The 57,671-nt window shown below is 28.2% G+C and carries 44 protein-coding genes, 4 tRNA genes, 3 riboswitches and 1 other annotated feature (1 of these 52 only partly in view); of the genes, 36 read left to right on the top strand and 12 right to left on the bottom strand.

Annotated elements, in window-relative coordinates; all coding sequences use genetic code 11:
* Positions 1-99 precede the first annotated feature (99 nt).
* The 3 genes from I2E83_RS12025 to I2E83_RS12015 form a co-directional block, all read right to left on the bottom strand.
* On the bottom strand, positions 100-2,148 hold the full coding sequence (locus I2E83_RS12025; RefSeq protein WP_195429990.1) for a GEVED domain-containing protein: 2,049 nt from the start codon (positions 2,146-2,148) through the stop codon (positions 100-102).
* Between the two features lie 607 nt (positions 2,149-2,755).
* Complete coding sequence (locus tag I2E83_RS12020; protein ID WP_195429988.1) at positions 2,756-3,613, bottom strand: DUF11 domain-containing protein; 858 nt, start codon at positions 3,611-3,613, stop codon at positions 2,756-2,758.
* 462 nt (positions 3,614-4,075) lie between these two features.
* A complete protein-coding gene (locus I2E83_RS12015) occupies positions 4,076-4,816 on the bottom strand; it encodes an NAD-dependent protein deacylase (RefSeq protein ID WP_195429986.1) in 741 nt (246 codons plus the stop codon).
* 174 nt (positions 4,817-4,990) lie between these two features.
* Here I2E83_RS12015 and I2E83_RS12010 point away from each other — a divergent pair, with 174 nt between their 5' ends.
* The 7 genes from I2E83_RS12010 to I2E83_RS11985 all read left to right on the top strand — a co-directional run bounded on the left by I2E83_RS12010 (position 4,991) and on the right by I2E83_RS11985 (position 9,276).
* On the top strand, positions 4,991-5,761 hold the full coding sequence (locus I2E83_RS12010) for a sugar phosphate isomerase/epimerase family protein (protein WP_195430016.1): 771 nt from the start codon (positions 4,991-4,993) through the stop codon (positions 5,759-5,761).
* 89 nt (positions 5,762-5,850) lie between these two features.
* The gene (locus I2E83_RS18250) at positions 5,851-5,994 is read left to right on the top strand and encodes a hypothetical protein (RefSeq protein ID WP_347708062.1); all 144 of its coding nucleotides are present in this window, start codon (positions 5,851-5,853) and stop codon (positions 5,992-5,994) included.
* A 7-nt stretch (positions 5,995-6,001) separates the two neighbouring features.
* Complete coding sequence (locus I2E83_RS12005; protein WP_347708063.1) at positions 6,002-6,304, top strand: GyrI-like domain-containing protein; 303 nt, start codon at positions 6,002-6,004, stop codon at positions 6,302-6,304.
* Positions 6,305-6,556: 252 nt separating this feature from the next.
* Positions 6,557-7,324 (top strand): GNAT family N-acetyltransferase, encoded by a 768-nt coding sequence (locus I2E83_RS12000; protein WP_195429984.1) that lies wholly within the window; start codon positions 6,557-6,559, stop codon positions 7,322-7,324.
* Between the two features lie 152 nt (positions 7,325-7,476).
* Positions 7,477-8,337 (top strand): AraC family transcriptional regulator, encoded by an 861-nt coding sequence (locus I2E83_RS11995; RefSeq protein WP_195429982.1) that lies wholly within the window; start codon positions 7,477-7,479, stop codon positions 8,335-8,337.
* A gap of 216 nt (positions 8,338-8,553) precedes the next feature.
* Complete coding sequence (locus I2E83_RS11990; protein WP_195266120.1) at positions 8,554-8,742, top strand: hypothetical protein; 189 nt, start codon at positions 8,554-8,556, stop codon at positions 8,740-8,742.
* 33 nt (positions 8,743-8,775) lie between these two features.
* Positions 8,776-9,276 carry a DNA topology modulation protein gene (locus I2E83_RS11985; protein WP_195429980.1) on the top strand — a complete coding sequence of 167 codons (501 nt, stop codon included), beginning with the start codon at positions 8,776-8,778 and terminating at the stop codon, positions 9,274-9,276.
* Positions 9,277-9,313: 37 nt separating this feature from the next.
* On the opposite strand, the gene I2E83_RS11980 is transcribed toward I2E83_RS11985, so the two are convergent.
* From I2E83_RS11980 to I2E83_RS11965, 4 genes are read right to left on the bottom strand one after another with little or no spacing between them, the layout of a single operon-like run.
* Positions 9,314-9,781 (bottom strand): gamma-glutamylcyclotransferase family protein, encoded by a 468-nt coding sequence (locus I2E83_RS11980; protein WP_195266116.1) that lies wholly within the window; start codon positions 9,779-9,781, stop codon positions 9,314-9,316.
* Positions 9,781-10,422 (bottom strand): pyroglutamyl-peptidase I, encoded by a 642-nt coding sequence (gene pcp, locus I2E83_RS11975; protein ID WP_195429978.1) that lies wholly within the window; start codon positions 10,420-10,422, stop codon positions 9,781-9,783. The genes I2E83_RS11980 and pcp overlap by 1 nt, the downstream gene beginning before the upstream one ends.
* A gap of 22 nt (positions 10,423-10,444) precedes the next feature.
* Complete coding sequence (locus tag I2E83_RS11970) at positions 10,445-11,374, bottom strand: DUF979 domain-containing protein (RefSeq protein ID WP_195429977.1); 930 nt, start codon at positions 11,372-11,374, stop codon at positions 10,445-10,447.
* 9 nt (positions 11,375-11,383) lie between these two features.
* On the bottom strand, positions 11,384-12,049 hold the full coding sequence (locus I2E83_RS11965; protein WP_195429975.1) for a DUF969 domain-containing protein: 666 nt from the start codon (positions 12,047-12,049) through the stop codon (positions 11,384-11,386).
* 1,218 nt (positions 12,050-13,267) lie between these two features.
* Between I2E83_RS11965 and I2E83_RS11960 the strand changes: the two genes are divergently transcribed.
* The 8 genes from I2E83_RS11960 (at position 13,268) to I2E83_RS11925 (ending at position 22,264) form a co-directional block, all read left to right on the top strand.
* On the top strand, positions 13,268-14,965 hold the full coding sequence (locus tag I2E83_RS11960) for a PTS transporter subunit EIIC (protein WP_195266108.1): 1,698 nt from the start codon (positions 13,268-13,270) through the stop codon (positions 14,963-14,965).
* 307 nt (positions 14,966-15,272) lie between these two features.
* Entirely contained in the window at positions 15,273-16,226 is a 954-nt protein-coding gene (locus I2E83_RS11955) for a metallophosphoesterase (RefSeq protein WP_195266106.1), read from the top strand.
* 163 nt (positions 16,227-16,389) lie between these two features.
* A complete protein-coding gene (locus tag I2E83_RS11950) occupies positions 16,390-17,397 on the top strand; it encodes a homoserine dehydrogenase (RefSeq protein WP_195429973.1) in 1,008 nt (335 codons plus the stop codon).
* Between the two features lie 172 nt (positions 17,398-17,569).
* A complete protein-coding gene (locus tag I2E83_RS11945) occupies positions 17,570-18,154 on the top strand; it encodes a 5-formyltetrahydrofolate cyclo-ligase (protein WP_195429971.1) in 585 nt (194 codons plus the stop codon).
* A gap of 46 nt (positions 18,155-18,200) precedes the next feature.
* A riboswitch (SAM riboswitch) is annotated at positions 18,201-18,319 on the top strand.
* A gap of 117 nt (positions 18,320-18,436) precedes the next feature.
* Positions 18,437-19,720 carry an O-acetylhomoserine aminocarboxypropyltransferase/cysteine synthase family protein gene (locus I2E83_RS11940; RefSeq protein WP_195266100.1) on the top strand — a complete coding sequence of 428 codons (1,284 nt, stop codon included), beginning with the start codon at positions 18,437-18,439 and terminating at the stop codon, positions 19,718-19,720.
* Between the two features lie 616 nt (positions 19,721-20,336).
* Positions 20,337-21,116, top strand: a complete 780-nt coding sequence (locus I2E83_RS11935; protein WP_195429969.1) for a ZIP family metal transporter — start codon at positions 20,337-20,339, stop codon at positions 21,114-21,116.
* A gap of 279 nt (positions 21,117-21,395) precedes the next feature.
* Positions 21,396-21,578 carry a hypothetical protein gene (locus I2E83_RS11930; RefSeq protein WP_195429968.1) on the top strand — a complete coding sequence of 61 codons (183 nt, stop codon included), beginning with the start codon at positions 21,396-21,398 and terminating at the stop codon, positions 21,576-21,578.
* Positions 21,579-21,703: 125 nt separating this feature from the next.
* A complete protein-coding gene (locus I2E83_RS11925; RefSeq protein WP_195429967.1) occupies positions 21,704-22,264 on the top strand; it encodes a sugar O-acetyltransferase in 561 nt (186 codons plus the stop codon).
* A gap of 239 nt (positions 22,265-22,503) precedes the next feature.
* Here I2E83_RS11925 and thrS read toward each other — a convergent pair whose 3' ends face one another.
* Complete coding sequence (gene thrS / locus I2E83_RS11920; RefSeq protein ID WP_195429966.1) at positions 22,504-24,441, bottom strand: threonine--tRNA ligase; 1,938 nt, start codon at positions 24,439-24,441, stop codon at positions 22,504-22,506.
* Between the two features lie 63 nt (positions 24,442-24,504).
* Positions 24,505-24,717, bottom strand: a binding site (T-box leader).
* Between the two features lie 217 nt (positions 24,718-24,934).
* Positions 24,935-25,018: riboswitch (cyclic di-GMP riboswitch) on the top strand.
* A gap of 156 nt (positions 25,019-25,174) precedes the next feature.
* On the opposite strand from thrS, the gene I2E83_RS11915 reads away from it, so the two are divergent.
* From I2E83_RS11915 to I2E83_RS11905, 3 genes are all read left to right on the top strand, one after another.
* Entirely contained in the window at positions 25,175-32,485 is a 7,311-nt protein-coding gene (locus I2E83_RS11915) for an NPCBM/NEW2 domain-containing protein (RefSeq protein ID WP_195429965.1), read from the top strand.
* A gap of 212 nt (positions 32,486-32,697) precedes the next feature.
* Positions 32,698-32,781: transfer RNA gene (locus I2E83_RS11910), tRNA-Leu, on the top strand.
* 21 nt (positions 32,782-32,802) lie between these two features.
* Positions 32,803-32,877 (top strand) — tRNA-Gly (locus I2E83_RS11905).
* Between the two features lie 230 nt (positions 32,878-33,107).
* Here I2E83_RS11905 and I2E83_RS11900 read toward each other — a convergent pair.
* On the bottom strand, positions 33,108-33,524 hold the full coding sequence (locus I2E83_RS11900) for an HNH endonuclease (protein ID WP_195266779.1): 417 nt from the start codon (positions 33,522-33,524) through the stop codon (positions 33,108-33,110).
* Positions 33,525-33,807: 283 nt separating this feature from the next.
* Between I2E83_RS11900 and I2E83_RS11895 the strand changes: the two genes are divergently transcribed.
* The 4 genes from I2E83_RS11895 (at position 33,808) to I2E83_RS11880 (ending at position 36,495) form a co-directional block, all read left to right on the top strand.
* Positions 33,808-34,482, top strand: a complete 675-nt coding sequence (locus tag I2E83_RS11895) for a hypothetical protein (protein WP_195429964.1) — start codon at positions 33,808-33,810, stop codon at positions 34,480-34,482.
* A gap of 63 nt (positions 34,483-34,545) precedes the next feature.
* Positions 34,546-34,619: transfer RNA gene (locus I2E83_RS11890), tRNA-Gly, on the top strand.
* Between the two features lie 3 nt (positions 34,620-34,622).
* Positions 34,623-34,698: transfer RNA gene (locus I2E83_RS11885), tRNA-Lys, on the top strand.
* Positions 34,699-34,995: 297 nt separating this feature from the next.
* A riboswitch (SAM riboswitch) is annotated at positions 34,996-35,102 on the top strand.
* A gap of 115 nt (positions 35,103-35,217) precedes the next feature.
* Positions 35,218-36,495, top strand: a complete 1,278-nt coding sequence (locus tag I2E83_RS11880) for a Na+/H+ antiporter NhaC family protein (RefSeq protein ID WP_195429963.1) — start codon at positions 35,218-35,220, stop codon at positions 36,493-36,495.
* 339 nt (positions 36,496-36,834) lie between these two features.
* Here I2E83_RS11880 and ispF read toward each other — a convergent pair whose 3' ends face one another.
* Complete coding sequence (gene ispF, locus I2E83_RS11875; RefSeq protein WP_195429962.1) at positions 36,835-37,308, bottom strand: 2-C-methyl-D-erythritol 2,4-cyclodiphosphate synthase; 474 nt, start codon at positions 37,306-37,308, stop codon at positions 36,835-36,837.
* A 372-nt stretch (positions 37,309-37,680) separates the two neighbouring features.
* Between ispF and I2E83_RS11870 the strand changes: the two genes are divergently transcribed.
* The 4 genes from I2E83_RS11870 to I2E83_RS11855 all read left to right on the top strand — a co-directional run bounded on the left by I2E83_RS11870 (position 37,681) and on the right by I2E83_RS11855 (position 41,108).
* Positions 37,681-38,289, top strand: a complete 609-nt coding sequence (locus I2E83_RS11870) for a class D sortase (protein WP_195429961.1) — start codon at positions 37,681-37,683, stop codon at positions 38,287-38,289.
* Entirely contained in the window at positions 38,286-39,281 is a 996-nt protein-coding gene (locus tag I2E83_RS11865; RefSeq protein ID WP_195429960.1) for an anti-sigma factor domain-containing protein, read from the top strand. The genes I2E83_RS11870 and I2E83_RS11865 overlap by 4 nt, the downstream gene beginning before the upstream one ends.
* 22 nt (positions 39,282-39,303) lie before the next feature.
* Positions 39,304-40,080, top strand: coding sequence for a 23S rRNA pseudouridine(2604) synthase RluF (rluF, locus tag I2E83_RS11860; protein ID WP_195266774.1), 777 nt, complete (start codon positions 39,304-39,306; stop codon positions 40,078-40,080).
* 332 nt (positions 40,081-40,412) lie between these two features.
* Positions 40,413-41,108 carry a DUF3298 and DUF4163 domain-containing protein gene (locus tag I2E83_RS11855; RefSeq protein ID WP_195429959.1) on the top strand — a complete coding sequence of 232 codons (696 nt, stop codon included), beginning with the start codon at positions 40,413-40,415 and terminating at the stop codon, positions 41,106-41,108.
* 270 nt (positions 41,109-41,378) lie between these two features.
* On the opposite strand, the gene I2E83_RS11850 is transcribed toward I2E83_RS11855, so the two are convergent.
* Positions 41,379-44,042, bottom strand: coding sequence for a cation-translocating P-type ATPase (locus I2E83_RS11850; protein WP_195429957.1), 2,664 nt, complete (start codon positions 44,040-44,042; stop codon positions 41,379-41,381).
* Positions 44,043-44,429: 387 nt separating this feature from the next.
* Here I2E83_RS11850 and I2E83_RS11845 point away from each other — a divergent pair, with 387 nt between their 5' ends.
* Positions 44,430-44,693 (top strand): sugar phosphate nucleotidyltransferase, encoded by a 264-nt coding sequence (locus tag I2E83_RS11845; RefSeq protein ID WP_195266771.1) that lies wholly within the window; start codon positions 44,430-44,432, stop codon positions 44,691-44,693.
* Between the two features lie 224 nt (positions 44,694-44,917).
* Here the strand turns inward: I2E83_RS11845 and I2E83_RS11840 are convergent, their stop codons facing one another.
* Positions 44,918-45,703: an AraC family transcriptional regulator gene (locus I2E83_RS11840; protein ID WP_195266770.1), complete on the bottom strand. Its 786-nt coding sequence runs from the start codon at positions 45,701-45,703 to the stop codon at positions 44,918-44,920.
* 311 nt (positions 45,704-46,014) lie between these two features.
* Between I2E83_RS11840 and I2E83_RS11835 the strand changes: the two genes are divergently transcribed.
* From I2E83_RS11835 to I2E83_RS11795, 9 genes are all read left to right on the top strand, one after another.
* Positions 46,015-48,147, top strand: a complete 2,133-nt coding sequence (locus I2E83_RS11835; RefSeq protein WP_195429956.1) for a glycoside hydrolase family 3 C-terminal domain-containing protein — start codon at positions 46,015-46,017, stop codon at positions 48,145-48,147.
* A 181-nt stretch (positions 48,148-48,328) separates the two neighbouring features.
* Positions 48,329-49,822 carry a sugar ABC transporter ATP-binding protein gene (locus I2E83_RS11830; protein ID WP_195266494.1) on the top strand — a complete coding sequence of 498 codons (1,494 nt, stop codon included), beginning with the start codon at positions 48,329-48,331 and terminating at the stop codon, positions 49,820-49,822.
* A 1-nt stretch (position 49,823) separates the two neighbouring features.
* Positions 49,824-50,828 (top strand): ABC transporter permease, encoded by a 1,005-nt coding sequence (locus I2E83_RS11825; protein WP_207733850.1) that lies wholly within the window; start codon positions 49,824-49,826, stop codon positions 50,826-50,828.
* 52 nt (positions 50,829-50,880) lie between these two features.
* Entirely contained in the window at positions 50,881-51,915 is a 1,035-nt protein-coding gene (locus tag I2E83_RS11820) for a sugar ABC transporter substrate-binding protein (protein WP_195429954.1), read from the top strand.
* 251 nt (positions 51,916-52,166) lie between these two features.
* The gene (locus I2E83_RS11815) at positions 52,167-53,420 is read left to right on the top strand and encodes an extracellular solute-binding protein (RefSeq protein WP_195429952.1); all 1,254 of its coding nucleotides are present in this window, start codon (positions 52,167-52,169) and stop codon (positions 53,418-53,420) included.
* 4 nt (positions 53,421-53,424) lie between these two features.
* A complete protein-coding gene (locus I2E83_RS11810; RefSeq protein ID WP_195429951.1) occupies positions 53,425-55,185 on the top strand; it encodes a histidine kinase in 1,761 nt (586 codons plus the stop codon).
* A gap of 16 nt (positions 55,186-55,201) precedes the next feature.
* Positions 55,202-55,999, top strand: a complete 798-nt coding sequence (locus I2E83_RS11805; RefSeq protein ID WP_207733851.1) for a response regulator — start codon at positions 55,202-55,204, stop codon at positions 55,997-55,999.
* Positions 56,000-56,012: 13 nt separating this feature from the next.
* A complete protein-coding gene (locus I2E83_RS18245; RefSeq protein ID WP_195429949.1) occupies positions 56,013-57,143 on the top strand; it encodes a helix-turn-helix transcriptional regulator in 1,131 nt (376 codons plus the stop codon).
* A 162-nt stretch (positions 57,144-57,305) separates the two neighbouring features.
* Positions 57,306-57,671, top strand: the 5' portion of a protein-coding gene (locus I2E83_RS11795) for a methyl-accepting chemotaxis protein (RefSeq protein WP_195429947.1). The gene runs 1,743 nt beyond the window's last position; only the first 366 of its 2,109 coding nucleotides appear in the window; the start codon lies at positions 57,306-57,308; its stop codon lies beyond the right edge, outside the window.

Here is a 57,671-nt window from a genome sequence, read left to right as displayed (position 1 = left end):
AGGAAATAATTTGACTTACTATAGTCTCTTATATTATTAAAGAGAATATCTTACTAAGAACTGATATTATATTTTTGAATTTGAAGTAGGAAATCTAATTTATTTAACCTTTGTAATAATTGTAATAATAGCTGTACCATTTAATGGATTCAAGGTGCCTATGTTTATTCCTTTTGTTAATTCATTTTCAGAAAAATATATAGGCTCTTCTTCACCATTAATATAACTGCCAGATTGAAATTCAAGTTTATCGGATATAACATCTTTAAATATAACATTGTCTGCAGAGGTATTACTATTATTGGCTAGTGTGATAGTATAGGTTAATAAGTCACCAGGAAAAACGGATTCTTTATCGGCTGACTTCTTAAAATTAATATAAGGGACAACTGCTGTTGTTAAAAAATAGTCCTCAACTTCTCCGTCAATGGCAGGGGTGTAAGTAGTTAATGATCTTGGATCTTCATCATCCCTTTGTATATTTTTCGGAAGAGATAATTCTTCAGTAGTTAAGCGTAAGCGTATATATGTGTTGTCATAGATAGTAGAATATCCAGTAGGCCTTGTAAATTCAACAGAAACTATTTGTGGAGTTGAACTGCTAGGTACGTCATATACAGAGGCTTCACTTAGGCTAAATATACCATCAGTATTAAAATCTAGCCAAGCGTATAATTTGGCTGGGTAAAGAGTGTTATTATAGCATTTTACATCTATTGCATATTTAGTTGAAGAGTTATTTATATATGGTAGAGGATAAGATATACCATCATTATCAATAACTGTTGCTCCAATAATGGCATCTGGTTCAGAGTACACAATATTTCCGATGTAAATATCTTTAGAAATAGCATGCTTTGGACCATTACTGGACTCATAGGATTTATAGGAAGCTGTATTTAATTCAGATGTCTCTGGAGCATTTCCATAATCATATGAACATTCTGCTTCGGAACAATTTGCACCATCTCCATTTGTTGGAATAGGAGTTATTGTTGATATTAGAACTAGAGTTTTGATATCTGTATCATTAAGATTTACTTCATATACTTTTCCTGTGCCAGAAGATAAATAAATAAAGCCTGTATCATAACCATATATTTTTGCCATTGTTCTAGAGTCTTGAGAAGAATAATCTGTTATTGCAGTAATATCTGTTTCTAATAAATTACCAGTTAGTGTATTATTTGCTAGGTTTACATCGATTTCTATAATTTTATCAATATCTGCATAAGAATTTAAATCTTTATCAACATAAGAATATAACTTTTTAGTTGTATTATTAAATACCCAATCTGCTATTGTATAACTTCCATTAGTATAAGAAGATGAACCAAAATTGAGCATTTTCATTGAATTTATATACAAATAATTTAGACTTGTTGGATTTAGATTAATTGTATAAAAGTACCTAGATGAGATGCTAGGAGCGTTAATAAATGCGATATAATATATTCCATTATTATCAAATGACCCAATACTCATACTTACTGGTGCCCATGAATTATTAGTAGTACTGTTTATAATTGTATTAATTTTACTTATATTATAATCACCATCTATTCTATATAATCCTGTAGCAGGCATAGTAGCAGAAGGTGAAGTCATTGAATAGAGTATATTTTCTTTAATATTATAGCCTAAAGCATTCAATCTTTCAGGGTACTTTGCAACTGCTTGATTTTTACCATTATGAATATCTAATTCAATAAGTTCAGAATAAGTAGTATTATTAGGGTTAGTTACTAGAAATCCCTTGCAATGACATCTGACTTTTTTATATATGCTATGGCCAAAATATACAGTCATACTTGCATTATAATTAGCGGTAAAAATAAATTTTCTTGGGGTAGTAGAAGTAGTTGAATACCAAATGTCATTAGTTAATTTAGGTTGCTGAGCTATGAAAGAATTAAAATATTCTTTAGAGTAATTACCACTTATATTTTCACATGTCTCATAAATTGTATATTTGTTTCCATATTCTAAGTTGCTAAATGTAGTATATCCAGTTTCATTAGTTTGTTGAGATATGCAAGTTCCATCGCTAGATTTAAGTGTTACATATATACCTGATAATCCAATATCTGTGGATTCGAATGTACCAGATTTATTTACATCATTAAAAACATAAACTATTAAATTCATTGTTACACCATCCTATAAATGTAAATAATTTATATAATTTTTACTATGATACTTTAGAAAGTAATTTAAAATTTATATATCTTTAAGTAAAAATAGCTGAATGAATTGTTCTTTTGATATAATTGCCGCAAGGATCAAAGCAATGAAAATCTACTTCGATGAAAGAGATTACTTTAGGAGGTATAAAGCTTTGTTTCATCAAAGTTATAAATGAAAATCTTAAACTAGAATTAAGATTTATATAAGGTATAAAACAAGTTAATTCATTTGAAATAAGGGTTTTCTTTTTATCAATACAAAAGCTATTATATAAATACTTAGAATTACGAGGTATAAATATTTTTATTTTTACATCATATAAAGGGAAATTATTATTATTAAAAAGTTTATAGATGTTACAATATTGACAGCAACAGCATATGTTTTGGAGGCAGCATTTGTAACAACTATCAAGATTAATATTTAAGGGATAAACTATTGTTTTAACATCATTAGTAGGAATATTGTATTCTTTATATGAAGATGTTTTTTTATTATAAATTTTATAATTTATATAAGCTTGATTAGTTAATATAGATTTTTCTTTCAAAATACTACCTCCTTTAAATTAAATTGTGCAATTATGACTTCCGGTTATTGTTGCAGTTAACTTCTTTCCAGGTTTAATACTAAGGTTAGTAGTCAATGTTCCTGACTCATCTTTTTCTGAAATAGTTAATGTATGGGTATTAGAGTCATATTCAGCATTATATTGATCTGTGGTAAGTTGTGTACCATCATTTATAATAACTATCTTAGATAAATCAGGAGTAAAGTTATCAGGTAAATTATCAACAATGCTTACATCTGTCGCAACTTGATCACCAGTATTTTCAAATTCTAGATTATAAGAATAAGTTTGTCCACACAAAATTGAATCAGGGCCTGTTTTGGTTGCTGTCACAGTAGTCTCAGTATAATATAAAGTTATATCAACTGGATTAGATTCTGTACCTGCTTGGCTTGGATCTTCTGCATAATTTACTAGAGCTTTATTAGATAAAAGAGTCCCAATTGGAATATCATTATTAAAAATTAATGCATAATGAAGTTCAAGTGTTGATTCAGCTGCCAAAGATGGAACTGTTATTTTAATTTCGTTGATTCCAGTTGCTTCATTTGGATAAGTTGAATTTTCAGTATCATAAGTAAAAGATTGATCTACATATGATACATCATCTAGCGTTACTTTATCTTGAATAACTAGATTGGTAAAATCAGTTGAGCTATGATTTACTAATAAAATGTCATATATAACTGTACGATCTTTTCCTACGGTTCCTGTATCTTTAATTACTCCATCTTGCACAGTATATGCTTTTTTAGTTACGGCTAATAATGGTTCTACATAAGTTGTAACAGGATAACTGCTTGAAGTAGTATTATTATAATTAATTGTGGCCTGATTTGTAATAATATTTGCCATAGATAAGCTCCCTTCTAAGTGTGTTTTTAAGCTAAATATAATTTAGTATATTCATTGTAAGAAAAAAGAGTTACTTTAGGTTAAAAAATGACATATTATATCAAATGATAGTATTTAAATTGTGAAGTTGTAGGGAAATAACTTTTATACTAACCTAAGATGATTCAGTAAAATATAAATTTATATAAAAAGTATAAAAAATAAATATTAATCTTATGTTGCTTTTGCAGGTTAAAAATTTCTAAAAAAATTCATCTTTATGTATATTTAAATATTAGATAAAAATTTATATTTGAACTAAAAAAATTCCTATAAGCAAGGAAAATCAATGCTTTAAAAGGGGCTCGCGAAACGCGAGCCCCTTTAGAATAATAAGAAATTAACTGTTCTAAGGCAATAAATCTTACTTAAAATTGAATAAATAAAATTCTAAACAAAATATATTTCTACGATAGAATTATTTTAAAATATATTATTAATAACTTTATTCAATACCTCACCAATAGAATCATTAATAACTAAATTAGCTTTTCTGTCAGCAGAAGTAGAGGTTTTATTAATTAAAACAAGATTTTTACCTCTAAAGTAATCTATAAGTCCAGCAGCAGGATAAACAACAAGAGAAGTTCCACCTATGATTAAAGTATCTGCTTCAGAAATTGCTTTAATCGAACCTCTAATTACATTATCATCTAAGCCTTCTTCATATAAAACCACATCAGGCTTAACTCTTCCACCACATTTAGTACAAATAGGCACACCTGTAGATTCTAGTATAAACTTTTCATCATAAAATGCATTACAACTACTACAGTAATTTCTTAAAACAGACCCATGTAATTCAAAAACATTCTTGCTTCCAGCAGCTTGATGAAGTCCATCTATATTTTGAGTTATAACTGCTTTTAATTTCCCCATTTCTTCAAGCTTAGCTAATGCAATATGAGCTTTATTAGGCTTAGCTTCAGGATAAATTAGCTTTGCTTTATAAAAGTTAAAAAACTCTTCAGGATATCTGATATAAAAGCTATGAGAAACTAATTGTTCAGGAGTAAAAGTTATATTAAGCTTTTCATTAAAAAGACCGTTAGAACTTCTGAAGTCGGGGATTCCTGATTCAGTGCTCACCCCAGCTCCTCCAAAGAAAACTATATTATTACTTTCCTTAAGTATTTGAGATAGTTTATCTATTTTATTTTCCATTAAATCATCTCCAATGTTATTTAGATTAATTATAACATACTAGAATTAAATCAAAAACGCAAATTCCATTTATTGCAAGATTAAGGTGAGGATGATAAGATAAAAATAAAAAAGTATACAGTGTATTTATAAACAATGTATATTGAGATTTTGAGTTAGTGGGGGATAATAGTGATGATAAGTATATATGATTGGTTTGGATATGAAGTTCCAATTGAGGATAGATACAAACTAATAAAAGCAGCAGGTTTTGATGGCGTGTTACTATGGTGGAGTAATGGATTTGGACGTGGAGCTGATTATCGAGATGGTGTGCAGTATGCTAGAAATGCAGGATTGATTATAGAAAATATTCATACGCCTGTGCAAGAACAAAATAAGCTTTCACTTGATAATTTGGATGGAGAAGGGCTAATTAAGTGTTATTTACAATGCATTAAAGATTGTGCAGAATTTGATATACCAACTATGGTAGTACACTTGCCTGACGATAAATATCCAATTAATGAATTAGGAATGGAAAGAATTAAAAGAATAGTGGAAAAGGCAGAGAAACTTAACATTAATGTTGCTATGGAAAACTTGAGGAATATTGATAACGTGACTCGTGTACTAGATCCTATTGATTCCAATAAAATAGGATTCTGTTATGATAGTTGCCATCATGAAAATTATTATAGTGAAAGAGATTTGTTAGGTAAATATGGAAAACGTTTAATGGCAATGCATCTTCATGATAATGGAGGAGTTAGAGGTCAACATCAGCTACCGTTTGATGGGAATATAAATTGGGAGAGAGTTATGGGGGAAATAGAAGGAAGTGGTTATAAGGGCGCAACTACTTTAGAGCCTATGAATTGGGGATATGAGTATCTATCAATGCAAGAGTTTCTTAGTAATGCATATAAAAAAGCAAAGAAATTAGAAGAAAAGAGAATTGGATAAAAACAATTTTAAAAGTTGCTTTGATTTCCATTTTAAAGTATGTTACATTGATTGTAGACCGGTCATATTTTAGAGAGGTAAGTGATTTTATGGAAATGAAGTTTGAAATTTTACCATCTTATAGTATTGCGTATATAAGGCAAGTTGGGCCTTATGGAGAAGATAATATGCAAGTAATGGAGGAAATAAAAACTTTGCTAGAAATGAAAATTTACTTGATGACGAGGCCATAGTTCTTGGATTACACAGGACAACCCTGAAGAAACTAAATCGGAAAAGTGCAGATATAATACATGGTTAGAAATTTTAGATGATATTAAAATAAATGATGAGCATATAAAAATGGGAAAAACAAGTGGGGGCAAATATGCTGTTTGTACTATAGATCATAAAGTAGAAGCAGTCCAAAGAGCATGGAATGAAATATTTTCTGTATTGTTTAATCGAGGTTATCAAATAGATATTTCAAGACCTATAATTGAAAGATATGCTTATAAAATGCTGAAGAATCATAAATGTGAAATTTGTGTTCCTATAAATTAAAGTTAAAATATAGAATATTAAAAAGTGCCTGATAGAAGGCACTTTTTCTTTTAATAATTAGTAAATGGTATTTTAAGGAAGAACATATTTTAGGGATATTCCTTTTATTGTAAGTTAAGGTTCATTATGTTATAATTCAGATAATTTTAAATTAGTATGGATATGTAATGAAGAATAATATGCTTCATTAATAAAGAATTACTATAAAGAACAAGTATCTATATAATCAATATTTTGAAGGAGAAAACAAAAATGACAAATAAAGAGTTATTAGCTATAGCAATGCAACAGTCAGCTATAGATGAAAATTGTGAACCAGAGGATTTTTGTAAAAGTGAAAATAAAGTTGTTATATCATCTGTAAATGAAGATGCTAGAAAATATTTGGATTTACCTTTTTATTGTAATTTAGTTTCTTATGGAAATAATATTGTGGCATCAGTAGATTCGGAAATTGCTGAAATTGTAGAAAGCTATATTAATAGATTTCCTATTGAACATTGTTTTGAAACTCCTAATATGTATGTCCTTAATGATGAACTATATAAAAGAGGAATGCAAATATGTTTTATGGCAGAATATTTTTTACCTGATATGAATGAAATTAAGAATTTAAAATGTGATTATGAAATGAAGATTTTAAATCAAAATGATTTTCAAAACTTATATACAGCAGAGTGGAGCAATGCTTTATGCAAAAAGCGTAAGCACTTAGATATTCTAGGAGTAGGAGCTTATGATGGAGATAAGTTAGTTGGGTTAGCAGGATGTTCTGCTGATTGCGATACAATGTGGCAAATTGGTATAGATGTATTACCTGATTATCGTAGGAAAGGAATTGCATCTGCGTTGACTAGTAAATTGGCGCTAGAAGTAATCAAAAGAGATAAAGTTCCTTTCTATTGTGCAGCTTGGTCTAATATTAAATCTGTTAGGAATGCAATGAAGAGTGGTTTTAGACCAGCATGGGTTGAAATGACTGCAAAAAGTATTAGTTTTGTTGCTGAAATGAATAAATAGATGAGCCAATTATGATATCCACAGATTATAAGAGAAATTTTTAGTTGATATAGTATGCTATATGAAAAATATTAGGTGGACAAAATTGAGCAAGCATAACTAGGAATTATAAATTTCAATACCTTACAATGAAAATAAGAGGTGAGAAAAAGATGGATTGCATTCAAAGTATTCAAAAAGCTATTGATTATATGGAAAATTATATTTTAGAAGATATTAATTATGAAGATGTAGCAAGGCATGTTTATATGTCAAACTATCATTTTCATAGGTTATTTAGCATGATTACAGGAATAACAGCTAACGAATATATAAGAAAGCGTAAGTTATCTATGGCTGGACAAGAAATTTCAATGTCAGATGCTAAAGTTTTAGATATTTCATTAAAGTATGGATATGACTCTCCAGAGAGTTTTTCAAAAGCATTTATGAGATTTCATGGAGTAACACCCAATATAGCTAGACGTTCTGGAATGGAATTAAAATCTTTTAATCGCCTTGTAATAAAAATTTCATTGGAAGGTGGAACAGTAATGGATTATAAGATTGTAAAAAAAGAAAGTTTTAAACTATTAGCAAAAGTAAAAGAATTTAAAGTTGAGTCAATTTCAGAAGATGATAACGAAGATATACCTAATTTCTGGAATGAATGTTCTAATAATGGAGTGTTTGATGTATTAAAGAGTAATACATCAAAGCATGATATTTATGGTGTATGTAAGCCTATATCTAAAGAAAGTGAATATTTTGGTTATGGAATTGCTATGAAATATGATGGTGGTAATATTCCAGAAGGATTTGCAGTATGGAGTGTAGAACCGACATTGTGGGGAGTTTTTAAATGTATAGGTGAAAATGGAGAATGTATAGGTGAAACGTGGAATAGAATATTTAATGAATTTTTGCCAAGTTCAGAATATACCATGTTAGATGATATTGATTTTGAATTTTACAAAGAAGAGAATAATACAAATTGTTTTTGTGAAATATGGATACCTGTTGAGAAGAAGTAAATAAAGTGGAGCTGGCGCATACTAACTATTTTATATTAAATGTATTTTTGCGACAGCTCCATTCAATTTTTATAGTTAAATCAGTTTTTGCTATATTATAAAAGTGCTAACAACACAAAATTATATGGATAAAAATGTATATTTGCGTGATATAATTATATAAATATATTATAGAAAAATAATATATTAGTGTATAAAAGGATGGTGGGGAATTATATGAAAAATAAAGAAAAGACATTATTATGTTTAACATGCTTTCTAGGAGGAGTTGTAGCTGGTTATTTAATTGCACCAATTAAGAAGGGAATTTATTTTGGAAATAACTGTGGCAATCATGTTAGAAGTATTGAGGAATTAAAAGAAGTAATGGATAACAGCATAGAAGAAAATGAGAATACAAAATAAATATATTATAATATACGCAGGAGATAAATAGATATGGATAAAGTTATAATTATTGGATGTGGGGGAAGTGGTAAATCTACATTAGCTAGAAACTTATCTAAGAAAATTAATTTACCAGTTGTTCATCTTGATAAGATATTTTGGAAAGAAGGATGGGTAAATATATCAAGGGAAGAGTTTAATACGTTACTTAAAGAAGAATTAAAAAAAGATAAATGGATAATAGAGGGCAACTATGATAGAACAATAAAGGAAAGATTAAGAATGTGTGACACTGTAATCTATTTAGATTATTCAAGAATAACTTGTCTATTTGGTGTTATTAAAAGAGTTTTATCTAGTTACGGTAAAGTTCGTCCAGATATGGCAGATGGGTGCCCTGAAAGATTTGATTTAGAATTTTTAAAGTGGATATGGAATTTTAATAAGGAACATAGAGATAAGTTTTACAATATTCTTCAAGAAGAAAAAGACAAGCAGATATACATATTTAAAAATAGAAAAGAATGCAACGAATTCGTAAAAAACTTATAAAGAAGAATAAAAAAAACTCAGCATATAGCTGAGTTTTTTATATAAATTCTTTTACTTTTTCACTTTTTAATTCTTTTATTTCCTTAAGCATGTATTCCTTCCAATCACCATTTTCAATATAAATAGCTTCATCTTGGAATTTTGTATCTATATCCTTATTATAGAAATAAGAGTAACAATCTTCAAAGCTTTCATCATCAGTTAATTTAACTTTTACAACTTTTCTTGAGTATTCATTATTTGGATTTCCTTCACCTAAGAAGCCTTCCATCTCATCCATAGGTTTAAGTGTTGAATCATAATTTATAAGCTCAACAACTTCACCTACTATAGTGCTTTTTCCAGGTAATACGGCAGGATATCCCTTGTAAGGCATATGATATAATTCAAAGCCGCTTATTTCAGCAGGTCTTATAGAATTTATCTTTCCTTTTAAATAAAGATCATAGTTAAAAAAGCCTTCTCTTAAACTACCATATACGAAGATATTTAGTTTTTTACTCATTAGCAAATAGCTCCGCCTACAGCTTTTATATCTGATGAATTTTCTATGATAGCTTTGATACTAAATTCTAATCCTTTAGATATATCTTCAATAGACATGGATGGCATATTAGGCTTTGTAGTTACTTGAGCTGGAATATAAGGAACGTGTATAAATCCACCTCTTATATTTGGATACTTTTTATCAATTAAATATAATATCCCATACATAACATGATTGCATACAAAAGTTCCAGCTGTATTAGATACAGAAGCTGGTATCCCATTGTCCACCATTTCTTTAACCATTGACTTTATAGGAAGGTTTGAGAAGTAAGCAGCTTCACCGTCTTCAAAAATAGATATATCAATTGGCTGATTACCTTCATTATCTTTTATTCTTGCATCATCTATATTAATTGCAACTCTTTCAGGAGTAACTCCAAATCTTCCACCAGCTTGTCCAACGGATATAACAACATCAGGATTATGTTTTATTATATTTTCTTCAATTGTTTCTAGAGATTTTCTAAATACAGTTGGAATTTCTAATTTTATTATTTCATTATCTAAAATGGTATCAGGTAATTTTTTTACAGCTTCTAATGCTGGATTTATATTTTCTCCACCAAATGGGTCAAACCCTGTAATTAATATTTTCATTTAAAAAGCCTCCTTTTAAAAGTTAAAATGCTAAGAAGTACATAAGTGGTATATGAATTGCAAGTAATACAATTGCAAATACAGCTTGAGCCTTTATAACAGCATTCTTATCTTTAGTTTCTAATAAAGCTACTGGCAAAACATTAAAGTTTGCAGCCATAGGTGTTAGTAATGTGCCGCAGAAACCAGCAGTCATAGCTAATGTTGATGCAATTATAGGATTTCCACCTTGAGCAAATACAAAAGGTACTCCTATACCAACTGTTATAACTGAAAATGCTGCATAGGCATTTCCCATAATTGCTGTAAATATAGCCATTCCTATACAATAAGCACTTATTCCAAGGAGTATGTTTCCTTCAGGAATAACGCTTGAAATCATATTTGATATAATATCGCCAACACCAGCAGCAGTAAATAAGGTTCCAAGAGCAGCTAGAAGTTGAGGTAATATTGCAGTAGCACCTACAGATTGAAATGTTCTGTTACTATCTTCAACAAATTCATTAGGTTTAGCCTTTGTTATTATGAATGTTGAGATTAAAGCAACCATTGCAGCAATACCAATAGCAGTTACCCCTGAAATTGGTGTAAATTGGGCAATAACTAAAGCAACTAAGGCTATAATCAATGATGGAATAAATATTTTTATTCCTATTTCATTTGCTTTTAAGTTTGCAAAAGTTGTATCTAATTGCTTGATTGTTCCAATGTTTATTTGATTAAATGCAGCTAATATACCTATAACAACAATAAGTAATCCAGTTATAATTGAAGGAAGTGCTTCACCTAATATAAATATAACTCCAAGTATTCCCCAAAAAAGAGCAGTACCGTACTTAGTTTTATGATTTTTATCTTTTAATGTAAACATCATAGTAAGTAGGAAGAATAAGCCTACTATGATATAGAATATTTCCAATAATGTATTTGAAAAAGTATTAATATCCATAAAGTTTACCTACCTATTTTTATATTTTTTAGCAAGTTTTTTGTCTAGATAATAGTTTTGAATAACTCCTAAAATGAAAGCTATTATAGCAATTGGAATTGAGGCTTTAGCAATTTGTAACGTGTCAACATTATATCCTAAAGTTTCTAGAGTACCTGCTATAAGTAGAACACCTGAGTTTGCTAAAAATACATTTTGTCCAAAGAAGTTACCATAGTTATCAGCTGCAGCAGCGTGAGCTTTTATTAAGTCTTCATCTTCTTCATCTAATTCGCCATATTTTGAAATTGCAGCTCCTTGAGCCATTGGATTAATTAGAGGTCTTACAAACTGAGGATGTCCACCAAGTTTAACAGCCATTGCAATAGATATTTCTCTAATAAATAAATATCCAGATATAATTTTCCCAGTAGATAAGCCCTTTACATTTTTTATAAGCATTGTTGCTTTTTCTTTTAATCCATATCTTTCACATATTCCTATAATAGGAAGAGTCAGTAAAAATAAAGACATTTCTCTTTTTTGAACAAAGGTTTGTCCTAAAGTGGTAAGGATTTCTGAAAAGCTCATACCAGAAACTAATCCAGTTACTAATCCAGATGCAATTACAACAGCAATAGTATTAAATTTTAATGCAAGTCCTATAATTATTATTAATATTCCTATTAAAGCCATGTTTATCGAATCCTTTCGAAATTTGTAATCAATTATTTTTTTAATAATTATACAATCAAATTCGTATAAAATCCATAGAAAAATTTGATAATTAATATTTAATAATGATATAAAATTAATAAATATACAGTAAAAATTATGAATGTTAACAAAATGTTAATAAATTCATTTTGAAATTTGTATAAGTAAAATAGGGATTAATACTAAGGTATCGATAGGATTACTAAGAGAGATGACTGCAGTTAAAATTCTAAAGAAGTAGTAATATTTAAGAATTTGTAAAATATTATTGAATTTTAATAATAAGGATGATTTTATTATTTATTTTACATATAAAAGTAGAATAAAAAAATAGTATGAATAGATTTTTGAAATCTACATACTATCTTGTGTATTTATAAAATTTTATTATAAGCTAGTACAATAAATTAAGAAAAATAGAAAAGATGTTAATAATAAAATAATTGACAAATCTATTCTTAAAGAACTTGCATTTTTAGTGTTATTTTCCAAAGTATCACCTCATTTAATTTATATCCAAGTTTATGAAGATTTAAACATATGGGAGAAAATTAATTTAATAATAAAGTATAAAACCATTTTAAACTTTTTTTAAAACATCATAACTAATAAGATAACATAAGAATTGGAATTATTGTGGGGGATGGAGCATATAGTATTAAGTAAGCATGCTGATATAATTAAAAATTATAAATCATAGAAAGAACAAGAAAATATAAGATTTTCACAGTTGGTAAATGATTACAAGGTGTAATTGTCTAAAAGAAAAAAATTCAATTTATAATGAGGTTAGTGTTTTATTTATAAATTATTTATAATAATAAAGTAACAAGGAGTTGGTTTTATGAGTAGACAAACTAAAGATTTGAATCAATATAAGTTACTAAATAGTATAATTAACAAATTAATAGAAAAAAATAAAATGATAAAAAATTAAAAAAACATTTACATTTAAATTTAAATATGATATTATAATTACATAATTAAATACGTAGTGTGTTACTGGTTATGCAGGCAAGGACTAAGAATATTATAGATATAGCTATATCTATAAGGTTTTGGTCCTTTTTTTATTTTTTTTTATACTATTTTTAAAATTATTCATAACTAAATAAATATATGGCAATAATAAGTTGGAAGTAACACATACTACTGTAGTAATTTATTTTATTATATAAATTAAGGAGGAATTATAAGATGCTACAACAATTACAAAGAATCGGTAAAGCTATCATGCTTCCAATAGCAGCTTTACCAATTGCAGGGATTTTACTAGGCGTTGGTGGTGCTTTATTAGGTATATCAGGATTATCTAATCCACCAGCAGTATATCAACCATTAATAGCATTTGTTAATATTCCTGTAGTTACAGCAATATTAACAATAATGAAAAACGTAGGGGATATTATATTTGGAAACCTACCTTTACTATTTGCAGTAGGTGTTGCGGTTGGACTTGCTAAAAAAGATAAGGGAACTGCAGGATTAGCTTCAATATTTGGTTTCATAGTTATGAACCAAGTTATATCTTCAATGTTAGCATTAGGATTAACTCAATTAGGAGTAGTTACTCCAGATGCAGTTGGTGAATATGGTACTTATGTTACTACTAACTTAGGTATATTTACATTAAATATGTCAGTGTTTGGTGGTATCATCACAGGTATAGTTACAGCAATATTACACAATAAATATCATACAATACAATTACCACAAGTTATTGGATTCTTCTCAGGATCAAGATTTGTACCAATAGTAACTTCTTTAGCTATGGCAATAGTTGGTGCTTTATTAGCATTTATTTGGCCAGTAGTTCAAAATGGTATAGGAGTGCTTTCAGAATTAGTTAGAAATGCAGGTGCTATCGGAACATTCTTCTATGGAGTTATTGAAAGAGCATTAATTCCATTTGGATTACACCACGTATTCTATACACCATTCTGGTATGGTTCATTCGTTGAAGGACAAATATTAGTAGATGGTGCATGGCAAACAGTTGCAGGAGCTAATACAGCTTACTTTGCTCAATTATCAAGCATGAGTAGCTTAGTTGGAGCTTCAACAGCAGATATGTCAACAGTAGTTGCAGGTACTACAAGATTTATGGCTGGTAAATTCCCATTCATGATGTTTGGTCTTCCAGCAGCAGCTTTAGCTATGTATAAGACAGCAGCTCCAAGCAAGAAAAAAGCTGTTGGTTCATTATTAGCATCAGCTGCAGTTACAGCATTACTTACTGGTATTACTGAACCAATCGAATTTACATTCTTATTCGTTGCACCAGTATTATATGGAGTTCACTGTGTATTAGCTGGTTTATCATTCATGTTAATGGATATACTTAATGTATTTATTGGTATGACATTCTCAGGTGGATTAATAGACTTTACATTATTCGGATTATTACCAGCAGGAGCAGGAGTTCCTACTCATTGGTTAAGATTAATATTAGTTGGTATAGTTTATGCAGTAGTTTACTACTTCTTATTCTTATTCTTAATTAAGAAGTTTAACTTAAAGACTCCAGGTAGAGATGAAAGCGAAGAAGAAGTTAAGCTTTATTCAAAAGCTGATTATCAAGAAAAAGCAGGTATTCCTCAAGCTGATATAAATGAAAAGTCTGGCAACAAGAAAGCTGGAAAGAACAATGAAATAGTTGAAAAAGCTCCAGCAGTTTTAGCAGCTTTAGGTGGAGAAGAAAATATAGTTAGCGTTGATGCTTGTATAACTAGATTAAGAGTTGAAGTTAAAGATAAAGCTAACGTAAATAAAGATGAATTAAAAGCTTTAGGTGCAGCTGGTGTAGTTGAAGTTGGTAACGGAATTCAAGCTATATTTGGTGCTAAAGCAGATGCATACAAGAATGAAATTAAAAACATCTTAGATATAGATTAATATTTAGTGTATATAGTTTTTAATTAAAATATAAAATCGTTAATTCTTATAAATAGAATTAACGATTTTTTTTATTTATAGAAAAAAATTAACATAGTAAATTTAAATAAATACGTAATCTTTTAAAAAATATACTTAATTTAGGTATTAGACATTTTAGGAAATAAATGTTAAATTAAATATGTAAATGTTATGTTTATTTAGAGTTTGAAATTTTAAATTGTACATATGAATATTATAAAGTTTTTAGAAAAAAATAGATTTAATTAGTATTTTAGACTTAACTTTAAAGTAAGAGGTGATTAAAATGAAAAGATTTAAATTAATTATTATTACAATCACAGTAATTCTTTTAGGAGCAATATATGCCATATATATTAATGAGTCTAAATTTAAGTTTGATGCTGCAACAGTAACATCGTCATCTAATGCGGACCTCTCTTTTGCTGTTTTAGGAGATGTTCATGAAAATATTAATCACCTTCAAGAAGCTATTAATGACTTATACACTATAAATCCTAAGATGGATGCATTGGTATTAAATGGTGATGCTGTTGATCAGGGCTTAGATGAACAATATAATTCAATGCAAAACACTTTAAATAAAAATAAGGATTTGTTACCAGAAATAATTATAAAAAATATAGGGAACCATGAATTTTTTGATTATAATATTGAAACAAATTCTAATGAGCAGGTTCAAAGCTTTATAAATAAATATTTGAAATTCTCAGGAGAAGAAAAAGTATATCATGATAAATGGGTGAATGGATATCATTTTATATCATTAGGGTCTGAAGATGGTAATTCTGAAACTATAAATTCAGTAACGGCCTCTATATCTGATGAACAATTAGAATGGTTTAAGGAAAAGTTAGCTGAGAATTATAAAAAAGGAAAACCGATATTTGTATTTCTTCACCAACACTTAGATTATGGAGAAAATTCATGGATTGGAACTAATAAAAGTGAAGAAATTAAACAGATATTATCTCAATATCCGGAAGTGATAATGTTTGCCTCTCATACTCATAGCAATTTAAATGAAAATAGTTTAGTTTTAAATAAACCTTTTACTATAGTAAATACAGGTGCAGTCCATTACACCATTATACCAGATTCAAATGAAGAAAAAGGCTACAAAAGAGAAACTGATTATATTAAAGGCGTTTATGTTGAGGTAAATGGTAATAATGTTACTGTTAAAGGAAGAGATATAAAGGAAAAACAATGGATATTTAGCACAGAAATATCAAATTAATATATTTACATATTAATAAATTAGTTTAAAAATAAATCTTTTGTTAGATATGTATAAGTTTAATTATGTCTAGGTAAATCTTTGGAGTAGGCAAACTTGTATATATCTATTTTTTTATCTAAAACGAATAATATATTATAATAGTATAAAGGGGGAAGAGAATATGGACATAGCTATAATAGGTTTTGGTGGAGTTAGTAAGGCTTTAATAAAACTATTAAATGATAAAAAGAAATATTTATACAATCTAGGAATTGATATAAAGGTTAAATATATAATAAAAAGTAATGGTGGAATTTATAATAATTTAGGAATAAATTTAAAAGAAATTATAAACAATAATTACAATTTAAATATTGAAGACTTTGAATTTAAGGAAGATATAAATATTAATACAATAATAAAAAATAAAGATATAGATATACTTGTAGAATTGACTAGTACTAATATAGAAACAGGTGAACCTGGTTTAACTCATATAAGTTTAGCCTTAAAAAACTCTATTAATGTAGTAACAGGGAATAAGGGGCCAATACTGTTACAATATAACAACTTAAAAAGGTTAGCCGACAAAAATAATGTAAAGCTTGGTATAGGATGTACAACTGGTGGAGCACTTCCATCTATAAATGTTGGAACATTTGATATAGCTGGAGCAGAAGTATTAGCAATTGAAGGGATATTAAACGGGACAAGTAATTATATTTTAACTGAAATGTATGAAAATGAAGTTGATTATAGTGAAGCATTGAACAAAGTAATATGTTTAGGAATAGCAGAAGCAAATTATAAGTTAGATGTAGAGGGATATGATACTGCATCAAAAATTTTAATATTAGCCAATGTTATTATGAATTCTTGCTTAACCATTGATGATATTGAAATAGAAGGAATAAGTTCGTTAGGTAAACACTTAATAATAAATGAAAAGAATAAAGATAATAAAATTAAGTTAATAGGGCGAGTATATAAAGAAAATAATAAAATAAAAGCATACGTAAAACCTGAGATAATAGATAAAAGTCATCCTTTATATTTTGTAGATGGTAAAAATAAAGGTGTGCTTTATAAGACTGATACTTTAGGGGACATTAGTGTAATTGGTGGTGCATCAGGAACAACAAATGCAGCTGCATCTATATTAAGAGACATAATAAATATAAATTGCTAATATAAGGGATACGATAAACTAGATATGTTCCATAAGATAAATAGCTGTGCAGGCATTGAATATTTAGTGAAGCTAGCTGAACTTAGTATAAAAATCGTAAAGTTAATAAATGTCATTAAGTTTAATTCGCAAAATATAATAAAGTAGCTAAAAATATATTTAGGAGAGAATTATGAATAAAGAAGAAAAGAGAGTTTTAAGAAATAAAATTTTAGAAATAAGAGATTCACTAGATAACAGTAAAAAAGAGATAATGGATACTAAGATATTTAATGAGTTAATAAATACAGAACTATATAAAAAAGCTAGTAATATATTTATTTACATAAGTTTTAGCAATGAAATAAATACAATAAATATAATAGAAAAGGCTTTTGAAGATAGAAAGAACGTTTTTATTCCCAAAGTATATAAAGATGAGAAATCTATGAAGGCAATAAAATTAAATTCTTTTGATGAGTTAAAGAAAAACTCAATGGGAATTTTAGAACCAATAGATGATTCTGATTATATTGAAAAAGAAAATATAGATTTAATAGTAGTACCTGGGGTTGTTTTTGATAATGAGTGTAACAGAATAGGATATGGTGGAGGATATTACGATAGATATTTAAATGAGATAAAATCTAAAGAAAATAAGATAGCATTAGCATATGATTTACAAGTAGTTGATAAAATAGAATGTGAAGCACATGATATTAAAGTAGACTATATAATCACGAATACTAGAATTATAAAAAATACAAATAATGGTTGAAAATTGGAAAATGTAGTGTATAATATATTATAATTGAATAAAAAAGACTTTATTAAGAATGGTGGAGGGACTGGCCCTGTGAAGCCTAGCAACCTACTGAGTATAAAATTATTTATAAATTAGTGTGGTGCTAAATCCTGCAAGCTGATGCTTGGCAAATGAGGTGTTTCATTAATCGTATTAGTGAATAGTTTAGTATATTTAGGTTGCTTCTTATTTTGAAGTAACTTTTTTTATTTTATAAAAAGCAATAAGCAATAATATTAAAAGGGGGATTTCAATATGGTAGGAAAGTGGAAAAAGGGAACAATATGTATTCAAGGAGGATATATACCAAAGGCTGGGGAACCTAGGGTATTACCAATATTTCAAAGTGCAACTTATAAGTATGATGATCCAGATAACTTAGAAAATCTATTTAACTTAGAAGCAGAGGGGCATTTATATAGTAGAATATCTAATCCTACAGTTTGTGCATTGGAAGAGAAGTTTGCTAAACTTCAAGGAGGAGTTGGAGCAGTAGCTGCATCCTCAGGGCAAGCTGCAGTATTATATTCAATATTAAATATATGTAAGGTTGGGGATCATATAATATCAGCATCATCTTTATATGGTGGAACAGTTAATTTATTTACAGTTAATCTTAAAAAAATGGGGATAGAGGTAACATTTGTTGACCCAGAAGCAAGTAAAGAAGAAATTATTTCATGTGCAAATGAAAATACTAAAGCAATATATGGGGAGACAATTGGTAATCCAGGACTAAATATATTAGATTTTGAGAAGTTTTCAGAGGTCGCAAAGGAATTAAAGATTCCATTTATAGTGGATAATACTGTAGGAACCCCATACTTATGCAATCCATTTGACCATGGAGCAAATATTGTAGTACATTCAACTACAAAATATGCAGATGGACATGCGCAAAGCATTGGAGGAATAGTAGTTGATGGAGGAAACTTTGATTGGGCAAATGGAAATTTTGAAGAATTTACATTACCAGATCCAAGTTATCATGGATTAAAATATGTAGAATCATTTGGAAATGCAGCATATATAACAAAGCTAAGAGTTACATTAGGACGAGATATTGGGGCATGTCAAAGTCCATTTAATGCTTATTTAACTAATTTAGGGTTAGAAACTCTTCATTTAAGAATGGAAAGACATTCACAAAATGCTTTAGAGTTAGCAAAATGGTTAGAAAAACATCCTAAAATAAATTGGGTTAACTATCCATATCTTGAAACTAGCTCACAATACGATAGAGCAAAAAAGTATTTAAATGGTGGAGGAAGTGGATTATTAACTTTTGGAATAAAGGGAGATATAGAGGCAGCAAAGAAATTTACAAAATCATTAAATTTAGTAGCATTAGTAGTCACTTTAGGAGATGTTAGAAGCTGTATTTTACATCCAGCAACCACTACACATAGTCAATTATCGAAGGAAGAACAAATAGCAAGTGGAGTAACACCAGATTTAATGAGAGTTTCAATTGGAGTTGAGGATATAAGAGATATAATTGCAGATTTTGAACAGGCACTAGATTCAATTAACGGTTAATAATAAATAATTAAAGATTTAATAAGTAATAATATTTTTGTTAAAAGCTACTATTTTAAATTGATTTTAGAAAATAGTAGCTTTTAATTATTAGTTTTAGTTTTTAGAATAATATGCAAATTAAATAAAATATATTAAGTGGAAATATGTTAAAATATACTTGGGTATAATAAATATTAGTAGGTAATCAATTATATAGCGAGTTCATTAAAAGTATGACTTGTATTTTAGGTATATAAATATTATTTATAGTTGCTTGTAGAAATGTGATAGGTGAAAAAAGAAGGGCATTTTAATAATAAATGGAATTTAGTTTCTTAAGATAAGATAGAAAATGAAACTAATAACAAAAATAATGACCAAGCGGTAAATAATGACCAAGCTATAAATTATAAATAATGATAATTATATTAGAAAGTAAAATAAACAAGCTTATATAGATGAAGTAAAGCAAATTGAAATTAGACATAAAAAAGTCAAGCCACAGATTATGGGTTGGAAGATTAAATAATTGCTTAATGATATGGGAGAAAGAGTTTGATAGAAAGCATTAAGGAAAGATATTATGAGTTAGTTAATTAATAGATAAAATAATATTTATACAGGAGGAGTGGAAATGAATATTTTAATTGGTATATTAATACCATTTTTAGGAACGTCTCTAGGTGCGGCGTGTGTTTATACAATGAAAAAAGAAATGAATAAAATGGTTAATAAAATACTTCTTGGTTTTGCATCAGGAGTTATGATGGCAGCAGCTGTATGGTCATTAATTATACCTTCTATAGATATGTCTCAAGGCATGGGGAAATTATCGTTTATTCCGGCAGCAGTAGGAGTACTTGCAGGAATTTTATTTTTATATTCTTTGGATAAAATAATTCCACATATGCACGTAGATAGTAGAAATGAAGAAGGAACAAAGAAATATAAATTAAGTAAAACTACAAAACTTGTACTGTCAGTAGTAATTCATAATATTCCAGAGGGGATGGCAATAGGAATTGTTTTTGCAGCAGTTATGAATCAAGGGGGAGGGATAACTCTTGCATCAGCACTTGCTCTTTCTATAGGAATAGCAATTCAAAACTTTCCAGAAGGGGCAATAATATCAATGCCGCTTAAAAGTGAAGGATTAAGTAAAAATAAATCTTTTATTTATGGGGTTTTATCTGGAATAGTAGAACCAATAGCAGCAGTACTTACAATAATATTTTCAAGTGTTATTACTCCAATGATGCCATATCTTCTTTCATTTGCTGCAGGAGCTATGATTTTTGTTGTGGTAGAGGAATTAATACCAGAAGCAGCAGAAGATAATTTTTCGGATATTAGTGCAATAGCTTTTTCTATAGGATTTGTAATTATGATGATTTTAGATGTAGCATTATCCTAATTTAAGAAAAGGATAAATTATAGAATAAAAATGAAAGTTTTGTATTAAAGTTTACAAGTTTAGTTAGCTTTTTATCTGTATTATGGATTGTGATATTATCCATAAGATTTAAATTAAGTAGAGTATATTTTGGCTTGTAAATAAATAATTTAATATTTGCTGTTGTTCATTATTTAAAGATTAATAGGGATAATTGCAAAGAAACTCTTTATAAAATATAATAGAACATGATAATTAAGACTTAGTAAACTAATTTACATTGATGTAAGGAGTGTATTTATGTTTAATAAAGAGGAACTTCAAATTCTTAATGAAGCTTTAAAGATGTATGAAGAAAAAACTACGAAGCAATTAGAATCTAGTGCTAATAATAAGGATAAGATGGTTGCTTATAATAGAAAGCAAAAGAAAATATGGTTACTTCAAAATAAGATGAAAAAGCTTATTGAAGAAAATAAGTAAAAGCCTTTTAGTAAAGGCTTTTTTTATTTTTATATAAAGTGATTTATCAGTTTAAAAATAGTAATATGATTATAAGATGTATTTTATATAAATAAATATGATATTTATGGTTGGGAGAGGATATTATGACTGAAAAGGAAAAGATGCTAAGGGGAGATTGGTATGTTTCTTTAGGAGATGAATTGTTTAATGATAGACAACATGCTAATGAAATTATGTTTGAATACAATTCACTACATCCAAAGGAGGTTGAAAAGAGAATGGACTTACTTAGAGGATTATTTGGTTATGCACCGAAAGAGTTCTTCATAGAGCAACCTTTTAGATGTGCTTATGGCTACAATATCTATTGGGGAGAAAATTCATTTGCAAATTACAATTGTACAATATTAGATTGTGGCAGAGTAACTATAGGAAAAAATGTTATGATTGGGCCTAATGTAAATATATTTACAGCTAATCATGCACTTTCACCTAAGGAGAGAATGGAAAATTTAGAATATGCGGACCCAGTAGAAATATGTGATGGAGTATGGATAGGAGGGGGAAGTACTATTAATCCAGGTGTAAGAATTGGAGAAAATTCAGTTATTGGATCTGGTAGTGTTGTAACTAAGAGTATTCCAGATAATGTACTAGCGGTTGGTAACCCATGTAGAGTTATAAGGGAATTAGACAAGGAGTAGTGATTCATAAAAAATATAAATATGAGAGATAGTTTATAGGAAATATAATAAAAATATGCAATGAAAGAATATTAAGTGAATAAAAGAAGTTCATAACTAAAAAATCATTATAAATAAAGAGAATCCTGAAAAATTTAAAATTTTTCAGGATTCTCTTCTAAAAACATTTAATTTCTAAAAATCCGACCAGAGGATTTTTTTTCACCATTCTACATTCTATATTATAAATTATACATTGATTATTTATCTTTATTAGCTATTTCAAGAATTAATCTGTTCTTTAATTCAGAAACTGAAATTGCACCTTCTTCTCCGTTCTTTCTGCTTCTTACTGAAGCTTCATTGTTAGCAGCTTCTTTTTCACCAACAACTAGGATGTAAGGTATTCTTTCAAGTCTAGCTTCTCTAATCTTATAACCGATTTTTTCTGCTCTATAGTCTGCAGAAATTCTTATTCCTGAATTTTTGAAGTCTTTAACTATTGATTCAGCATAGTCATTATATTTATCAGAAATAGGAAGAACTATTGCTTGAGTTGGAGCAAGCCAAGTTGGGAATGCACCAGCATATTTTTCAATAAGCATAGCTAAAGTTCTTTCATAACATCCAATTGATGATCTATGAATTATATATGGACGTTTTTTGTTACCATCTTTGTCTATATAAGTCATATCAAATCTTTCTGCAAGAGCAAAGTCAATTTGGATAGTTATTATTGTATCTTCTTTTCCATGAACATTCTTAAATTGGATATCAAGCTTTGGTCCATAGAATGCAGCTTCACCTTCAGCTTCAACATAATCAATTCCAAGGTGATCTAAGATACCTTTCATTAATACTTGAGTTTCTTCCCAAGCTTCTGGATTGTTTATATATTTATCAGTATTGTTTGGATCCCACTTAGAGAATCTAAATGATATATCTCCATCTATTCCTAAAGTAGACATTATATGATTTATTAATTCAACACAGCCCTTAAATTCTTCTTCAACTTGATCTGGTCTACAAACAATGTGTCCATCTGATAAAGTAAATTGTCTTATACGAATTAATCCATGCATTTCTCCAGATGCTTCATTTCTATATAAAGTAGAAGTTTCAGCATATCTTATAGGTAATTCTCTATAAGAGTGTTGTTCTGCATTATAAATTGTGTATTGGAAAGGACAAGTCATTGGTCTTAATGCCATGATTTCTGGGTCTTTTTCCTCGTCACCTAAAACAAACATACCATCTTTATAGTGATCCCAGTGTCCTGAAACTTTAAATAAGTCATTCTTAGACATTGAAGGAGTTTTTGTAAATACATAGCCTCTCTTTTCTTCTTCATCTTCAACCCATCTTTGTAGAAGTTGAACAATCTTAGCACCCTTAGGCATTATAAGAGGTAAACCTTGGCCTACTTTTTCATCAGTAGTGAAGATTTTAAGTTCTCTACCTAACTTATTATGGTCTCTCTTTTTAGCTTCTTCTAAAGCTTCTAAATGAGCATCCAAATCAGTTTTCTTTAAGAATGCAGTTCCATATACTCTTGAAAGCATTTTGTTCTTTTCATCACCTTTCCAGTAAGCACCTGCACTTCTAAGAAGCTTAATAGCTTTAACTGGTTTTAAAGAAATTAGGTGAGGACCAGCGCATAAATCTACAAAGTCACCCATTTTATAGAATGAAATAACTTCATCTTCTCCTAAATCATTAATTAATTCAACCTTATATGGTTCGTTAGCATCTTCCATAAGCTTTATAGCTTCAGCTCTTGGTAATTCAAATCTTTCAATTGAAGGATTTTCTTTTACTATTTTTCTCATTTCATCTTCTATTTTTACTAAATCATCAGAACTAAATGAGTTTTCTACATCAAAATCATAGTAGAAACCATCATTTATAGCAGGTCCTATAGCTAATTTAGCATTTGGATATAATCTTTTAACTGCATAAGCTAAAACGTGAGATACACTGTGTCTTAATGCATCTTTTCCTTCTTGTGAGTCAAATGTGCAAATAGCAAGTTCGCTATCTTCATTTACTGTATAACGTAAGTCAACAACCTTTCCATTAATTATTCCACAGCAAGCATTTCTAGCTAAGCCTTCACTAATTGATTTAGCTATATCTAAAACAGAAATACCAGCTTCAAATTCTTTTACTGATCCATCTTTTAAAGTAATTTTAATCATACTTATTACTCCCTCCGTAATTTAATTTAAAATAAAAAAACTCTCATCCCTTCTATGATAAATAGAAGGGACGAGAGTAAAAGTTCTAAACTTCCCGCGGTTCCACCCTTAATTGTCTATAATAAGACCTCTTAATATATCGTAACGTGATATTAAACGGACTTTATTAGAGTCACTCAGAGGTGGTCTTCAACTAGATTCAAATAAGATAATTTCACCAAGCTTATCTCTCTCTGAAAATGAAATTTAGTTTACTCTTCTCTTCAACGTATTAAAATATTTATAAATAATATTATAGTTATCTAATTAGTTAATGTCAATATAAAGAGATAATTAAAATAATTTACTTAAACTGGGGAAATAATAGGTTGAAATTATGAGAAAAAAGAAGAAAAATAGTAAGAATATTATAAAAATATATGGATGAATATGTATCTTTATGATAAAATAGTGATAATAAATTTAAAATATTTGAATTTATTTTAAAATTGTAAAATTAAATAGGCAAACTTAAAGAAATTTAAGGACGCAAAGCTATAGGGACTAAGGTGTATAACTATGTCAGCCAGTTGCCAAAGAGTACATTATACTTTTTGTTTCAAAGCTTAATTTTAAATATTACTTATTTTATTATAATAAATATTTAAAATTAAGATGTGTAAAGCTGCTCTTTTAGAGTAGCTTTTTTTAATGTACGTCTAAGGCTAGAATAAAACTAATCAGGGGGTAAATTATGAACAAGAAAAAAATAGCGGCTATAGTAGCAGCGGCATTGATAACTAATTTCTCTTCTCCAGCATTAGGGGTTTTAGCAGATGAGTTATCAAGAAATCAAACTTTAATAACAGAAGGAGCATCTATTAATGGATCGGCTCAAGCTATTATAAGTAAATTTAACTTATATAATAGCAATAATATTGAGGCTTATAATGAAGTATTCAAAATGGATAATCAAAATATTATATCTATAACTAATAATGGTGGTAGATATGCTAACTCAACTATTGATAAAGCTATAGATGGAGATTTTAATACACATTGGGAAACAGGAAAACCAAATACTTCTGAATTTGTCAATGAAGTAGTAGTTAAATTAAATGAAGTGACAACCTTAAACAGAATAGTATATGCAGCAAGGCAGTCATCAACTAAAGGTAAAGGTTTTGCTAAGGAAGTAGAAATATATGCATCTCTTACTGATGAAGAAGATGACTTTAGGCTAGTGAGTAGTGGAGAATATGCAGGTTCCACTGGAGATATAGTAGAGATTAAGTTTAATCCAACTGAATTTAAGAGAATAAAATTTAAGTTCAAAAAAGCGGATCAAAATTGGGCTTCAGCATCAGAATTTATGTTTTATAAACAAGATGTGGTAAGTGATAAAATGAAGAATTTATTTACTGACGATACAATGAGTCAAGTAAGTGAAGAGTTTAGTAATATAGAAAAGATAAGTGAGTTAGAAGAAGAAGCAAAAAATCATCCATTATATAGTCAATTCAAAGAGGATATAGAAAATGCAAAGTTAATTGTAGAAAATAAAGAAGTCAACTATATTGATGCTAAGGTATCTAAATTTAAGGATATGAATAGTGAGACACTTCCAATATATGACGACATTTATAAAGTGACTTCAAATAAAATAAAGTCAATAACTACAAATGGTGGTCAATATGCAGATAATTCAATAGATAAAGCAATTGATGGTGATGTAAATACAAAGTGGCATTCTGGAAAACAAAATAGTACAACCTTTACTAACGAAGTAATAATTGAGCTAAATGAACTGACGAAATTAAATAGAATAGTATATACTGCTCCTCGTGGATCTAATAGAGGGTTTGCAGAACAATTTGATATTTATGCATCAAGAACTTCTAAGGGCGATACATTTGAACTAGTATCTAGTGGTTCATCTAAAGTAACACAGGATTCTATAGAAATAAGGTTTAATCCTACTGAGTTTAGAAGAGTTAAATTTGTATTTAAAAAAGGATATGAGAATTGGGCTTGTGCTGCTGAGATTGGTTTATATACTCAAGATGAAATAGCAGAAAAAATAGATAGATTATTCACTGATGATACAATGAGCATTGTGAGTGAAGAATTTAATACATTAGAAAAAGTACAAGCATTAGAGGAAGAGGCTAAAAGTCATCCGTTTTATGAAGATTTTAAAGAGCATTTAGAAGATGCAAAAATGCTTTTACAAGAAAATCAAATTGAAGCTACAAAAGCAATTACAAAACAATTTAAATATTATTCTAACGAAGAATATTCAAATTTATTTAAAATGGACAATGAAAATATAAAGAGTATCCGTAATAATGCAGGTAATTATGGAAGTGCAGTAATAACAAATGCTGTTGACGGTAATTTAGATACATATTGGGAAACAAATAAATCAAATACGAATGATTTTACAAATGAAGTGGAAGTAGAATTTAAAGAAGCTGTTGAATTAAATAGAGTGGTTTATGGAGCAAGAAAGTCTGATAATAAGGGATTTGCTAAGGAATTTGAGATATATGCTTCTACAACATCCAAAGGAGATACTTATCAACTTGTAGCAACTGGAAGTCATAATAAAGTATCTGGATTAGTTGAGGCAAAATTTAATCCAACAGAATTTAAAAGAATAAAATTTAAATTTAAAAATTCGGATCAAAATTGGGCTACATTATCAGAAATAGCATTCTATAAACAAGATGTAGTAAGTGATAAAGTTGATAAGTTATTTACTAATGGATTAATGAATGAATTGTCAGAGGAATTTAATAGTATAGAAAAAATAAATGCATTTAAAGAAAGTGCAAAGAATCACCCTTTATATGAAGATTTTAAAGCTGATATAGAATTAGCTGAATCATTAATAGATAATCCAAGACAAGAATATGTTTTTGAATTGGAAATGAGAGGGGACTCTGTAATTGAGTCAGTGAAGAGAAAGATGTGGAGATTCCAAGATTGGCAAGTAACTGGATTATCCGCTAGGGCCGGAGATAAAATAAATGTATATGTTGATGTAGCAAAAGGAGAACCTACTCCAGTGTTACTATATAAACAATCATTAACACAACATGGGGGAGCAATAAGTTTTCAATTGCAACCTGGGAAAAATGAAATAACTATACCCGAAGTAAGTTATGAAAGTAATGGAATACCACAGAATGTTATTCAAGGTGGAGGGTTATATTTTACAAATTACAAAAGTAATAGTCAAACAAAAGCGCCAAAAGTAAGAATAGAAGGTGCAAGTAAGTACCCTGTATTTATCTTAGGAAAATCAGATGAAGCTGAAGTAATGAAAGAATTAGAAGAATATGTTGCTAAGATTAATGCAGATCCGGAGACTACTCCAAATATTTTTGCAGTTAGCTCTAATAAGTCACTAAGTTTTGTACAAGCTACTTATGCATTAAATTGGTATAACCAAAATAATAAAACTCCAAGATATACAGCAGAAGAATGGGATAGATATATATCTGATGCAATGAGATTTTGGGGATTTGATAATTCAAAGGAAATACATTCAGATTTTAACTTTAGGATAATGCCTATGGTTAAAAATCTTACTGGTGGAGCATTCATGAATGCAGCAAATGGTGTTATAGGGATAAGACCAGGTAACCAAAATGCTATACTTGGAGCAGCTAGAGGATGGGGAGTAGCTCATGAGCTAGGTCATAACTTTGATACAAATGGAAGAACTATAGTAGAAGTTACAAATAATATGATGCCACTATTCTTTGAATCACAATTTAAAACTAAAACAAGAATAAGTGAACAAAATATATGGGAAAATAACACTTATCCTAAGGTGTGTTTAGAGGACTATTCTAATAACCAATTATATGATACTGCTAATAGTACACATCTAGCTCAATTAGCTCCATTATGGCAGTTATATTTATATGATAATACTTTTTATGGAAAATTTGAGCAGCAATATAGAGAAAAGGACTTTAGAAATCAAAATAGGGAAGATATTTATAAATCATGGGTTGTAGCAGCATCAGATGCTATGAAATTAGATTTATCTGAATTCTTCGCTAGACACGGTATACGTATTGGTTCTGATGTTAAACAAGAACTATCAAAATATCCAAAGCCTGATAAGAAGATTTATTATTTAAATGATTTAGCAATGAATTATAAGGGAGATGGATTTACAGGAAGTGAAAAGGTATCCATAGCTAAGAGTCTATCGGGTGAAAACATGAAACTTTCTTTCTCAATAGATAAAGAGAATAAAGAAAATTTATTAGGATATGAAATACTAAAGGATGGTGAAATAATAGGATTCACTTCTACGAATACTTTTGTGGATACTAATACAGATATAACTAAGAATGCTAAATACGAAGTAGTACCTTATGATATTAATTTAGGTACAAGTGATTCTGTGTCAATAGAATCATTTTCACCTAGCATAAATATTCAACAAAACAAGATAACTCTAGAGTTAGGGGAAGAGTTCAATCCTCTAGATTATATAAAAGTATTAAGCTATGAAGGAAATGATATAATTTCTAATCTTGAAGTTGAACATAATGTAGATACTAGCCAAAAGGGAATATATAAAGTTAAATATACCGTAAGTGATGAAGGTATATCAGTAGAAAAGATTGTAGAAGTTGAAGTGGTAAGTGATTATGAGTATATATCTGATTCAGAGTGGTCATCTGTAGAAACACAATGGGGAACTCCAAGAAGAAATTCTAATATAAAAGGTCGAGTAAATGGGGAAGTAAAAGATTTTGAAAAAGGTTTTGGAATACATGCAAATGGTACAATAATTTATGATTTATCAGGTAAAGACTATGATAAATTTGAAGCTTTACTAGGGATTGATGCAGGAATATCACCACAAAATAATTCTAGTATAAAATTTGAAATACAAGGTGATGGTAAAGTTCTAGCTACTACAGAAGTTTTAAAACATGCTGATAATATGGCATATATAAATGTACCAGTTAAAGGTGTGGAGCAATTAGTAATAAAAGTTACTGATGCTGGAAATGGAAATACTTCAGATCATGCAGTAATAGCTAACCCTAAATTAACTACAAACAATGCTAAGCCTATTATAACTGCTAGTGATAAAGTATATAAAATAGGTGAAGCTGTAGACTTTAATGAAGGTATTAGTGCAGTGGATGCAGAAGATGGAGATTTAACTTCTAATATAGAAATAATATCGAATTCATATGAAGAAGGAAAAGTAGGAAGATTTGAAGCTATATATAGGGTAACAGATAGTGATAACAATACTACAGAAAAGAAATCATATATTACAGTATATGAAGATTACACAATAGTTAAATCAAAATATGGACAATATGATAATTTAAGTGAATACAACGAGCAATTTAAGATACCAGTAGCTTCAATAACTAATAATGGAGGAAGATACTCAAGTAGTCTTATAGATTATGCAATAGATAATAATCGTAATACACATTGGGAAACTGGAACGCCAAATAGTAGTTCATTTAAAAATGAAGTTATTTTTGACCTAGGTGAAACAACAGAAATAAGTAGAATGGCATATGCAGCAAGAAATGGTGGAAAAGGATTCGCTAGAATGTTTGAAGTTTATGTATCTACTGAAGCAGAAGGTGATGATTTTATACTAGCTGGTAAAGGTGAATATCGTGGTAATGTTAATGATGTTGTAGAATTTAAAATAGCTAAAACAAGTGCAAGAAGAGTAAAATTTAAGTTCATAGAAGCTAACCAGGATTGGGCTAGTATTGGAGAAATGTCTTTCTATAAGGAAGATATATTATCAGATAAGATAGAGAATTTATTTACTGATAACACGAAAACAGATGTTAGTGAAAGTTATAATACTTTAGAAAAGGTACAAGCTCTTAGAGAAGAGGTAAAAGACCATCCAGCAGTTAACTTGTTTGAAGAAGAGTTAAAGAAAGCTGAAGATATTATAATAGCTAAGTTCCCTATACTAAATGTAGAAGATATAACTTATGTTAAGTTAAATAGTGAATTTGATTTATCTTCAGGAGTTACAGCAAATGATCAAGAAGATGGTGATATAACTAGTTATGTTACAGTTAATAAAAACAGTTTCAATATAAATAAAACAGGTAAATATACATTAACTTATACAGTAGAAGATAGTGATGGTAATGTAGCAACTAAAGATAGAGATATCGTGGTATATAGTGAAAGCACATATTTATCCGATTTAGAGTGGGAATCAGCAGTATCTGGATGGAGGACTGTGAATAAAGATTCAGCAGTTAATTCAAGCAATAAAATAAAGCTTAAGGTTAATGGCGAGGTAAGAGAGTTTGATAAAGGTATAGGTGCTGCAACAAATGCTGAGATAATATATGAATTAGATGGGAATTATAGCAACTTCTCAACATATGTGGGTACTGATAAAAATTATAATGATAATAGAACTACAATAATATTTAGGATATTTGCAGATGGTGAGGAAGTTTATACCTCTGATGTAATAAGGAAAGATAGTGAAGCAGAGTTTGTAAATCTAGATGTAACTGGAGTAACAGAGCTTAAATTAGTAGCAGATGATGCTGATGGTAGTGGTCTTGGAGATTTTGCTTCTTGGGCAGATACTAAACTATATACAACAAATGCAAAACCAAAATTAACTATTCCAAAATCAATATCAACTAAAGTTGGTCAAGAAATAGATTTAAATCAGGAGTATAGCGCAATAGATTCAGAAGATGGAGATTTAACTTCTAATGTTGAAGTAACTGGTGAAGTAAACTTTAATAAGCCTGGAAAATATCCAATAAATTATAAAGTTATAGATAGTGATGGCAATGAGGTAGTTAAAACAAGAAATATAGCAGTAGTAAACATGGAAGACTATAAGTATTTAACAGAATATGATTGGAAATCTGCAAATTCAGGTTGGGGAACAGTTAGAAAAGATAATTCTGTAAGCAACAATAGATTAACTTTGACCAATGAAGAGGGACAATCTATTTCATACGATAGAGGAATAGGTACACATGCTACATCTACAATAATATATGATTTGAGTGATAAAGACTATGATTACTTTACTTCTTTTGTTGGGGTAGATAGAGCAATGTATGGAAGTGTTGGATCAATAAGTTTTGAAGTGTATGTAGATGGTGAAAAGAAATTTGATAGTGGATTAATGAACTCTAGAGCTCCTCAAAAATATGTGGAAATAGATATAAATGGGGCAAAAGAATTAAAACTTGTAGTAAAAGATGGTGGTAACGGAATTGCTTCAGATCACGCTACATGGGGAGATGCTAAGCTTCATTATGCAAACTCAGAATCTATAGATTATACAGAACTTTCTAAATCAGTTGAAAGTGCTAATGATATAGATAGAGAAGTTTATACTGAAGAAAGCTTAAGTATATTAGACCAAGCAATAGTAAAAGCAACAGAAATGATAGAAAATAAAGGGGTTACTTATCAAGAGATTCAATCAATGTTAGCTGAATTGAAAGATGCAGTTGATAATTTAGAAAGAATAGATTTAAATAAAATTATTGAAATTGAAGATAAGTATTTAAAACAAGATATTCAAAAGGCTCTTGGATTAAGCGGAGATATAACTTTAGGAGATATGTATAATCTTAGGTCTCTAAATTGCAGTAGCAGAAGAGTTACAAATTTAAAAGGGTTAGAATATGCTAAAAATTTAGAAGAACTTAATATAGAGCAAAATGAAGTAAGAGATTTATCACCTTTAAAGACATTAAAAAATCTTAGAGTGATAAATGCTAGACTGCAAATAATTGAAGCTGGAATGGCTACTGTAGAAAATAATAGACTTACACTTAAAGAAAGAGTAGTATCTAGAAATGGGGAGTTGTTGAACCCTAAAGAAATTATGGTGGGTACTGAAAAAGTAGATGTGGAAAATTCTATAGATGAAAATGGAAATATATCGATAGATACGTCTAAACTAAAAGTGGGGCTTTGTGGTATTTATATAACTTATGAAAATCAAGAAGATAACCATGAAGTTGGAGTACTTTATCTATTTAATGTATATTAATAGAAACAAAGTAGAAAAAATACGCGAAATGATAAGGCGGTAAAGCAAGAATATAAATTAGTAATCACTAAGAACTTTTGTATATTAAGGGCTTAGTGATTATTAAATTTATTAAAAGAATTAAAAAGATTATTAATCAATAATAATAACAAAATTTTACAGTGTATATTGATTTAGAATATAATATTTTATATAATATTAATATAAGGTATGCAGATGTGGCGGAATTGGCAGACGCACTAGACTTAGGATCTAGCGCCATTGGCGTGGGGGTTCGACTCCCTTCATCTGCACCACTTTAATATTTAAAATTATATGCGGAAGTGACTCAATGGTAGAGTGTCACCTTGCCAAGGTGAAAGTTGCGGGTTCGAATCCCGTCTTCCGCTCCAAAAGCTTTTTAAGAACATAATATGGTTTTTGAAGAGCTTTTTATTTGGAGTTTATTAAGAATGCTATTTTAACATAAGAGAAAGCTCTTAAATAACTATAGTTATCAAGTTCTGATTGATAGTATAGTATTTAAGAGCTTTTTATATTATATAAATCTAATTTAATTAAATAAATAAATTTAGTAAATCTATGCAATAAATAGCTAGTAGCTTGAATATAAAAGAATGTTTTAGCTAATATTAATACTATGGAAAAGACGTTCCAATTCAAGCTCTTGAAGCATAGCATGTGAATAGAGTTTACCTCCCATGAGGTTTTTAATTATCTCTTCTTTAGAATATCCTTCTTTAAATAATTTAAGTTTTTTAATTAATTTTTTTAAAGAAGAATGAGACATTCCTAAAAGAGTATAAAGTTCCTTAGCAGTATAGTAATCTTTGGGTAATAATTTATAAAGTTTATCTTGTAATTCTAGCTTATACCTCAAATCAGTTTCTATACAGTTGTGAGGACCGTTTTTTCCTCTATGGTGGTAGTTACAAAGATATTTATAATTTAACTTAATATCGTAGCCACCTTCGTGTTTATGAACTATATGATGAATATCCGCTGTTGCTCCACAAATTTCACAGTGGTACAAAGTCATGCCTCCTTTTTATATCTTTAATAATATTATATATATTTTTGGCTGAATATTCTATAGTATTATGAGCTTTAAATAATGAATAAATAATAGATTCATTTTATATAAAATAAAGTGGTATATTTTTACTTACAATAGGAATAAAATTATATTAAGAATATTATGAATTAAAAATGTTTAAATTTACTTTGTTATATTTTTTTAAAATACTTGAAAAGGTGGTATAATATACTATATAATATATGTATAGAATATTATATTACTGAGCTGAAAGAAAGGTGATACAGTGAGACATAGTTATGATTCATTTGATTACTGGGAAGAATTGATTAATGAAAATAAAACTATAAGAGGACATATGTTTATGGATAAATTACCTAATGAAAAAAGTATATATATCCATAGTTTAGTTTTTTCAAAAAATAATGGACTTAACAATACATGGTCGTATTTTCCAGATGGAAAAATGTTATTAGGATATATTCAATATTCATTTTTACAAGAAGCATTTTATAAATGGATATATGGAAAAGAAAGAATGGTTATTAGTGTTCCAAACATTCCAGTAGAAAAAATAATCTTAGATGGGGAAAGAAATAATAAGATATCTAAAGAAGAAGCAGATAATATGAGAAGGCATGTAAAGATGGTAAAGGATTGTTGGCTTTTACCTAATGATAAATTAATCAGGTCACTTCAAAAGTTTTCCAGAGATTTTAACAAAACTTGGTATGGAGATAGCAGAGAGTTTTTATACTTAAAGATTTTTGATACACCAAAGGATTTAGGAGAGTTTGTAGTAAATTCAAGCTATATGACAACAACGGAAAGAGAGTTTGAAGAAAGAGTTGGTGTGAATATTTCTGAATGGAAAAATATTTGTGAAAAAGCTAATAAGAATAAGAGAGATGGCGAGAAATTTAGAGATATTTTATTAAAATCACTTACGGAAATAATTTAAAGAAAAAATTTATTATTGACAGTAATAATTATGGAATATATAATGTTATTGTCAATAAGATTTGCGGGTGTAGCTCAATGGTAGAGCCCTTGCCTTCCAAGCAAGTTACGTGAGTTCGATTCTCATCACCCGCTCCATATGCGTTATTAGCTCAGTTGGTAGAGCACCTGACTCTTAATCAGGGTGTCCCGGGTTCGATCCCCTGATAACGCACCAAATAAAAAGAGATTAAGTTTTTAATCTCTTTTTTTGCGTGAAAAAATATAAAAGTTTATTAGATGTTAGCATAAGTTTAAATTTCAATATTTCATTGAATTTATATATCGCAAAATAAATGAAAAAAATAAAAGTGCACAACGGCACTTTTATCAAGCATAAGGAGTGAGATTTTAAGATCCTATTCTAATTGTTGACAATAAAGTGTAGTAATATTCAAATTAGAAAATATTAAGAATAAATTTTATGTTGACAATAATAATCTAAATTGATAATATAATAGTGCAAAATTTAAAAGTCTTATCAAGAGTGGTGGAGGGACTGGCCCTATGAAGCCCAGCAACCAAGAATTTTAATTAATTTTTATGGTGCTAAATCCTGCAGGAAATCCTGATAGATAAGAGGCGAACTATAACTTTTTATATGTGTAATCAAAGCTTCTGTATTTCTGCAGAAGCTTTTTTATTTTGAAATTTATATTATACAAAATAATTTTTTATAGAAGGAGGAAAAAAGACTTTGAAGAACAAAGGAAATGGACTAGCTTTAATTCCATTAGGAGTATTTTTATTAGTTTATTTAGGGACATCAATGATAGCAAAGGATTTTTATGCTGTATCTGTAATTATTCCATTTTTAGCAGCAGCTTTAACAGCATTGATTATGAATAGAAAACTAAAGTTTGATGAGAAAATAGAAATTTTTTGTAGGGGTGCAGGGAATACTAATATTCTGCTTATGATAATCATATTTATATTAGCAGGGGCATTTGCACAGGTAGCAAAAGATATGGGGGCAGTAGATTCTACTGTCAATTTAGGACTTTCATTACTACCAAGTAGCTTATTAATACCAGGAATATTTGTTATAGGATGTTTCATAGCTCTATCTATAGGAACGTCAATGGGAACTATAGTTGCTTTGGTACCAATAGCTGTTGGGATAGCAGATAAAACTGGAATAGGAATTGCATTAGCTGTAGGTGCAGTAGTTAGTGGAGCTATGTTTGGAGACAATCTTTCGATAATATCCGATACGACTATAGCAGCTACTAGAACTCAAGGATGTGAAATGAAAGATAAATTTAAAATGAATTTTATAATAGTTCTTCCAGCTGCTATAATAACAGCTATAATATTTATGTTATTAACTAAAAATGCTGCAGTAATTAATTTAGAAGCTTTAGAATTTAATTTATTCAAAATATTACCTTACATAATTGTTATTGTAACAGCATTACTTGGAGTTAATGTAATAGTTGTTTTATTACTTGGAATTTTATCTTCAGGAATAGTTGGATTTATATTTGGAAGTTTTGATGTAATAGGATTATTTAATTCTATATCTAGTGGAATATCAGGAATGAGTGAACTTATAATAGTTTCAATTCTTATAGCAGGAACAATAGAAATTATTAAATTCAATGGAGGAATAGATTTTATTCTTAATAAGGGATTAAAGAATTTTAAAAGTAAAATGGGAGCAGAGTATGGAATTGCTATGCTAGTAAGTTTAGTAGATATATGTACAGCTAATAATACAGTTGCAATTGTAACTGTAGGTCCAATAGCTAAAGATATATCTAATGAATTTGATTTAGAACCAAAAAGAGTTGCGGGAATATTAGATATGTTTTCGTGTGTATTCCAAGGAATAATACCATATGGTGCACAACTAATATCAGCAGCAGGACTAGCAGCACTATCACCATTTTCAATAATGAAATTTTTATTTTATCCATATTTAATGGGAATGTGTGCTATAATAGCTATATACATATATTGGAGAAATAAATAAGGCTGTTGTAAAAATTAATATATAAACCAGAAAAAAAGTATGGCTTTCCTAAGGGAGCCATACTTTTTTAGCAAAAGAATGAAAGAATTAATGATAAAATTCGGTTAAGGCGAATTTTTAAATAATATAATTTCATAATTTAGCTTAGACTAAATTATAGTATCAATTAGTTCATTAGCTATTTAAAATTATATTTAAATGAAATCTTCATTTCTTCATTCTTTCATTCAAAATAATTCAATTTGCTTGAAATATTACTATAACTATTTGAAGCTTAACTGTTCATTTTTAATAACTCAACTTGCTTGAGTTATTACCACAATTATCAAATGTCCATTATCAATTATGCACTAATAGACATATGCTTTGTGAAGAAATTCCTTCTCCACTTCCTGTAAATCCCAATCCTTCTTCTGTTGTTGCTTTAACATTGATTTGCATTACATCTATGTGTAATGCATTTGCTATGTTTTCTCGCATTTGTTGTATGAAAGGAGCCATTTTTGGTTTTTGAGCTATAATAGTAGAATCTATATTGTTTATAGAATAGCCATTACTTAATAGTAATTTTCCTACTTCTTCTAAAAGCTTTATACTTGAAATTCCTTTATACTTTTCATCTGTATCAGGAAAATGCTTTCCTATATCGCCAAGAGCTGAAGCTCCAAGTATTGAATCCATAATTGCATGAATTAATACATCGGCATCTGAATGTCCAAGCAGACCTTTCTCATAAGGAATCTTAACACCACCTATTATTAAATCCCTTCCCTCAACTAAACGATGTACATCGTATCCTAATCCTATCCTCACTTTATCACCTCTAAATTAAGTATAGAATTATTTTACCATAAATATAGGTTTTATATTAAATGTTTATTTATGATTACTATAATACTTTTTTAAAGGGATATATTTTAGAACTATTTTTTATTCTTTTATTTTTAAATATTTTATTATAAAGGAGTCTAAATTTAGTTTTAATCTTATAAATAAAATGTATAGTTCGTGAGGAAAGTTTTCTGCGTTTAAATACAAAATCTACATAAATTACTTTTCTATTCATAAGTTACTCCTAAAATATTAATAGACTATGAAAAAATATATATTATGGTAAAAGTCTCTAAGTGTTTATGATATAATATATGATAAATTAGTATAAATGTTTATTAGGGGATGAGGGATTTGAAAGAAAAGATTAGAAGAGGGATAGGTATTATTTTAATAGTAATTGGACTAGCTTTAATTGTATCAATTGTCTACAAAAAGATAGAGACATCAAAGAAACAAAAAGAACTTCAAAATATTTTAGAACAGGTTATAACTGAAGATACTGAAGATGGGAGTGAAGGTAAAGAAGAGAAGTCAATTAATGGATATAAGCCTATTGCATTAGTTGAAATTCCAAGTATAAATTTATCCCAAGGATTGGTTGAAGGAATAACAGATGATATTCTTCAGTATTATTTAGGACATTTTGAGACTTCAGCAAAACCAGGAGAAAAAGGAAATTTTGCAGTTGCAGGACATAGAGTATCAGATTATTCAGAGGCATTTGTCAATTTATATAAGATTGAAGCTGGGGATAAGGTAATAGTTAAAGCAAATAAGAAGGAATATATATATGAAGTAACTGAGAATTTTATAGTTGATCCAAGTAGAGTAGATGTACTTGATAATACTGATGAGGCTACTATAACATTAATAACTTGTACAGTAGGGGCAAAAGAAAGAGTTATAGTAAAAGGAAAACTTGTAGAAACTAAAGATTTACTAATTGGAGGAGAAGAATGAGTGGTTATCAAAATGACAAATATAAATTCTCAATTAAATCTCCAGTAAGTGTAGCGATGGATGATGTAATTGAAAAAAGGGCAGAGGAAATAGAAAATTTAAAAGAAGAACTATTAACTTATAAAATACTTATAAAAGATTTAGCTCATGAAGATCCATCATATTCTATAAGAAATAAAATTTTAAACATAGCGTATTTTATAATTGAAGATGTAGAATTATTTGATTATTTAAGTTCAACAAAGAAGTTTCCTATAAATAGACTTCTTAACAGAACACCAGTTGAAAAAGAATTCTTCCAAAGTTGGAAAGAGTATATTATAGCATATGTAGTTATATTTTCGAATCCTAATTATAAGTATTTGCAAGAATATATACAGGTTGTAGAATCAATAAATATTTTAGGGGTAGATGAAGTCTCGCAAGTAATGCAAATATCTGAACATAGAGGACTAATACTTAACAAAGGGCTTAGAAGCGCAATTATATTAACTTCAAAAGGTGAGTTTATAAAAGTTAAATCTGGAAAAGATAATAAAATAGGTGAAGATATTATTAGCACCGAAGGAATAACTCTAAGGAAATATAAACTTCAAATATCAATATTATTGAGCTTACTTATAGTTATTATTACTATAGGAGTATTTAAATACAAAGCAATTGATAAAACGATAGTAATAGAAACTACGTCATCAATAACACTAGAGGTAAATAAATTTAATAGAATAATAGATTCTTATAGCAAAACAGAAAAAGGTGCTAGTATGTTAAAGGAATTAAAGGTAGATAACTATGATATTGATAATTCTATAAAGAATATCTTGGATTATGCATTTAATAATGGTATGATTCCTGAAAATGGTGTTCTTATAACTGTTACTGGAGAGCCATTGAGATATAATGCATTAAATAAAACTGAAGAATTTATTAAAGAGCAAGAAATTCAAGTTAGATTGAATAACTCTGGAGATGAGCATAAAGTAAGTCCTTAAAATTTAATAAAGGTGATAGAAGATGAAGCAAAAGAATAATGATGATAAATTTGTAATAATACATAATGATAGAGGTCCTGAAATAAGACTTAATAAATTTATAAGTGAAACTGGATTTTGTTCAAGAAGAGAGGCTGATAAATTAATTGAAAATGGTAGAGTAACTGTAGATGGAATAAAGGCGGTTATGGGAACTAAGGTTAATGAATCAGCAGATGTAAAAGTAGATGGAAAGCCTATAAAGAAGGTAGATGAATTAGTTTATATAGCTTTAAATAAGCCAGTAGGAATTACATGTACTACAGAGAAAAAGGTTAAAGGAAATATAGTAGATTTCGTAAATCATAAGAAAAGAATATTTCCAATAGGAAGATTAGATAAAGATTCTCAAGGTTTAATATTACTAACAAATGATGGAGACGTAGTAAACAAGATATTAAGGGCAGGGAATAATCATGAGAAAGAGTATATAGTTACTGTTGATAAGCCTATTGATGAAAAATTTATAAAATCTATGTCTAATGGGGTAAAGATTTTAGGAACAATAACTAAAAAATGCATTGTTACAAAAGAAAATAAGAATACTTTTAGAATAATTTTGACACAGGGTATGAATAGACAAATAAGAAGAATGTGCGAAGCTTTAGGATATAATGTAGTTAAGTTAAATAGAATAAGAATAATGAATATAAATCTAGGAAACTTAAAAATAGGAGAGTGGAGAGATTTAACTTCGAAAGAGCTTAAAGGAATAAATAGTTTAATAAGTAATTCTGGGAAGACAAAGGAATTTGATTAATAGGAAGTCATAGATTCTAATATTATTAGTGATCTGTGACTTTTTTGTTAGTAATTTAAAGATTTGCTTAAAAAAATAGAAAAGTTATCCACAAGCTGTGAAGTGGCTTTATTAAAGGGCTTGTCAACTTTGACTAGCAGAAAATTATAGTAAGTTTCAGTAAAAATCTGTATGTTACACACATAATCCACATGTCCATGTGGATAAGTTGTGCACACTGTGTTGAAAGTAGTGTTAATAATTATCCACACAACTGTAAATAATAAAATATATAGATAATTATAAAAAATACTGAAAATTACTACAATTTATAGATATAGGAGAAATAGTATATGAAGAAAGCTATAAGAGCATTGATTGGAATCATAGTTTTAATAAATCTTGTCCACATTTATCCACAAGGGATGTTGATAAAATTAAATGGTAATGCTGTCGAAAATACAATACTTGTGGATAAAACTATTAAGGAAAATACTGAGTTTATAAATATAAATGTCGAAATACCTCAAATAGTAGGTTTAATCAATAAAAATGGCGAAAAAGTTATCAACAAGGAAATATTAGATTGGACCACTATGTGGATAAAAGATACAAAAGATGTAAGTGAAGACTTTAAACCAACAGTTCCATATGAATTGAAAGCGAATTATACTTTAACTAATAATAATAAAGTTTTAAGTTTCTATATAGATTATTATCAGTTTAGTGGTGGGGCACATGGAATCACTACTAGGAAAACTTATAATGTAAGTATTGAGAAAGGAGAGAAATTACAATTAAAAGATTTATTTGATAATGGATATGATTATAAAAAATTTATAAATGAAGAAATACAAAAAGAAATAAATAAGAATCCAGATTATTATTTTACAGGTAAAGAAGGATTTCAAGGAATTAAGGATGATCAAAGTTTCTATATAAAAGATGGTAAGCTAATAATACATTTTCCTTATTATGAAATAGCACCATATGCATTTGGAATGCCTGAATTTGAAATAAATACAAAATTAAATTTAGAAAAAATATAAATTTAATATTATAAAATAAAAAGTAAAATTATAAAAAGGTATATAAGATTATTTATTTTATAACTTTACTTTTAAGTTGAGCAAAATTGGAATATATTAACTTATGAATTGGAGAAAAAGTATATTTTAATTATATTTTTAACGTTTTAATATAATGAAGAACGTATATAATTATGTTTTTTATTTAAAATTATCTTATATAAAAAAAGGTGGAAATTCATCTCCGATAAATTTCCACCTTAATTAATAATTGTCCATTATCAATTGTTATTATGCTACTTTTCCAACTTCCTCATTTTCTTCAGAAGAAGATGTATTAGTATGCTTTCTATCTTTAATAGCATCTCTTATAACTTTAACAACTTGAATAATTAAAGTTGGTATAAATGCTAGTAAATAAATATAACCAACTTGTGCTCCTGTTAAAACAGATACTTCAAATAAATTTTGTAAAACTGGTACAAATAATACTGCATTTAAGAATAATAAACCTACACCAAATGCTGCCCAGCTATATTTATTTGAGAATAAACCAATTGAGAATATTGATCTATCGCCTCTACAGTTAAAGCCGTGAAATAATCTTGCTAAGCAAAGTGTTGCAAAAGCCATAGTAGAAGCAACATTATTATCAGTTTTTAATCCTATATAGAAAGCTATTAATGTAAATACTGCTATAACTAAACCTTCAGCTGCAACTTCATATACAAAGTCTTTTGATAATATAGATGAGTTTCTAGCTCTAGGTTTATCTTTTAATAAATCTTTTTTAGATTTTTCCATACCTATTGCAATAGCAGGTAAACTATCTGTTAATAGATTTATAAATAGTAAATGTACTGCATGGAATGGCATTGGTAAAGCAAGTAATGAAGTATATAATACTGATAATATACCAGAAGTATTACCTGATAATAAGAATTTAATAGAATTCTTTATATTCTTATATATGTTTCTTCCATTAGCTACAGATTTAACTATAGTTGCGAAGTTATCGTCTGTTAAGATTACAGAAGCAGCATCTTTTGATACTTCTGTTCCTGTTATACCCATTGCTATTCCGATATCTGCTTGTTTAAGTGCAGGAGCATCATTAACTCCGTCTCCAGTCATAGCAACAATTTGATTTTTTTCTTGCCATGCCTTAACTATTCTTATCTTATGCTCAGGAGAAACTCTAGCATAAACTGAAATATGTTCTATATTGTTTTCTAGTTCTTCATCTGACATTCTATCAAGTTCTAAGCCTTCGATAGCTCTATCACCATCTCTAAGAATACCTATTTGTTTTGCAATTGCAGATGCTGTTATTTTGTGGTCACCAGTAATCATAACTGGTTTTATTCCTGCTGTAATACAATCTTTAACTGCTTCTGCAGATTCTTCTCTTGGTGGATCTATCATTGATATAAGACCAATAAATGTATAGTTGTTTTCGTCTTCTAAAGATAAATATTCAGGATTTGCAAATTCCTTATAAGCAAAAGCTAAAACTCTTAATCCATTTTGTGATAATTGTTTATTTGCATTTATTATATTTTGTTTATCTTCATATGTTATATCTCTTACACCTGTAGGTGTTTTGATTTTTACTATTCTATCTAATAATACATCAAAAGCACCTTTAGTAAACATTAAGTTTTTATTATCAAATCTATGAAGAGTACTCATAAGTTTTCTATCAGAGTCAAAAGGTATTTCTGCTAGTCTTCCATGAGATTTTCTTACTTCTACTTCATCTAAAGATAACTTATGTCCTAAATTTACAAGAGCAACTTCGGTAGGGTCGCCAATTTCAACTCCATCTTTTGATGTAGAATCATTACATAAAATTGAACTATTTACTAAGTAGTTTGTAAGCTCATCATTTAAATCTAGATCTTCTCCATCAATTAATTTATTATCAAGATAAACCTTTTTTACAGTCATTTTATTTTGAGTTAATGTTCCAGTTTTATCAGAGCAAATAACAGATACTGAACCTAACCCTTCAACAGCTCTAAGTTTTTTAATAATAGCATTTTCTTTCGCCATTTTTTGAGTTCCGAGTGCTAGTACAATTGTAACGATTGAACTTAAAGCTTCTGGTATAGCAGCAACAGCTAAAGCAACAGCAAACATAAGAGAGTCGAGCATTGGTGTTCCTCTATAAAGACTAAGGCCAAAAACTAAAACGCAAATTACTAAAATTCCTATAGCTAATTTTTTACTAAAATCATCTAAACTAGCTTGTAATGGAGTTTGTTTTTCTTGAGTTTCTTCCATTAAGTGAGCTATTTTTCCTATTTCAGTATCCATACCTGTAGCAGTAACTATAATTAAAGCTCTACCGTATGTAACTAATGATCCAGAGAAAACCATATTCTTTTGGTCTCCTAAGGCTATTTCTTCTTTTTCTATTACATCAATAAATTTATTTACACTTTCAGATTCTCCTGTTAATGAACTTTCATTAACTTGAAGAGAAAAGTTTTCTATTATTCTACCATCAGCTGCAACCATATCTCCAGCTTCTAATATCAATATATCTCCAGGAACAATTTCTTTAGATTGAACTTCAACTTTCTTACCATTTCTATAAACTTTTGCAGATGGTGAAGACAGTGCTTTTAAACTATCTAAAGATGCTTCTGCCTTAAAGTGTTGAACTGTACCTAATATTGCATTAAGAATAATAACAGCAAATATAACTAAGGTACTTTCTAGATTACCTGTAGCTGCAGATATAATTGCAGCAATAATTAATATTATTACAAGCAAATCTTTAAATTGACTTAAGAAAACCTGCATTACAGTTTGTTTTTTCTTTTCAGTTAATTGGTTATATCCAAACTTGTCTAAGTTTTCTTTTACTTGATGTTCAGTTAAACCACTTTTAGATACATTAAAATTCTTTAATACTTCCTCATGGGGTTTTGAAAAAAACTTCTCCATAATAACTCCTCCAAACTTATTTAATAATAATATTTTGTGTTGTAATAAAAAATTTAGCCTAGAAATATATGAGCCTACAAACAAAAAGAGACTCTTAATACAATCTTCACTTTGTGAAAAACTGTATTAAAAGTCTCGTAACCAATATGGTATATAACACCAGACCAATAGGCCGCGAATGTTGATGTTATATTTTCTACTACTCCCTCTTAATGGAAATATTATATTATAAATTAATTGTAAATCTATTTAAAAAAAATGTCAATACATAAAATTTGTCTAAATAGGAGATTATAAATATAAAAAAATTGTCAATTTTAAAAATTTCACAAAATAAAAGGTAATAGCATAAGATATATCATAGTATTTACATGGAGTTGAAAGTTATTGATATACGGGCTAATATTAGCAGGAGGAAAAGGAACAAGACTTTATCCTTTATCGAGATCAAGTAAGCCTAAACAATTTTTAAAAGTAATAAATAACAAAAGTTTTCTCCAAAACACTGTAGATAGAGTTACTCCTTTAATTAAGAAGGAAAATATTTATGTGGTTACTAACAAAGAATATAAGGATAAGATAAAAGTAGAACTTGATAATATAGATCCTAATAATATCTTTACAGAGCCACAGAACAAAGAGACCCCTTAGTAGATGACAATGGTCCGTAGATAAGATAAAATTGAAAATGGACAATTAAGAATTGTAGTTACAACTCAAGAGAGTTGTTTGAAGTTAAAATTTAAAAGTAAAAGTTAAGGTTGTTTTGCTTTGCAATACTGAATTTAAATTGTACGAAGTACTTTTGTTCAAAATTCTTTATGGACTTTTCATAAATTCTTTTATTTTTTTATTTTTTTTATTTCACTTCGCAGTTATTTATTTGGCTGAATGTTTTTCCTATACATCTTAGGTGTCGAATTAGTTATTTTAACAAAGTTTCTGTTAAATGAGCGAATGCTTGAGTATCCACATGCAAAAGCAATATCTGTTATTGTATATTCAGTATTTTTTAATAAATACATTGAATAATTTATTCTATTTTCATTAATAAAATCTACAAATGATATCCCAAGTGTGTTATTAAGGTATTTAGATAAATAGGTGTAGCTATATCCAAATTTTTTAGCAATACTTTGAAGAGAAATATCTTTTGTGAAGTTTTCTTGAATATAATTTAAAGTTTTATGTAGTAATTCATAGTCATTTTTATTGTTTTCTATTATATCAGTATGGTTTAATACTTCGGAGCAAATAAGGTATAGAAGTCCCTTCATTTCTAATAAATTTGTATTACCTTTAAAAATTTTATCTATAATTAAAGTTTTAAAATCATTAGGTAAAGTAAAGATAGGATTATTTAAGAACTTTTCATGAACCATATTATGAAAAGTTTTTATGTATTCAGGTGAAAAAACACAAATATATGATTCAGAGCTATTCTTAGTAACAAAAGAATGTATTTCGTATGGAAGTAGTAGAATACATTCGTCTTCTTTTATTTCAAATGTTCTATTATTAACGCTAACTTGAAGACATCCACTTTTTACATAAATAAGCTCAAAGCTTCTATGTAAATGCTTAGGAAAATTAAAATTATAATTATGATAGTGAGATAATGTATTATTTTCACCAAAGTGATGAGATTCATAAGTTAACATAATAATCCTCCTAATAATAAATTTTGTCTATAATAATTTATTTTACACTTATTTAGATGAAATGACTATATCTACAAGATATATATCGATGGTAATTAGTAAAATTTAAGATATGCCATAGTAAATAAAATAAATTCATATAAAAAAATATATTAAATTATGAATTTGAAGTGTGTATAAATAAAAATTATCAAAAGGATAAAAATTGTCTATAAATAGATAATTAATTTCTTGTTAGCTTCTTATTGTAGTCGCTATCATATAGATATAGGTAATTTAATAGAAAATTTATTTCAAAAGGATGGGTTGTAATGAGTATAGAAAATAGAATGACACATGAAGAAGCCTTGGCTAAAGCAAAAGAATTAGTATCAAAAATGACATTACAAGAAAAGGCATCACAATTAACATATAATGCAGCACCAATAGAACATCTAAATATTCCAAGATATAATTGGTGGAATGAGGGGTTACATGGAGTTGCAAGGGCTGGTACAGCTACTGTATTTCCACAAGCTATTGGACTAGCTGCTATGTTTGATGATGAGTTACTACAAAAGGTTGCAAATGTAATATCTACAGAAGCACGTGCAAAATATAATGAAAATACTAAAAAAGATGATAGAGATATTTATAAGGGAATAACATTATGGTCACCTAATATAAATATATTTAGAGATCCAAGATGGGGACGTGGTCACGAAACTTATGGAGAAGATCCATATTTAACATCTAAGCTTGGAGTAGCATTTATAAATGGACTTCAAGGAGATGGAAAATATTTAAAGACAGCAGCATGTGCAAAACACTTTGCTGTTCATAGTGGTCCAGAAGGTTTAAGACATGAATTTGATGCAGTAGTAAATGAAAAGGATTTATATGAAACTTATTTACCAGCATTTGAAGAAGCAGTAAAAGAAGCTGATGTTGAATCTGTAATGGGAGCTTACAATCGTACTAATGGAGAACCTTGCTGTGGAAGTAAAACTTTATTAAAGGATATATTAAGAGGAAAATGGAATTTTAAAGGACATGTAGTTTCTGATTGTTGGGCACTAGCAGATTTCCATTTACACCATCAAGTAACAAGTACTGCTACACAATCAGCAGCATTGGCTATAAAAAATGGATGTGATTTAAACTGTGGAAATATATATCTTCAAATGTTACTAGCATATAAAGAAGGATTGGTGACAGAAGAAGATATAACAACAGCGGCAGAAAGATTAATGGCAACAAGAATAAGACTTGGAATGTTTGATGAAAACTGTGAATTTAATGATATACCATATGAAGTAAATGATTGTGAAGAGCATAATGATCTTTCACTAGAAGTATCAAGAAAATCAATGGTATTACTTAAAAATAATGGACTCTTACCAATAGATAAGTCAAAACTAAAATCTATTGCAGTAATAGGACCAAATGCTGATAGTCAAATAATGCTTAAGGGAAATTATTCAGGAACAGCATCTAAGTACACAACTATACTTGAAGGAATACAAGAAGCTGTAGATAAGGGTACAAGAGTGTACTATTCAGAAGGAAGTCATTTATATAAAGATAGAGTAGAAAATTTAGCTCAGTCTAATGATAGAATAGACGAAGCAGTTTCAGTAGCAGAAAGATCAGATGTAGTAGTATTGTGTTTAGGATTAGACTCTACAATTGAAGGGGAACAAGGTGATACTGGAAATAGTGAAGCAGCAGGAGATAAGGAAAGCCTTGATTTACCAAAAAGCCAACAAATTTTACTTAAGAGTGTTTTAAGTACTAATAAGCCTGTTATAGTAGTTTTAGGTTCAGGAAGTGCTCTTACACTTAATGGATTAGAAGAAAAATGTGCTGCAATATTACAAGCATGGTATCCAGGAAGTCATGGAGGAACTGCAGTAGCAGATTTATTATTTGGAGAATATTCACCAAGTGGAAAATTACCATTAACATTCTATAAAAACACAGATGATCTTCCAGATTTCACTGATTACTCAATGAAGGGAAGAACATACAGATATGTTGAATCAGAAGTTTTATATCCATTTGGATATGGCTTAACTTATTCAAAGGTAGAACTAAGCAATTTAAATATAGAAGAAATTAATAATGATTTTGAAAATGTGAAAGTAAGTATAGATATCAAAAATATAGGCGAATATGATACTGATGAAGTAGTTCAATGCTATTTAAAGGATTTAGAATCTAAATATGCAGTATTAAATCATAGCCTAATTGGATTTAAGCGTGTAAATTTAAGAAAAGGTGAAAGTAAAACTGTAAACTTTGAATTAAGAAGAAAAGAATTCGAAGTTGTAAATGATGAAGGTAATAGAATTCTAGATAGCAAAAGATTTAAATTATTCGTTGGCATATCTCAACCAGATACAAGAAGTATTGAGCTAGTAGGCGTAGAGCCACTAGAAAAAGAAATACATTTAAATAATTAATGATTATATTAATCAATTAACAAGGTGGATTCAGTTAGAATCCACCTTATTTTATTTTACACAAGATGTTTTAAAAGGTAAAAATATCAAAGAATTAAGTAAAGATATTTCATATTATAAATGTTTACAATATTGTAATATAAGTATTGAAAACGATTAATGAAAGAGGGGGGATTACAACTTGAGTAATGTGCTTTTAGAAATGAAAAATATCCATAAAAGTTTTCCAGGAGTGTATGCACTTAAAGGAGCACAATTAAAAATAAGAAAAGGTGAAGTACATGCATTATTAGGAGAAAATGGTGCAGGTAAATCAACATTAATGAAGATACTTGGTGGAGTTCATGAGCAAGATGAAGGGGAAATTCTTGTTGATGGAGTTAGCTATGGAGTAATAACTCCAGAAAAGGCTAAAGAAATAGGGATAGGCTTTGTTCATCAAGAATTAAATTTATCAGAAACTCTAACAGTTGCTGAAAATATTTATATGGGAAGATTGCCTTATAAAAATAAATTATTGAAAATAATAGATTTTGATAAATTACACTCAGATACAGAAAAAATTCTTAAAAGATTAGAGGTTGACATTAAATCTACTGATTTAGTAGAAAAATTACCTACTGCAAAAAAGCAAATGATAGAAATTGCAAAGGCAATAAGTTTGGATGCAAGATTAATAATATTTGATGAACCATCAACATCTTTATCAGAAAAGGACGTTGAAAACTTATTTAAAGTAATAAAAGCTTTAAAAAGTGAGGGAGTTGCAATTATTTATATATCACACAGATTAAAGGAAGTATTTGAAATATGTGATAGAGCTACAGTCTTAAGAGATGGGGCTTATATAAATGAGTGTGAAATGCAGGGAATAGAAGAAAGTCAGCTTATAAATATGATGGTTGGAAGAAATATAACAGAATTATTTCCTAAAGAAATTTTCGAAGCCAAAGAATATGTTTTAGAAGCGGAAGATTTATGTGATTTTAATGGAAAAGTAAAGAATGTAAGCTTTAAAGCTAGAAAAGGAGAAATTTTAGGTATTGCTGGGCTAGTTGGAGCTGGTAGAACTGAATTAATGAGATTAGTTTTTGGTGCAGATCCAATTATGAATGGAAAAATAAAAATGAATGGTAAGGATATAAAGATAAATGCTCCAATAGATGCAATTAAAAATGGAATATGCTTATTAACTGAAGATAGAAAAAGCCAAGGTTTATCATTACAAATGAGTGTTGTTGATAATATAACAATAACTAATTTAAAGTCATTTTTATTAAATCATAAAGAATTAAAACAAATTGGAGAAAGATTCCGAAATGCAATACAAATAAAATTAGCTAATATCGATGTTACAGCAGGAACTCTTTCAGGAGGGAATCAACAAAAGGTAGTTTTAGCTAAATGGTTAAATTCTGATTCACAAGTATTTATATTTGATGAACCAACTAAGGGGATAGATGTAGGTACAAAGGCTGAAATATATGAAATAATGAATGATTTAGTGAGAAATGGAAAAATAGTAATCATAATATCTTCTGAATTACCAGAATTACTAGGAATGTCAGACAGAATATATGTTATGTGTGAAGGAAAAGTAACTGGTGAGCTTACTAGGGAAGAAGCTACTCAAGAGGAAATTATGAAATTAGCTACACTTGGAGGTATTAATTAATATGAGTGAAAAGGTTATGGAAAATAAATTAACAGCTAAAAAGAACAAGCTAGATTTAAAAGGCTTGGCAGTAAAATATTCAATATATTTAGTATTAGTAGTTCTTATTATATCATTTTCAATAATTAGTTCAGACTTTTTAGGTGTGGCTAATATTTCAAACTTCTTTAGACAAATACCAACAGTAGGTATATTAACAGTAGCATATGCAATGATTTTAATAACAGGAAATGTTGATTTGTCTATGGGAGCAAATGCTGCTTTCTCAGGATGTGTAGCAGTATATCTAGCAGTAAATGGATTTAATCCAATAATTTCAATATTAGCAGCTTTAATTGTAGGTGCATTATGGGGATGCCTTAATGGTGTTTTAATAACTAGTTTTAAATTAGATTCATTTATACTTACTTTGGGTACAAGCTATTTAATACGTGGAATAATACTATTTTTAACAAATGGTATTTACATCAAAGGGTTACCTGAATGGTTTTATAAAATATCAAATACAAAAATAGGAACTCCATTAATTCATGCTAACACAGTTATATTCTTCTTAATATTCTTAGTAATTATGTTCATTATGAAAAATACAAGATATGGAAGATATTGTTACTCAGTTGGTTCCAATAGAGAAGCAAGTAGATTATCAGGAATAAATGTTAATAAGCACATAATTAAAGTTTATGTAGTTGAAGGACTTTTAGCAGCAGTAGCAGGGATATTATTAATGTCAAATATCAATGTAGGTGCACCAAGTGAAATAAATGGACCTGAATTATATGCGATGGCTGGTTCTATAATGGGTGGAGTTGCATTTGGCGGCGGTATTGGTAGCATAGGTGGTGCAATAGTAGGGATATTTACTATTCAAGTATTCCAAAATGGATTATCAATTTTAGGTGTAAACTCATTTATACAACAAGCTGTTACTGGAGCAATAATCATAGTGGCTATAGTTGTTGACTTCTATAGAAGAAAAGGAAGCTTAAAGAAGAAGGCAAAATAGAAAATAAATTTACTGAAAACTTAAAAACATTAAAATTTGGGAGGTATTAATTATGAAGAAGAAGATAATAGCATTATTATCAACAGTATGTATGCTAACAGCATTAACAGGTTGTGGAGCAGGAAGTGGAGATGGAAAAGTAGCAGATGGTGATTCAAAGGATAAAAAGGTAATATATTATATTCCAATAAATGATACAGGAGCATATTGGTCACCAATAAGAAAAGCTGCAGAACTTGAAGCAACAGCTTTAGGGTATGAATTAGTAGTAAAAACAACTCCACCAAGTGAAGCACAAAAGAATGAAAGACATATCGGGTTTGTAGATGAAGCAATAAGAAAAAATGTTGCAGGTATAGCTATTGCTCCAATGGATCCAGACATGTTTGATAACAAGGTAAGAGAAGCTAAGGATGCTGGAATTCCAGTAGTAACTTTTGATGCTGATGTAAAAACATCTGATAATAGAATAGCTTATGTAGGTACTGATAATAAGTTAGCAGGAGAACAATTAGGTGAAAAGGGAGCAGAAAAATTAAAGGAGCAAGGTGTTACAAGTGGTAAAATAGCACTTGTATCAACAAACTTAACACAAACAACAATGACTTATAGACAAGAAGGTATTAAAAAGGGATTTGAAAAAGTAATGGGAGATAGTGCTAAAAACTTCCAATGGTTAGAAGCTGTTCAAGATAACGATCAGTCTTCAGTTTCAAAGCAACAATTAGAAGGTCAAATAGTTGCTAATCCAGATATGGTAGCTGTATTCTCATTAGGTTCAGAAGGTCCAGATACAGGAGTTATGGAAGCTATAAAATCACAAGGTAAAGGCGGAAAAATACAACACTTTGGATTTGACTACACAGCTACATGGGAAAATGGTATAGAAAGTAAATTAATAACTGGTATAGTTGACCAAGATTCATATGAGATAGGAAAAACAGTAATTGATGTTTTAGATAAGCAAATAAAAGGTGAAAAAGTTGAAGAAAATTATCCAATAAAAGTTAAATGGATAGAAGCAAATGAAATAATTAATTATGGAACAGAAAAGCAAAAACAATTCTCTGATGAACAAACTGAATAAAATATTATTGACATAAGAGTAAGAAACAATAATCCATCATAAATTAAAAAAATGTGATGGATTTATTGTATTTTTAATTAATAGATTTGATGAAATAAGCTAAGGACTAATTAACGAATCCTATAGTTCAATATTAGAAAATAGAATTTGTAATAATTTAAGTCATGTTGATTGTAGTATAATATAATAAAAGTATTATTTCATTTATTCCAAGATTAAGGTTGTTTATAAAAAGTGGAGGAGTATGTTTTATGAAAAAGGTATCCATAATTTATATAATTATAGTTTTGATGGTTAATATGTATGGTTGCACAGAAAAAAAAGTTAATGATACAGAGGAAACTATTACGTTAACAATGTGGCATATATGGACACAAAAATCTGATAATACTAACGGTAGTATAGTAGAAGGTGTAATTGAGGAATGGAATAAGAATAATCCGCATATACAAATTAAATCTGAAATAGTAGAAAATGAAAAATACAAAACCAAAATAAAAACAGCAGTTGCAACCAATGAATTACCAGATATATTTTTTTCTTGGGGAAATGGATTTAGTGAACCATTTATTAAGTCTGGAAAAATTTTAAGCCTAGATGAATATATAGATAATGAAACAAAAAGTAATGTAAAGGAAAATATGTTTGATAATATAGAGTACAATGGGAAAATTTATGGACTACCTATTACAATTTCAACAGGAACCTTTTATTATAATAAAAAGCTATTTGAAGAGAATAACCTTGATATACCTAGAAATTATGATGAATTATTACAAGTTATTAAAACCTTTTCAAGTATAGGGATAATTCCACTTGGAGCTTCTGGAATGGATAATTGGACAGGTATGATGTATTATGATATTCTAGCTCTTCAAGATGGAGGAGTTGATGGTGTAAAAGGAGCACTAGAAGGGAATAATTACAAGTTATTATTAAAGACTGCTTATAAAATGAGAGAGTTAGTTCAGGCTGGAGCATTTAGTCAAAATGATTTAGATTTAACACGAGATGAATTAGAAATGAAATTCAAAAATGGAGAAGTAGCTATGTACTATACTGGAAATTGGTTTATAGGAGATTTAGAAAATTCAATAGTAAAAGATGATATTATTATAGGTAATTTTCCAGGGAAGGATTCTAATTCTAAGCAAAATGACTTTTTAGGAGGACCAACAGACTATTTGATGATAAGCAATGATTCTAAATATAAAGATGAGGCAGTTGAAGCAATTGAATTTATATGCCAAAGAGTATCAAGAGAATTTTTTGAGTTTGGAGCTGGATTGCCTGCTTGGAATGAAGCTAAAGAGTATGAAGACGTAAACAATTTAAATAAAGAATTAGAAGATTTGACAGATGACTCAAATTACTTTTTATATTGGGATATTTATTTAGGAGAAGAAAAGGGAAATGTTCATAAAAGTTTAGTATATGATTTAATAAATGGCAAAATAAACCCTGAAGAGTTTTCAAATATTATGAGTAATTTAAAACGAGGATAAAAATATGCTTAATAAGTTTAAAATTAGTTCCATAAAAGATAATTATTTAAATTTAAGTATTATGAAAAAAATAGTTATTTATTTTTCTATGGTTTTTGTAATTTCCATTCTATTTATAACTATAGTTTATGAAAAAATAAATACTAGATATACGCTAGAAAAATTAGAACAAAGCTCTTTAGAGGTTTTAGAAAGTGCAAAATCTAATATGAATATAATAATCGGAAATACTAACAATGTTTCCAAAATGATAATATCTTCATATCAAATTCAAAACATTCTAAATCCATATCAAGAAAAGGATAACTCACTAAAAAATGAAGTTAATAAATACTTAATTCAATTTACTAACTTTCAGTCAAATATATCATCAATATATATATTAGATTATGAAGGAAGTAAATATTATTCTGATAACTATTCATATAAGACATTAAATTTAAATGATATAAAACATTCAAATTGGTATGAAGAGTTAATTAATAAAAATGGAGACTACATCTTAAAATACAATTGTGGTGGCTTGATAGATGAAGTAGATAGAAATTATGTGTCATTTATTAGGATAATTAATGACATAAATACTCAAAAACCAATAGGAATAATGATTATAAATATAGATGAAGATATGTTCTTTGATTTGGGAACAAATTTAGAAAATAAATATTCAACAAAACTATTAATTAAAAATAATGAAAATGATTTTATAACAAGACCTAGTAATATAGATGTTTTAAGTCAGTTGGAGGAAGATATAGATTATTGCATTAAAAATGGAACTATAACTAAGAACATAGAAAAAAATAATTATATTTTATCAAGTGTTCCAGTAGAGGGGATTAATTGGAATATAGTATCAATTTCCTCGTACAGTAAATTATTAGAGCAGAATAAATATGTAAAATATATATTACTATATTTTATATTAATAAATTTTGTGCTAATATTCCTTGGATCTATGGTAATATCAAAATTCATTACAGGACCTATAAATAAACTTTGTGAATCTATGAATGATGTAGGAGACGGAAAATTCAATATAGTAAATATAAAAACTTATAATGATGAAATTGGACAAATGAAAAATAGGTACAACTGCCTTATTATAGAAATTCAAGAACTTATGAAAAAGATAAAAGAAAATGAAGAGAAAAAGAGACAAATAGAATTAGATTTATTAATGTCTCAAATTAAACCTCACTTTTTATATAATACCTTAGATTCTATTAATTCACTTGCATTATCAGGAGAAAATAAGAAGATATATAAAATGATAAAATCCTTAGGGAAATTTTATAGAGTAAGTTTAAATGGAGGAAAAAATCTAATAAGTATAAAAGAAGAAGTTGATACAATAAGAAATTATCTAATAATTCAGGAAATGAGATATAGAGATTTATTAGAAGTTGAATATAATTTAGATGATTCATGTAATGAATATAAAATAATAAAACTAGTTTTACAGCCATTAGTTGAAAACTCTATTTATCATGGAATAAGAAATAAAAATGAAAAGGGAAAGATAATAATTTCAACATACCACGATGATGAAAGTATTTTTTTAAGTGTTGAGGATAATGGATTAGGAATTGATGAGAATAAAATAAAGAATATTTATGATAATGAAGGAATTGGAGTTGGGTTAAGGGCAACTAAAGAGAGATTAAGAATTTTCTATGGGGAGAAATTTAAATTTGTAGTTGAAAGTAAAGTTGGTATAGGGACTAAAATAACTATAAAAATCCCTAAAGAAAAACTTATATAGAAGAGGGGGGATTCTATTGAAAACAAAGATAATCATTGTTGATGATGAGTATTTAATAAGAAATCTTATACGTAATTGTATAGATTGGGATGAAATAGATATTGAAATAGTTGGAGAAGCTTCTAATGCACATGAGTGCTTAAAATTAATTGAAAAAAATAAACCTGATATAGTCTTAACTGATATAAATATGCCATTGACTAATGGATTAGACATGAGCCAGCATCTTTTAGAAAAATATCCAGAAATTAGAATAATAATAATAACTGGATATGATAAATTTGAATATGCAAAAAGAAGTATAAGATTAGGAATAAGTGATTTTATATTAAAGCCTATAGATGACGAAGAATTAAAAGAGGCAGTTTTAAGGTTAAAAGAAAAAATAGAAAAAGAAAAAGCAGAAATTAATGAAGTAAAAAGTATTAAAGAAACTATTGGAGATCTTACAGAAATAATAGAATTAGAAGAATGTGAAAGCGATAAGTGTGTTAATATTAACCAAATAAAAAAATATATAATAAAAAATATATCTAATAAAGATTTATCATTAAAAAGTGTAGCACAACATTTTTATATAAATTCATCTTATTTAAGTAGGATTTTTAAGGAAAAGACTAATGAGAATTTTGGTGAATATATAATAAAAACAAAAATGGAAATAGCTTTAAAGATGCTAGAAAACCCCAATATTAAAGCTTATGAAATTTCGAAAAAGTTAGGTTTTGATGATCCTAATTATTTTAGTAATTGGTTTAAGAAATATAGTGGATTATCTATAAAGGATTATAGAAATAGTATGGTTAAAAAGTAAGGAGAAAGATTGGGTGGAAGAGTTAGTAGGATATAAAGAGAGTTTTATGGGAAATACTTTAGGAAAAAAGTTGAAGTTTAGATGTTTAATAATAGAGTTTGAAGTTTACAATATTGAGGATGCTTCACTCAATAAAAAGAAACTAATGGAATGTAATTTAAATAATATAATAAGTGATATAGTAAATGAAGATGAGTATTATATTAGTTTTAAATTGATAGAGCAAAAAAGTGGATACGATATATCGTTTGTATATAATAAAAAAATAATGGAAATGAATGGAGAAAATGAAGAGGATTATATAAATTTTTTAAAGGAAAGTATAGAACAAAAAATTAATCATAAGGTTCATATTTATATAGGAAAAGAGGTAAATAATAATAGAGATATAATATTATCTTATAAATCAGCAGAAATATTAAGACTTTTAGTAAATTCATCTGATTTAAATTATTATGATAATATAGTTAATGAAAACAATGCTTCATATAAATTAGGCAAAATATATATTGATGAATTAATAGAGCAAGTTCAAGAAAATAATGAAGAGAAAATAATAGAAAATATAGATTTGCTATATGATAGTTTTAAAACTAATTCAGTATCATTGGAATTTATAAAAATGGATTTTAACTATTTAACATATAGAATAATTATGCTTATTAAGGATTTAGATTTAGAATGTAATAATAACAAAATCATTGAGTTTATTACTTATGATTTACATGAGAATTTAATGAGAAGAGGAAGTAATAGATACTTGAAAGGTTTTTTACTTGAATTATCAGGGTATTTAAAAAAGATTAAAGAAAATATAAGTGATAATGTATTAAATTATGTAATAAAAGAAGTAGCTGAAAATTATATGGACAAGCTAAGTTTAAAATCAATAAGTGAAAAATATTACATTAATAGCGCATATCTAGGACAATTGTTTTTAAAAAAATATAATAAAAGCTTCAAGGATTATTTAAATGAATTTAGAATAGAAAAAGCAGTTTATTTACTACTTAATACAAATAAAAAAGTATATGAAATAGCAACAATGGTTGGATATAGCAATACGGATTATTTTATAAAAAGATTTATGGAAGTAAAAGGTATGACGCCATTACGGTATAAACGAAATAAGATAAAGTATTAGAAAGAATAAAATGACAAAATATGTCTATATATAGATAATTAATTTCTTGTTTGATTGAAAAAGAGTATAGTATTATGAGAATAATGATAAAAGTAAATGCAATCTTTTTGAAAACGATTAATAAGGGGCTGTTTATTACTATATAGGTATAAGGAGAAAAATATGAAAAAGAAAATACTAAAGCTATTTGATAAAAATAAAGATAGTTTAAAAACAAAAAAGTTCAAATTAAACAATCTTTATAACTTATCAAGAAACATTAGCATAAAATATAGGTTAATATTCTTTTATGGATTTTTGATACTTTCTATATTGTTGTTTATAGGTATAACATCTTTGTTTCAATATAGAGATGCCATTAATCAGAAAAGTAAGAAGTTTTCTTCGCAAATTACTTCGCAAATTAAGAGAAATATTTCAAATGAAATGGATAAACATTCAGATTTAGCTAAATCATTATCTATGGAGCCAGACATTCAAAATTACTTAATGAATAGTAAGAATATGGATTATAATGAAAAATATCAA

The organism is Clostridium sp. D46t1_190503_E9 (assembly GCF_015555225.1).
GTDB lineage: Bacteria > Bacillota > Clostridia > Clostridiales > Clostridiaceae > Clostridium.
Note: the sequence above shows the minus strand (reverse complement) of the source record. Positions and strands in the feature narration are given on the sequence as shown.

What these genes read in the sequence shown, in the direction of transcription:
- I2E83_RS11950 (WP_195429973.1), top strand. Translation starts at nt 16,390, where the DNA reads ATGGACATAGCTATAATAGGTTTTGGTGGAGTTAGTAAGGCTTTAATA.
- I2E83_RS11855 (WP_195429959.1), top strand. Translation starts at nt 40,413, where the DNA reads ATGAAGAAAGCTATAAGAGCATTGATTGGAATCATAGTTTTAATAAAT.
- I2E83_RS11835 (WP_195429956.1), top strand. Translation starts at nt 46,015, where the DNA reads ATGAGTATAGAAAATAGAATGACACATGAAGAAGCCTTGGCTAAAGCA.
- I2E83_RS11940 (WP_195266100.1), top strand. Translation starts at nt 18,437, where the DNA reads ATGGTAGGAAAGTGGAAAAAGGGAACAATATGTATTCAAGGAGGATAT.
- I2E83_RS11915 (WP_195429965.1), top strand. Translation starts at nt 25,175, where the DNA reads ATGAACAAGAAAAAAATAGCGGCTATAGTAGCAGCGGCATTGATAACT.
- I2E83_RS11825 (WP_207733850.1), top strand. Translation starts at nt 49,824, where the DNA reads ATGAGTGAAAAGGTTATGGAAAATAAATTAACAGCTAAAAAGAACAAG.
- I2E83_RS12000 (WP_195429984.1), top strand. Translation starts at nt 6,557, where the DNA reads ATGACAAATAAAGAGTTATTAGCTATAGCAATGCAACAGTCAGCTATA.
- I2E83_RS11925 (WP_195429967.1), top strand. Translation starts at nt 21,704, where the DNA reads ATGACTGAAAAGGAAAAGATGCTAAGGGGAGATTGGTATGTTTCTTTA.
- I2E83_RS11990 (WP_195266120.1), top strand. Translation starts at nt 8,554, where the DNA reads ATGAAAAATAAAGAAAAGACATTATTATGTTTAACATGCTTTCTAGGA.
- I2E83_RS11850 (WP_195429957.1), bottom strand. Translation starts at nt 44,042, where the DNA reads ATGGAGAAGTTTTTTTCAAAACCCCATGAGGAAGTATTAAAGAATTTT.
- I2E83_RS11995 (WP_195429982.1), top strand. Translation starts at nt 7,477, where the DNA reads ATGGATTGCATTCAAAGTATTCAAAAAGCTATTGATTATATGGAAAAT.
- rluF (WP_195266774.1), top strand. Translation starts at nt 39,304, where the DNA reads ATGAAGCAAAAGAATAATGATGATAAATTTGTAATAATACATAATGAT.
- I2E83_RS12015 (WP_195429986.1), bottom strand. Translation starts at nt 4,816, where the DNA reads ATGGAAAATAAAATAGATAAACTATCTCAAATACTTAAGGAAAGTAAT.
- I2E83_RS11865 (WP_195429960.1), top strand. Translation starts at nt 38,286, where the DNA reads ATGAGTGGTTATCAAAATGACAAATATAAATTCTCAATTAAATCTCCA.
- I2E83_RS11935 (WP_195429969.1), top strand. Translation starts at nt 20,337, where the DNA reads ATGAATATTTTAATTGGTATATTAATACCATTTTTAGGAACGTCTCTA.
- I2E83_RS11840 (WP_195266770.1), bottom strand. Translation starts at nt 45,703, where the DNA reads ATGTTAACTTATGAATCTCATCACTTTGGTGAAAATAATACATTATCT.
- I2E83_RS12020 (WP_195429988.1), bottom strand. Translation starts at nt 3,613, where the DNA reads ATGGCAAATATTATTACAAATCAGGCCACAATTAATTATAATAATACT.
- I2E83_RS11955 (WP_195266106.1), top strand. Translation starts at nt 15,273, where the DNA reads ATGAAAAGATTTAAATTAATTATTATTACAATCACAGTAATTCTTTTA.
- I2E83_RS11960 (WP_195266108.1), top strand. Translation starts at nt 13,268, where the DNA reads ATGCTACAACAATTACAAAGAATCGGTAAAGCTATCATGCTTCCAATA.
- I2E83_RS11980 (WP_195266116.1), bottom strand. Translation starts at nt 9,781, where the DNA reads ATGAGTAAAAAACTAAATATCTTCGTATATGGTAGTTTAAGAGAAGGC.
- I2E83_RS11815 (WP_195429952.1), top strand. Translation starts at nt 52,167, where the DNA reads ATGAAAAAGGTATCCATAATTTATATAATTATAGTTTTGATGGTTAAT.
- I2E83_RS11930 (WP_195429968.1), top strand. Translation starts at nt 21,396, where the DNA reads ATGTTTAATAAAGAGGAACTTCAAATTCTTAATGAAGCTTTAAAGATG.
- I2E83_RS11985 (WP_195429980.1), top strand. Translation starts at nt 8,776, where the DNA reads ATGGATAAAGTTATAATTATTGGATGTGGGGGAAGTGGTAAATCTACA.
- I2E83_RS11900 (WP_195266779.1), bottom strand. Translation starts at nt 33,524, where the DNA reads ATGACTTTGTACCACTGTGAAATTTGTGGAGCAACAGCGGATATTCAT.
- I2E83_RS11965 (WP_195429975.1), bottom strand. Translation starts at nt 12,049, where the DNA reads ATGGCTTTAATAGGAATATTAATAATAATTATAGGACTTGCATTAAAA.
- I2E83_RS12010 (WP_195430016.1), top strand. Translation starts at nt 4,991, where the DNA reads ATGATAAGTATATATGATTGGTTTGGATATGAAGTTCCAATTGAGGAT.
- I2E83_RS11820 (WP_195429954.1), top strand. Translation starts at nt 50,881, where the DNA reads ATGAAGAAGAAGATAATAGCATTATTATCAACAGTATGTATGCTAACA.
- I2E83_RS11970 (WP_195429977.1), bottom strand. Translation starts at nt 11,374, where the DNA reads ATGGATATTAATACTTTTTCAAATACATTATTGGAAATATTCTATATC.
- I2E83_RS11945 (WP_195429971.1), top strand. Translation starts at nt 17,570, where the DNA reads ATGAATAAAGAAGAAAAGAGAGTTTTAAGAAATAAAATTTTAGAAATA.
- pcp (WP_195429978.1), bottom strand. Translation starts at nt 10,422, where the DNA reads ATGAAAATATTAATTACAGGGTTTGACCCATTTGGTGGAGAAAATATA.
- I2E83_RS18250 (WP_347708062.1), top strand. Translation starts at nt 5,851, where the DNA reads ATGGAAATGAAGTTTGAAATTTTACCATCTTATAGTATTGCGTATATA.
- I2E83_RS11810 (WP_195429951.1), top strand. Translation starts at nt 53,425, where the DNA reads ATGCTTAATAAGTTTAAAATTAGTTCCATAAAAGATAATTATTTAAAT.
- thrS (WP_195429966.1), bottom strand. Translation starts at nt 24,441, where the DNA reads ATGATTAAAATTACTTTAAAAGATGGATCAGTAAAAGAATTTGAAGCT.
- I2E83_RS12025 (WP_195429990.1), bottom strand. Translation starts at nt 2,148, where the DNA reads ATGAATTTAATAGTTTATGTTTTTAATGATGTAAATAAATCTGGTACA.